The following is a 57,671-nucleotide window of genomic DNA, read 5'->3' on the forward strand; positions in this document are numbered from 1 at the left end:
GTACGCCGAGACTGGACGCCCAAGATCGCCTATGGACGCGTCGACGCCTATGCCGCGGAGCATTCCGGTCGGTAGTCGACCTGTTCCACCGTCAGCCGGGATGGGCTACTGTCTGCGCATGAATTCGCAGCCGGGGGGCTCGAGCCCAGATCGCATCGATGTCACGTTCGATTCTCACGGAGACGCCTGCGCGGCGTGGCTCTATCTCCCGACAGGTTCCGGATCCGCTCCGGTGATCGTCATGGGACATGGCCTCGGCGGAACTCGGGAAATGCGGCTCGACGCCTATGCCGAGCGCTTCCGGGCTGCAGGGTATGCCTGCCTGGTGTTCGACTATCGCTACTTCGGGGCCAGTGGAGGCGAGCCCCGACAGCTGCTCGACATCACGGCACAGCTGCAGGACTGGGCATCGGCCATCGCCCACGCCCGCTCGCGTACGGATGTGGACAACTCCCGAATCGTGTTGTGGGGCTCGTCTTTCGGTGGTGGTCACGTCATCGTCGCTGCCGCCCGAGACCAGCAGGTCGCCGCCGTGATCTCGCAGTGCCCGTTCACCGACGGGATTGCGTCGGGACTCGCGTCGAACACCTGGACGTCGGTGAAGCTGTCCGGCCGGGCACTGGGTGACCTGGCGGGATCGGTGATCGGACGACCGCCGCTGATGGTGAACACGGCCGGGCGACCAGGGACGACCGCGCTGATGACCTCACCCGACAGCTACGACGGCTATCTGGCGCTCGCGCCGGATGCCGACGAGACGTTCCACAACCGAGTCGCCGCCAGAGTCGCGCTGCACATCGTGCGGCACCGGCCCGGGCGTCGGGCGAAAGACGTCCGGTGCCCCATCCTGTTCGTCGTCTGCGAGACCGACTCGGTCGCGCCTGCGAAGGCCACCCTGCGCTACGCACGGACGGCACCGCATGCAGAGATCAAGACCTACGACGCCGGTCATTTCGAGATATACCTGGGCGAGGCATTCGAGCAGGTGGTGGCAGACCAGATCGAATTCCTGAGCCGCACGGTCCCACCGACTCAGTAGACGTCGCGAACGTACCGCTTCTCGGCGGCAAGGGCTTTCACATAGGCCTCGGCACTGCTGGGCGCGAGCTTGCCGTGTTGTGCCACCACACCTTTCAGTGCGGCATCGACGTCCTTGGCCATTCTGGACGCATCGCCGCACACGTAGAAGTGGGCACCGCGGTGAATCCAGTTCCACAGCTCCGCCCCGTGCTCACGCATCCGGTCCTGGACGTAGACCTTGTCCTTCTGATCGCGTGAGAAGGCGACGTCCAGGCGGTTCAGCGAACCGTCGCTCAGCATCGCCGTCAGCTCGTCCCGATAGTAGAAGTCCGTGTCGGCGTGCTGTTCACCGAAGAACAGCCAATTGTGGCCGGTGTGCCCGAGTGCGCGCCGCTCGTGCAGGAAGGCGCGAAACGGGGCTACACCGGTACCCGGGCCCACCATGATCATCGGGGTGTCGGGATCGTCGGGGGGCCTGAAGTGCGAGGTCTTCTGCACGAATATCCCCACCTCCTCATTCGACGCATGGTCGGCCAGGTACGTCGAACACACGCCGCGCCGGGGAACACCGTGCACGTTGTAGCGCACCGCGGAGACAGTCACCTGTACCTCGTTCGGGTTCTCCTTCGGGCTCGACGAAATCGAGTACAGCCGCGGCTGCAACGGCTTGAGAACTCCCAACCAGTCCTCCGCCGATGCTCGAACCGGATGTGCAGCAAGCACATCGGTGGACTGGCGACCCCACATCCAGTCGGCCAGCGCGTGCTTGTTGTCGGGGTGCAGCATCGCCTCCAGGTCGTCGTCCGCGGTGCGTCGGTAGACGAACTTCAGTAGATCCGTTGTTGCACGGGCGATTTCGAGGTGGGAGCTCAGCGCCGTGCGCAACGACATCGAGCCGTATCCGGAGAGGTCGACAGGGGCGTCATGGTCCAGGCCGGTGGCCTCCAGCCACTCGTCGACCAAGGCATCGCTGTTGCGGGGCCACACTCCGAGTGCGTCGCCGACCTCGTACTCGAGGGTGCCGTCGGGGAGATGAAATCCGAATTGGCGGACATCCTTGACGGACCCGCGTGCGGTCAGTACACGATTGCGTACGAGAGTAGTCACCAACGGCGACTTCTTGCTGTATCGCTCCGGCTGGGCTCGGGTCTGCGGAGCCGAGCGTTCGACGGACTCCACCCGTGCTTCGGCGCGGATGGTGCCGTCATCGCGCCCGAGTCGATCGACCACGGCATCGAGCCACGCCGCCGCCTCGTTCTCGTAGTCGGGTTCGCAGTCGACCCGCTCGAGAAGTCGCCGGGCACCCAACTCGGTGAGGCGCTCGTCGATCCTGCGACCGTGGCCACAGAAGTCTGCGTAGCTGGAGTCGCCGAAAGCCAGCACGGCATAACGGATTCCCGGGAGCTTCGCCGTGGTCTCGGCGACGAGACTGTCCCAGAACGTCGCACCGTTGTCGGGTGCTTCGCCGTCACCGGTGGTACTGCTGACGATGAGCACATCGGCCCCGGTGGGCAGTCGATCGACGGTGAACGTATCCATCGAGTGTTCGGCGATCGTCAGGCCGGCTCCGCGCAGGTGGGAGAGGCAGGACTGGGCGTACTCCTCGGCGGTCCCGGTTTGCGAGGCCCAGAGCAGCAGTACCGGGCGTCCCCCCGGAACGGCCTCTGCCGAGATGCCGGCAGTGGTGATGTCGGTGTCGGGCCTACGCGAGTACAGGCCCGCGAGCACGCCGTCGAGCCAAGCGTGGGTCTCGGGCGACAGGGGAGTCTGCGACGGCAGAGTGGGTGTTCCGGCGGCGTTGCGACCCGCCGCACTGCCCAAACCTTCGAGAAGGCCCGCCACGTACCGTTGTTCGATGGTGGTCAGTGGTTGCGAAGGACGCGCAGGGCGGCCGACGATCGTGGCGAGTGCATCGACCGGGTCGTCCGTACTGTCGTCGCTCACGCGGGACGGAGACTGGGCTGCAGCAACTTTCGTGAGCGTCACCGCGCAGGCCTTGAACTCGGGTTGCTGAGAGTACGGATCGATGGCGTCGTTGGTGACGGCATTGATGGCCAGGTACTCGCCGAATTTTTCGCTCCAGTGGAAGGGTGCGAAACAGCTGCCAGGAAGGACTCGATCGGTGACGACGGCGGGAAGGACGGCGCGGCCTCGGCGGGATGCGACTTCGACGCTGTCGCCGTCGAGGACGCCGAGTCGATCGGCGTCGAGTGGGTGCACCTCGACGAACGGGCCGGAATCGAGCTTGTTCAGCTTGGCGACCTTGCCGGTCTTGGTCATGGTGTGCCACTGATGGGGCAGTCGACCGGTGTTGAGCAGGAACGGGTAGTCGTCGTCGGGCATCTCCGCAGGCAGCATGGCGGGCCTGGCGAAGAACTGGGCCCGGCCGCTCGGGGTAGGAAAGGACAGCGCGGGGATCGAACCGTCCGCCGATACCCGTTGCGTCTGGCTGACCCCGTCGTTGAGGTAGCGGATCGGGTGCCGGGTGGTTGTCGCATCGGGTGGGCACGGCCACTGGATCGGACTCTCACGCAACCGGTCGTAGGTGACCCCGCGAATGTCGTAGCCGGTGTTCGGATTCCAGAAAAGCTTGATCTCCTCGAACACCTCCTCGGCGCTCGCATAGGTGAAGGCTTCGGCATACCCCAGCGCGCAGGCCATGTCGGCGATGATCTTCCAGTCCGGTAGCGCGCCGCCCGGTGCCTCCAGCGCCGGTTGGAACAGCGTGAGGTTGCGTTCGGAATTGACCATCACTCCGTGCGATTCCGTCCACAATGCGGCGGGCAGCATCACATCGGCGTAGTCGTTGGTTTCGGTATCGGCGAACGCATCCTGGGTGATGACCAGCTCGGCGCGCTCGAGTCCGTCGATCACCGTCGTTCTGTTGGCCACCGAGGCAACGGGATTGGTGCAGATGATCCAGCAGGCCTTGATCTCGCCTGCAGCGAGCTTGGAGAACATCTCGATGGTTCCGCCGCCCACGTCGGTGCGCAGCGTTCCGCGCGGAACGCCCCACCGATCCTCGACGAATTCGCGGTCGGCGTCGTTGACCACCGCTCGCTGTCCCGGCAGCCCGGGACCCATGTATCCCATTTCCCGTCCACCCATGGCATTCGGTTGCCCGGTCAGGGAGAACGGTCCGCTACCGGTCTTGCAGATGGCACCGGTCGCCAGATGGAGGTTGCACAGCGCGTTGGTGTTCCAGGTTCCGTGCGTCGACTGGTTCAGGCCCATGGTCCAGCAACTCATCCAGTTCTCTGCACGGCCGATCATCGCGGCCGCGGCTCGCAGGTCCTGCTCGTCGAGACCGGTTGCGCTGCACACCTTGTCCGGGGTGTAGTCGCCGAGAAACTCGGGCATCGCGTCCCACCCGTCGGTGAACTCGGCGATGAACTCGGGGTCGATGTCGCCGTTCTCGACGATGAGCGCGAGCAGACCGTTGAGCAACGTTAGATCCGAACCCGGCTCGAGTTGCAGATGCAGGTGGGCTTTGTCCGCCGTGGCAGTGCGACGCGGATCGACGACGATCAGCTTCGCGCCTGCCTTGACGCGGTCCATCATCCGCAGGAACAGAATGGGGTGACAGTCGGCCATGTTGGAACCGATGACGAAGAACACGTCGGCGTGGTCGAAGTCCTGGTACGACCCGGGCGGACCGTCGGCCCCCAGCGATTGCTTGTATCCGGTTCCCGCGCTCGCCATGCACAGTCGGGAATTGGACTCGATCTGGTTGGTGCCGATGAATCCCTTGGCCAGTTTGTTCGACAGGTACTGGGCCTCGATCGACATCTGACCCGAGACATACAGCGCGATCGCATCGGGGCCGTGTTCGTCGATGATGGCGCGCAGCCGCCGGGCGGTGTCGTTGATCGCCACCGAGGTGTCCATACTTTCCGGCTGCCCACCGCGGCGCTGCCGAATCTGGGCCTTCTCGAGCCGTCCGGGACCGGCGAGCATGTCCGCGGTGGTGGTTCCCTTGGTGCACAGCCGGCCGAAGTTGGCCGGGTGAGACTTGTCGCCGACGGATTTGGTGACCACAGGCCTGGTCGCAGTCGTAACGGCGGACGTGGACGGGCCGCCGACCTCGAGCACCATGCCGCATCCCACGCCGCAGTACGCGCAGAGTGTCTTCACCGTGGTGACCATGGATTCCACAGTGCCCGGCCGAGGGTGCGCCGTCATTACACGTCAGTTAGCCGGATATGACGTTGTCCTCACCGTGCCCGGGGAAGAGCGGTGAGTCCCGCCTGGGAGCTGAGGAAAAGCGGACGTGAGGTAACACGAACTTCCTGGTATGCGATTGGTACTCGAACGTTACTCATCGAACGGGCTGTCGAGTGGAGTGTGCAGATTCTCCGCTGGCACAATTGTCCGGGTCGGGTTCGAAGTGGGAAGTGGTGTGTGTCATGAGGGTGTATCGCGGATTCGTACTCGCCGCGGTGGGAGTGGTTGCTTCGGTGGCAGTCCTGTCGGGATGTAGTTCTGCGTCGGACATCTCGGAACCGTCGGTGCCGATCGATTCCAATCCGATGACCGAGCTGATGAAGCCGAAGCTGACCTCGAGCGTCCTCGACGGTGCCGTCGGATTCTCGCCGGCCGACCCGGTGACCGTCTCGGTCGCCGACGGCAAGCTGTCTTCGGTGACGATGCTCAATCCAGAGGGAGAACCCGTCTCGGGCGCGATTTCGCCCGACGGATTGTCGTGGACCAACACCGAACCGCTCGGCTACGACCGCGAGTACCGCGTCCAGGCCGACGCGTACGGACTCGGGGGAGTGTCGAGCACGGTGTCGAGCTTCACCACCAGTCAACCCGGCAACTTCACCAAGCCGTACGTGCTGCCGAACCCCGGTGCCATCGTCGGAATCGGTCAGCCGGTCGCGGTTCAGTTCGACGAACCGATCACCGACAAGGTCGCCGCGCAGAACGCCATCACCGTCACCACGACTCCTGCCGTCGAGGGCGCGTTCTACTGGGTCAACAACTCCGAAGTTCGCTGGCGGCCGCAGAACTACTGGGCGCCGGGCACCACGGTCGACGTTGCGGTGAACGTGTACGGGCGCGATCTCGGTGACGACATCTTCGGTCAGGAGAACGCCACGACGTCGTTCACGATCGGTGACGCCGTCATCGCCACCGCCGACGACAACACCAAGCAGGTGACGTTCAACGTCAACGGCCAGGACGTCATCACCATGCCGACATCGATGGGCAAGGACAGCACACCCACCGACAACGGCGTCTACATCATCGGGGACCGCTTCGAGCACCTGGTGATGGATTCCTCGACCTACGGTGTTCCGGTGAACTCGTCGAGCGGATACCGCACTCCGGTCGACTGGGCGACGCGAATGTCCTACAGCGGCATCTTCTTCCACTCCGCACCGTGGTCGGTGGGGCAGCAGGGCTATTCCAACGCTTCACACGGTTGCCTGAACCTGAGTCCCACCAACGCGAAGTGGGTCTACGACAACACCAAGCGCGGCGACATCGTCGTCGTGAAGAACACCGTCGGCGGAACGCTGTCGGGTACCGACGGCCTCGGCGACTGGAATGTCCCCTGGGACGAGTGGAAGGCGGGGAACGCCACCACGGTCTGATCGGTCTCGATTCTTCCGGTCAGCTTCGGTCGCGAGTCTGGTACAGCGAGGGATCGATACCGAGCGTCTTCAGGTACGCCACCGGTTCGATGCTCGAACCGTTGTTGCGTACCTCGAAGTGCAGGTGCGGTCCGGTCGAATTTCCGGTGTTACCGACTGCGCCCAGGACATCGCCCGGTGCTACTTCGTCGCCGACCGCGACCGCAAGACTGGACTGATGGCCGTAGTAGGTCTCGGTGTTGCCGCTCTTGACTCGGACGAGCTTGCCGTATCCATCGCCTGCATCCCCGGCCTGAACCACAGTTCCGCCGGTCACCGCGTAGATGGGAGTACCGCTGTCTGCCGCGAAGTCGACGCCCTGGTGGTACTGCGATCCGTTGCCGGTGGGGTTGTTGCGTCCGCCGTAGCCCGAGCTGATGCGGTACTTGCCTGCATCGATGGGGAGCACTGCTCCGCCGAGGCCGACGGTCGGCGGGGCGATCGGTAGTTCGATCTCGGGCAGGTCCGCCGTGGACGGTGCGTCGGGTGCCGTGAGCACATCGCTGTCGAGGACTATTGCTGCGACCTGGTTGATGAGGACGCCGGTGGCGTCGAGCACGGCGGCGAGAATCGCAGCCCGTTGCTGCGCGTCGGGCTGCGGTATCGGGATCTGGGGGAGTTCGATCGTGGGTTGAGCGGTGGCCACCGCTGGGCTGAACAAGCCGGTTGTGCCGATGCACAGTGCTGCCGACAAGATCGAACCCGCTATGACTCTGTGCATTCTGCGACCCACGAAAAGCCTCCTCGTCTGCGCCCGACGCGCACCGTCGGATGGGTGCGAGCAGGACGTAAGAACATGTATCGGTGACGCTTCGGGGCACGCTGAACTCACGTAGCAAAAAACACATGAATCACATTGGTACTTTTCTTCCCCAAAAGTGCCATTGGTAACCGTACGTCACATTAACCCCACAGGAAACCTGAAAGTTGAATTACAACAACGTAATTCGAGGTCGGAGGGGGTGTCTGGGGAATCGAGGCACTCTGAGGCCGCGCAACGCGCGCACGAAAAAGGCCGGTCTCGCGAGGAGACCGGCCTTGTTCGTATGGGGTGAGCGACGGGACTCGAACCCGCGACATCCAGGATCACAACCTGGTGCTCTACCAGCTGAACTACGCCCACCATTGCACGCGTCCGCAGAACCTTTTGTGGCTCTCCATCAGCAGCGTCGACAATACTAGCGGGTTGATTCCCGGGTTGCTAATCCACCCCTGCTTGCGTGTCGAGATCTTGAACGACGGCCGCGATCTCGCTGGTCGAGGGCCCCGGCTGCGCTACGAATGCCGTTCGGCGGTAGTACTGCAGCTCCTTGATCGACTCCTTGATGTCCGCGAGAGCCCGGTGGGCGAGGCCCTTGGCCGGCTGTCCGTAGTAGATCCGCGGGTACCACCGGCGGGAGAGTTCCTTGATGGAGCTGACATCGATCATGCGGTAGTGGAGATAGGTATCGAGCGCGGTCATGTCGCGAGAGATGAAACCGCGATCGGTGCCGATCGAGTTTCCCGCGAGAGGAACGGTCCCGGCCACCGGGACGTGCTCCTTGATGTACGCCAGCACCCGCTGCTCGGCTTCCTCCAGCGACACCGTCGACGCCCGCACCTCGTCGGTCAAGCCCGACTTGGCATGCATGTCGGTGACGACGGCAGGCATGTTCGCCAACGCGTCGTCGTCGGCGTGAATGACGATGTCGACACCCTCCCCGAGGATGTTGAGCTCACTGTCGGTCACCAGCGCCGCAATTTCGATCAGCTTGTCCTTGCTCAGATCCAAGCCGGTCATTTCACAATCGATCCACACGAGTTTGTCCTGCACTCGCTCCACCTTAGTGCGAGCTGCGATACCGCTAGGGTTTGCGGTGGCGATCGAGCCAGTTCAGCATCAGCACAGTTCATGGAGGACGCGGACATGACAGTCGACCCGACGCAGCCGGCACCCACGCTCAGTCCGGCAGAGAAGGCGAAGGCTGCCAAGGCCGCGGCCGTCGAAGCGGCACGGGTGGCCGCCGAGGCGCTGGCCGCGGCCGATGCCGCCGAAGCCGAGGCGCTGGCTGCGGAACAGGGGGTGACCCCGACGTCGACCGGCAAGGCTGCCGAGATCGCCGCCGGGTACACCTCGGAGGGCGCCGCGTTGGAATTGGGAACTGTTGTGCTGGACGGCGTCACCGATCCGTCTGCCCGCATTCGAATTCCGTTGGCCACGTTGAACAGACACGGTCTCGTTGCCGGAGCCACCGGAACCGGAAAGACGAAGACACTGCAGGGTATTGCCGAACAGCTCTGCGCTGCAGGGGTTCCCGTAGTCATGGCTGACGTCAAAGGCGATCTTTCGGGCCTGTCGAAGCCAGGTGAAGACAACGAGAAGATCCGCAGCCGAGCCGTCGATACCGGTATTCCGGACTGGGTGCCCGCCGGACATCCTGTGGAGTTCCTCTCCCTCGGCACCGACGGAATCGGAGTACCGGTCCGTGTCACCATCACCGCGTTCGGACCGATTCTGCTCAGTAAGGTGTTGGGGCTGAACAACACTCAAGAATCCACCCTCGGCTTGATCTTTCACTGGGCCGATTCCCAGGGGCTCGCCCTGCTCGACCTGAAGGATCTGCGGTCGGTGATCATGCACCTGACCAGTGACGAGGGGAAGGCCGACCTGAAGGGCATCGGCGGAGTCTCTTCAGCGACAGCAGGCGTCATTCTGCGCGCGCTGGTCAACCTCGAAGCAGACGGCGGCGACACCTTCTTCGGCGAGCCGGAACTCGAGACCGAGGACCTACTGCGCGTCGGGGCGGACGGTAGAGGTGTCATCACACTGTTCGAGCTCGGAGCGCAGGCGTCGCGGCCGGTGATGTTCTCCACCTTCCTGATGTGGGTGCTCGCCGACCTGTTCCAGACGCTTCCCGAGGTCGGTGATATCGACAAGCCCAAACTGGTCTTCATCTTCGATGAGGCACACCTGCTGTTCGCCGATGCGTCCAAGGCGTTTCTGCAGCAGGTGGAACAGACGGTCAAGCTCATCCGCTCGAAGGGCGTCGGCGTCTTCTTCTGCACGCAGCTGCCCACCGACGTTCCCAACGACGTTCTCTCCCAGTTGGGTGCGAGGATTCAGCACGCCCTGCGCGCGTTCACGCCCGACGATCAGAAGGCGTTGAACAAGACGGTGCGCACATACCCCAAGACCGATGCGTACGACCTCGAGAAGGCACTGACGTCGTTGGGCACCGGTGAGGCCATCGTGACGGTGCTCTCGGAGAAGGGTGCCCCGACGCCCGTGGCCTGGACCAAGATTCGCCCGCCCCGTTCCCTGATGGACACCATCGGCAACGACGCCATCGCAGCGGCCGCGTCGTCGAGCGCACTGTCTGCGAAGTACCGCGAGACGATCGATCGCGAGTCGGCCTACGAGCGCATGAACGCGCGCGTGGCGAACGTGCCAGATCCCGCCGAGAAGTTCGACATCCCGCCCCTGCCTGCGGATCTGCCGGATCTACCCCCGAGCGAGCCGGACGGCCCGTCGGCCGCGGAGCGCATCATGGGCAACCCGGCCGTCAAGAGCTTCCTGCGATCGGCCGCCTCGGCTGCCGGGCGAGAAATCTCGCGCAGCATCTTCGGAACCGGTCGCCGTCGCCGGCGCTAGCTGCCGAGCTTCTTGTAGAAGCTGCCGATGATCGGTGCGGAGATGCTGCGTGGGCTGTACTGCCCGGCGATGGACATACCCTTGCTCAGCAGGCCCGGTACGACGCGCATCTTGTTCTTCGCGAGGCCGTCGAGGGACAGCTTCGCGGTGTAGGCGCTGTCGATCCACAGAAAGTCGGGAACCATCTTGTCGACGATCGAGGCCTCGGCCGGGTCCGGTGTCTCGGTGCGGACCGGGCCCGGAGCGAGCAGGGTGACGTTGACGCCGGTGCCCGCGAGCTCACCGCGCAGTGACTCCGAGAACGTGTTGACGAAGGCCTTGGTTGCCGCGTACGTCGCATTGTTGGGGATGGCCATGTTGCCTGCAGCCGAACCGGTGATGAGGATGCCGCCGGCTCCGCGGCCGATCATGCCGGGCATGACGGCCAACGTGAGGTCGTGTACCGCAACGGCATTCAATTCGACCTGATCGCGCTCGTACGCCGGGTCCAGACCGGCCACCGGTCCGAACGTTGCGATGCCTGCGTTGTTGCACAGGATGGAGATCTCGCGCTCTGACAACTCGGTGACCAGTGCCTGTCGCTGCTCGCGATTCGACAGGTCCGACTGACGTACCTCGACGGCAACGCCGTGCTCGGCAGTGAGTTTCGCAGCCAACGCCTCGAGCAGCTCGCCGCGTCGGGCCACGATGATCAGTGCATGACCACGGGCGGCGAGTTCGGTGGCCAGGGCTTCACCGATTCCGGAAGAAGCTCCGGTGACAACGGCGCGGGCATCTGGGCTGGGCTTGGGCAGGCTCACGGTGAGACAGGCTAGCGGACAGATCAGATCGTGGCCGCGAGCCGGGTGCCTTGCTCGATCGCCCGTTTGGCGTCCAACTCGGCCGCGACGTCTGCACCGCCGATGATGTGCGTGGTTGTACCCGCGGCCTTCAGCTCGTCGACCAGGTCGCGGACCGATTCCTGGCCCGCACAGATCACGATGGTGTCGACCTCGAGCAGACGCGGACGTTCGCGCTTCTCCCCGAAGGAGATGTGCAACCCCGCGTCATCGATCTTCTCGTAGTTCACGCCCGAAAGCTGATGCACACCTTTCGCTTTGAGGGCGGCACGATGTACCCACCCGGTTGTCTTCGCCAACCCTGCGCCGATGCGTCCGGCCTTTCGCTGCAGCAGATACACCTCCCGCGGGGACGGTGCCGGCACGGGAGTGGTCAACGCCCCGGGTGCGGCCTCGGGCTCGGTGACGCCCCACTCCTGCTTCCATTCCTTCAGATCCAACGTGGGGGAGGCGTCGGTGGTGAGGAACTCGGAGATATCGATACCGATACCGCCGGCACCGATGACCGCGACTCGATCGCCGACGGGCTTACCGTCGCGCACCAGCTCCGCGTACGACAGCACCGACGGGTGTTCGATGCCGGGAATGCTCGGAATCCGGGGAGTGACGCCGGTGGCCAGCACCACCTCGTCGAACTCGCCCGCAATCAGCTCCGCGGCGGTGACCCTGGTGTCGAGGTGCACCGCGACGTCCGCGCTACGAAGCGCGCTCGAGAAGTACCGGATCGTTTCGGCGAACTCCTCCTTGCCGGGGATCAACCGTGCGATACCGAACTGCCCGCCGATCTCACTTCTCGCCTCGAACAGGCTGACGGCGTGTCCGCGCTGCGCGAGATTGAGTGCGGCGGCCAGGCCTGCGGGCCCGGCTCCGACGACCGCGACCTTCTTGGTCTTCTTCGTCGGCAGCAGCTGTAGATCGATCTCACGTCCGGCACGAGGATTGACCAGGCACGAGACCTTCTTGTGGACGAAGGCGTGGTCGAGGCAGGCCTGATTGCACGCGATGCAAGTATTGATCCGGTCTGCCGAGTCGGTGGCTGCCTTCTCGACCCAAAACGGATCGGCCAGCATCGGCCTGGCCATCGCTATCAATTGCGCATCGCCGCGGGCGAGGATGTTCTCGGCGATCTCGGGCATGTTGATGCGATTGGACGCGGCGACGGGAATGGCCACGTGCTTCTCCAGCTTGCCGGTGATGTCCGCGAATGCTGCTCGCGGAACCGAGGTGACGATGGTCGGAACCCGAGATTCATGCCAGCCGATATCGGTGTTGATGATGTTCGCGCCTGCAGCCTCGACGTCCTCCGCCAGGGCAACGATCTCGTTCCAGCTCTGGCCCTGTTCCACGAGGTCGGCCATCGACAGCCGGAACACGATGAGGAAGTCCTGGCCAACCGCCGCCCGCGTCTGTCGCACGATCTCCACGGCCATCCGACGGCGATTTTCCGCCGAACCGCCCCACTCGTCACGCCGCTTGTTGGTGCGTTCGGAGAGGAACTGGTTGATGAAATAGCCCTCGCCGCCCATGATCTCGACGCCGTCGTACCCGGCGCTCTGGGCAAGACGGGCACAGCGCACGTAGTTTCGGATCTGCCAGCGGACGCCTCTCGATGTGAGTCGCCGAGGCCGAAAGGGGTTGATGGGGGCCTTGATCGAGGATGCCGACACACTGAACGGTTGATACGAGTAGCGGCCGGCGTGCAGGATCTGCAGCGCGATCTTGCCACCTTCCCGGTGCACGGCAGCGGTGACCCGTCGGTGCCGACGGGCTTCGATGCGATTGGTCAGCTTGGCTCCGAACGGCAACAGCCAACCGGTGCGATTGGGGGCATAGCCTCCGGTGATGATGAGGGCGACTCCGCCGCGGGCACGCTCGGCGAAGTAGGCCGCCAAGCGGCCGGTATCGCGGGCGCGGTCTTCGAGGCCGGTATGAATCGAGCCCATGATCACGCGGTTCTTCAGGGTTGTGGTGCCGACGTTCAACGGCGACAACAGAATCGGGTACGGGCCAACGGTCTGCTCGGTCTTCACAGCTTCTCCAATACCTCGGTGCACCACTCGGTGAATCCTTCTTCGACGCGAATTCCGCCACGCAGCACCAGGTATTGGTGCAACGCGGTGCCGGTGAGGGCAGCGGGGGCCGGAAAATCCTGCTTCTCGATCAATCGGTAGACGTCGAGGCGGGTGGCATGGACATCGCGGTGGCGGGCGACCTCGACCTTGAGAGCGTCGATGTCACCGTTGGCGGCACCGCGAATCTTGACGGCGAGTTCCTCGCGTAGCTGCGAGGGATCGGTCGGCGCGGCGATCCAGCGATCGAGCTCGGCGCGGCCCGCAGCGCTTACCGAATAGACCGTCTTGTCCGGCCGACCGTCCTGCGCGACAGCCTCGCCGGTGATCCACCCGGCCCCGTCCATCCGCGTCAGCGTTCGATAGATCTGCTGGTGCGTTGCGCTCCAGAAGAATCCGATGGACTTGTCGAACCTGCGGGCGAGCTCGTATCCCGAGCCGCTGAGCTCGGTGAGGGAAACCAGAATCGCGTGTTCCAAAGCCACAATCGAGAGTATGTATGCAACGCGGTGACTATGCAACTAGGTGCACTGCACACGAGGGCAGCCGCGGTCTACTGTTGGCAACCATGGGAACCCAGCCGGAGGCCGCCGTCGTCGGAGTCGCCACAACGCGTAAGCAGGTCACCGCCTGGGGGTTCTGGGACTGGGGCTCGGCCGCATTCAACGCCGTGATCCTCACGTTCGTGTTCTCGGTGTATCTCACCGACGCCGTCGGCGACGACCTGCCCGGTTCGATCTCGGCCACGACCTGGTTCAGCTGGACGATTGCCGTCTCCAGCGTTGTCATCGCGCTCCTTGCACCGGTCTGCGGGCAGTATTTCGATGCGCGCGGCAAACGCAAGTGGCTGCTCGGGGTGTTGACCGCGCTGACGGTCGTCGCCATGGCCGGCCTGTTCTTCGTCCGAGACGACTACCACTATCTGTGGTTGGGCCTGCTGCTGCTCGGTCTCGGATCCATCATGTTCGAGCTGGCCAGCATCCCGTACAACTCGATGCTGCGGCAGGTCTCCACTCCGGCGAACATCGGACGAGTATCCGGGTTCGGTTGGTCCATGGGCTATTTCGGCGGAATCGTGCTGCTGCTGCTGTGCTACGTCGGATTCATCGTCGGCGACGGTGACACCCGCGGAGTTCTGGGCCTGAGCACCGACGGCGGCCTGAACATCAGGCTCGTGGCGCTGCTCGCGGCCGTGTGGTTCGCCGTCTCGGCCATTCCGGTGCTGAGCGCTGTTCCCGAAGTACCCCGAGCCGTCGCCGATCCCAAGGCTGCCGAGGCAGGCTTCGCGGAGTCCTATCGCGTTCTCTTTCGCGATGTACGCGAGTTGTGGAGTGCGGACCGCCGCGCCGTCCACTACCTGATAGCCAGTGCATTGTTCCGCGATGGCCTGGCGGGTGTGTTCACGTTCGGAGCGGTACTCGCCGTCAGCGTCTACGGCATCGGTGCGGGCGACGTCCTGCTGTTCGGCGTCGCCGCCAACGTCATCGCCGGTCTCGGGGCCATCGTCGCCGGACGGTTCGACGACAGAATCGGGCCGAAGAAGGTCATCGTCTTCTCGCTCACGTCCATGATCGCCGCCGGGACCGTGCTGCTGTTCGTGTCGGGACCGATGATGTTCTGGATCTTCGGGCTGATCCTGTGCCTGTTCGTCGGACCTGCCCAGTCATCCGCGCGTACGTTCCTCGCCCGGCTCGCTCCACCCGGACGAGAAGGTCAGTTCTTCGGACTTTTCGCGACGACGGGTCGGGCGGCATCGTTTCTCGCGCCGTCGCTGTTCGGACTGTTCGTGTGGATGTTCGACGCCGACCGCGCGGGTATCGCCGGGTTGATCATCGTCCTTGCAGCCGGGCTGCTGGCGCTGCTGAAGGTGCGCGCACCACAACAGGTCTAGACGGACTCGATTCGGGCCAGAATCTCGGCGGTCAGTTCCCCCGGTGCTTCTTCCGGGATCCAATGCGAAATGCCGTCGAGTTCGACGAAGCGGTACGGCGCGTCGACGAACTCGCCGCAGCGCTCCGCTCCCGCTCGACCGATAGCGGTGTCGCCGTTGCTCCAGACGTAGGTGGTGGGAACCGTCACCGGCGGCAGGTTCGCGAACTCTTTGGTCATCGCTGCGTACCAACTCGATGCGGCCGTCAGCGCCCCGGGCACAACGAAATGCCGAACGTATTCGTCGTCGAGGCTTTCGGCACCGAACATGGCGCGCAACCGCTGTGCGCCGTTCTCGGTCAGTACTCGCTCGGCCTTCTCGGGTTCGCGAAGCAAGCCGAAGTACTGCGACCGCTGTTGCTGATCCGGGTCTTCGCGAATGGCCCAGTTGAACGCCGCAGAGTGCGGAACCGATGCGGCAGTGAGGCTTCGCACGCGGTCGGGATGCTCGGCGGCGACATGCCAGGCGACCACAGCGCCCCAGTCGTGACCCACCAGGTGCGCCGAGGTCAGGTCGAAGGCGTCGAGCAGACCGAGGACGTCCTCGGTGAGACGCTCGATGCGGTAGTGCTCGACGCCGACCGGGCGGGCACCGGGGGAGTAGCCCCGCTGGTTGGGGGCCAGGACGCGGCAGCCCGCGGCCGTCAATCCGGGGGTCACCCGCGACCACGACGCGTTGGTCTGTGGAAAGCCGTGCAGCGCAACGACGGGAACACCGTCGGACGGTCCCGACATCGCAACGTCGAACACGTACTCGCCGACACTTACCTCGGTCATTAATATCCCTTCGCGGCCGTCTCGTTCTCGAACGGTCAAGCCCGTCGTGGTTCCCAGCGGCTCATCCCGAGCATGATCATGCGGATCTGCTTCTCGGTTCGGTCGATCAGATCCTTCTCGTTCTGACTACCCGGTCTGTCTATTTCCAACAGACCGACCACGGCGGTGAGCATCGTCGAGACGAGCAGATCGGCGGTCATCTCGAGGTCGGCGACGTCCCACTGCTCGAGGCCGGGCATGCGGGACAGATCTATGGTCAGCTCGCTGACGAACAGTCGTAGCTCGGTGGCGAAGGCGCGGCGCACTTCGGTGACGCCGCCGTACCGCTCGCGACTGAGAAATCGGAACTGATCCTCGTGAGTACGAACCTGGCGAACCAGGATGCCGAAGGACTCCGTGGCTGTCCTGGCGCTCGGGGTGCGTCGGGCATCGCGCAGCATCTGTCGCAGCATGCGCATGCTGTCCTCGACGAGAGCGACGCCGAGGTCCTCCATGGACGCGAAGTGGCGGTAGAACGCCGTGGGGACGATGCCGGCGGATCGGGCGACCTCGCGCAGGCTGACGCTGGCGAACGAACGCTCACGCAGCAGATCGAGGGTGCCCTCGATCAAAGCCTGACGCGTGCGCTCCTTGCGCTCGGCGCGGGTCCCCGGTTCTGTCACAACGTCCAGTTTATGGGCGCGCATTCTGTGATCCCCCTTCCGGTTCCTTCCCCGTCACCGGTGAACTGTCGTTCGGGTCTGTAATGGCCGTCACATAAACGTTGACAGGTACCGGTGTCGCTCTGTCACACTCATGTTAGTGCACAATCGTTCACTGAATGGGTCGTTGGTTTCGATCCGGTTAGGGAGGATGGAATGACGCTTCAAGAACGGTCGTCGCGGACCTCGGGTTCGCGCAAGTTCTCGCTTCTTTCCCTGTTCGAGGCCATGGCCACACCCCATGCGCTGGATCGCTACCTCGAACTCGTCGACCCCATGACGACCGTTCGAGACCTGCGCGGCGAAGTGACCGAGATACACCGGTCCACCGAAGAGTCGTTGACGCTCACCATCCGTCCCACGCGTCAGTGGAAGGGATTCGAGGCCGGCCAATTCGTTCAGGTTGGAGTCGTCATCGACGGCGTTCGCCACACCCGCTGCTACTCGCCGGCCTGCTCGCAGTACCGCAAGGACGGCCGGATCGAACTCACGATCAAGGCGCATCCCGAGGGCCTGGTGTCGCAGTACCTGCACAAGAACGCACACGTCGGACTTGTGGTCAGCCTCTCGCAGGCGGACGGCACGTTCGAGCTTCCCCGACCACGCCCGGCAAAGACGTTGCTGATCAGCGGTGGCAGCGGCATCACGCCGGTGCTGTCCATGCTCAGGTCGCTGCTGGACGAGGGGTACAGCAGCGACCTGACCTTCCTGCACTACGCGTTCACCGAGAACGACGTGGCGTACAAGAAGGACCTCGAGAAGATCGCCGCCGAGCACGAGAACGTGAACATCGTCTTCGCCTACACGGAGCAGAAGACCGGTGGCGACCTGTACGGATTCTTCGGTCAGGAACACCTCGATGCGGTTGCCCCATGGTTCGCCGAGGCCGACACCTTCCTGTGCGGACCTCCCGGACTGATGAAGGGTGTGACGTCCTTCTTCGAGGACGCAGACCTGAGCGAGCGGCTGCACCTCGAGGAATTCACTCCCTCGTTCGCCACGGTCAGCGACGACGTCACCGGAACCACCACGTTCTCCGGCAGCGATGTGTCCTCGGAGAACGACGGCGAGACTCTGCTCGAGCAGGCCGAGGCAGCGGGACTCTCCCCGGCCAACGGCTGCCGAATGGGTATCTGCTTCACCTGCACCTCGGTGAAGAAGTCCGGCTGCACCAAGAACATCAAGACCGGTGAGACCGACACCGAATCCGACAAGAAGATCCAGCTCTGCGTGTCCGTCGCGGTCGGCGACGTCGACATCGACATCTAGATCCTTCCGCGAACACCGATAGCCCCAGACCCATCTCGACCCGATCGAATTGGAGATCATCAGATGCTCGGAACGATTCTCTCGATCCTGCCCACCACCGTCCTACCCTTCCGTCGCGACGAGACCGTGCCGGACGAGCCGACCGTGCTGACCTTCGAGCAGGTCGAGGAACTCGGCCGCGAACTCGACGACCTGCGCGCCCGCACCGTCGCCAAGCTCGGCGACGAGGACCGCGAGTACATCTACAAGATCATCAAGGCCCAGCGCGGCCTCGAGATCACCGGACGCGCGTTGATGTACCTGCCGTTCCTCCCGCCGGCGTGGCTGGCCGGTGTCGGTGCTCTCGGCGTGGCGAAGATCCTCGACAACATGGAGATCGGCCACAACGTCATGCACGGCCAGTACGACTGGATGCGTGAGCCAGGCCTCAACTCCGAGGTGTTCGAGTGGGACACCGTCTGCCCGGCAGATCAGTGGAAGCACTCGCACAACTACATGCACCACACCTTCACCAACATCGTCGGCATGGACCGCGACATCGGCTACGGCATTCTGCGCATGGACCAGGACCAGAAGTGGAACCCGTACTACCTGGGTAACCCGGTCTACGCGTTCCTGCTGATGACGTTCTTCGAGTGGGGCGTCATGCTGCACGACCTCGAGACCGAGAACATAGTTCAAGGTAAGCGCAAGTGGCACGACGTCAAGCCGCTGCTGCAGGGTATGTGGCGCAAGGCGGGCAAGCAGGCGCTCAAGGACTACGTGATCTTCCCGGCGCTGACCGGCCCGTTCTTCGTCTCCACCGTGGTCGGCAACGTTGCGGCGAACCTCATCCGCAACGTGTGGACCTACTCGATCATCTTCTGTGGCCACTTCCCGACCGGAGTCCAGACCTTCAGCCAGGAAGAGACCGCCGAGGAGACCCGCGGCGAGTGGTACGTGCGTCAGATGCTGGGATCGGCCAACATCGAGGGCACCCCGCTGTTCCACATCATGTCGGGCAACCTCTCGCACCAGATCGAGCACCACCTGTTCCCCGATCTGCCTGCGCATCGTTACCCGCAGATCGCGCCCGAGGTCAAGGCCCTGTGCGAGAAGTACGACCTGCCCTACAACACGGGCGGCTTCTTCCACCAGATCGGCACTGTGTGGGGCAAGATCTTCAAGCTCGCGCTGCCCAACTCGCTCACGGGATCGGCGGCTCCGGCCGGTGTTATCGTCGAGCGTAAGAAGACCAGCGCAGCGTGACGACTTCGAAGGGGGCGGTCCTGTTGGTAGGAAAGTTCGAGCGCAACAAGGACACGGTGCAGGAATTCACCGAATCGGCCGCGGAGCACGTCGGCCGGATCGTGGTGATCATTGCCGGAGCCGTCCGCGACGTCACTCGTGAGATCGGTGACCTGATCACCGACGGAATCGAGATGCGTGAGGCGTCGAAGAAGGCGGAGCGCGACGCACCGCTGGGAACCGTGATCAACGGCGAGTTCGAGACCCGCGAGCGGTAGAGCAGTACTCGATAGAGGAGAGCGCCGCCCGAGCATCGCTCGGGCGGCACTGTCATGTGTGGGTCCCGCAGTCAGCGTGCGCGTAGCCGCCACAACGACGTGGTTTCGCGTGAGCGTGCCTCGTGCAGCACATCGGTGCTGTCGGTGACGCGCGAATGCGTCGGTGTGGTGTCGGTGCGTCCGACGACGGTCAGGCCCGCAGCGTCGATGGCAGTGAGAAGCTCTGCGCGAGTGACCAATTCGAGCAGCTCGGCGAGGTCGGAAACCACCAGCCATGCCTCACCGTTCGGGGCCAAATGCCCGCGGAGTCGGCTGAGGAAGGACTTGAGCATTCGCGAGCCGGGGTCGTAGACCGCGTGCTCGATGCCCGACGTCGGTTTGGTGGGGATCCACGGCGGATTGCACACGATCAGTCCCGCGCGCCCGGGCGGGAAGATGTCGGTCTGCACCACCTCGACCCGATCGGCATACCCGAGGGCCTCGATGTTGGCACGGGCGCACGCGACCGACCGTGGATCCTTGTCGGTCGCAACCACCGAGGCCACACCGCGGCGGGCGAGTACTGCAGCCAGCACGCCCGAGCCGGTGCCGATGTCGAACGCTCGGTCCGTGACCGGTAGCGGTGCGTCGGTGACGAGTCGAACATATTCGCCGCGGACGGGGGAGAAAACGCCGTAGTGCGGGTGGATCGAGGCGTCGAGTGCCGGCACGAAGACGCCCGTGCGGCGCCACTCGTGCGCGCCGATCATGCCGAGCAGCTCGCGGAGCGACAGCACGCACGGCGCGGCGTCGGGTCCGAGCGCCTCGGTGACGGCCGCCGTGACGTCCGGTGCCCGGCCCAGGCCGAGGCGGACGTCCGAATCGAGTTCCACCAGAAGCATTCCCAGCACTCGCGCCCGACGCGCCTGATACTGGCGGTGCAGATGGAACCGCTCTGCCGGCGACGCGTCCGGCATGTGTTTGGCGGCCGGTACCCGTCTGGTCATCGCCGACAACAGTTGGCGTGCATTGTTGAAATCACCACGCCAGAGCAGGGCCTCACCGATCGTGGCCATCTTGTACGCCACATCCGCGGTCGTCGAATCGTTCACGATCCGCACCACACGGGGCGGGGGAGCGCCGTTCTCCGACTGCCAGCGCGATGTTCGGTCGCTACCGTCCTCGGTCCATGCGATGCTCGATGCTGCGTTCTCGGTCATGCTGCTGTGTGCGGGTACTCCGCACTGCGGTGTTGGAACGCAAGGATATTGGGGTTCACGATGACGCCGTTCCTGATCTCGATCGATCGCTCGATGGTGGCGTCACTGCTCCAGGCCGTCGGTCCGTCGAGGACCGTTCGCAGATACGGCAGCAACGATTCGCTGATCTCCCAGGTGGCCGAGTTCCACAGATAGGACGGGCTGTGATCGACGGCGTAGTACTTGATGTTGTCGCCGACGGTGAACATGGGATCCGTGAACGAGGTGGGGCGCGCCCATTCGAAGCCCATTCCCTCGTCGCAGGAGACGTCGACCACGAGTGTGCCCGGTGCAAGAGTGGGCAGGTCCTGATTCGTCAGGAACGTCAGCGGCGCATTGGTGTCCTGCAGAACACAATTGACGATCACGTCGTGATCAGCGAGGAACTGTGACAGAGGTACCCGTCCCTCGGGCGTCAGAGCTCGGCTCTGCCTGGGATCGGCGTCGTCGAGATCGAAGTTGACGATGTTGGCCGAGTGAATCGGCGAACTCACGGCCGTCACGCCGCGTTGCGTCAAGACATCGACGTCGTGGATGCCGTGCGCGTTCAGTGCCGTGACCGCGCCGCGGGCCGTGGCTCCGAAGCCGATGACCGCCGCACGCAATCTGCGACCGTAGTCGCCGGTGGATCCGATCAATTGCAGGGCGTGCAGCACCGAGCAGTAGCCGGCCAACTCGTTGTTCTTGTGGAACACATGGAGATTGAACCAGCCGTCCGGCGTCCAGTGATTCATGGCCTCGAACGCGATCAATGTCAGCTTGCGTTCGACGGCGATCTGGGTGAGAGCCTGGTCCTGGACGCAGTGCGGCCAACCCCACAGTGTCTGCCCGGGACGCAGTGCGGCGAGATCCTCGGCCTGCGGTTTCGGCAGCAGAATCACATCGCACTGGGCGATGAGTTCGGCACGGGTGCGAATGCCCGCCACCTGTGCGGCCAAGTGCTCGTCGGAGATGCCGAACGGCTCGCCGTAGCCGGATTCGAGAAACATGCGGGCTCGGATATCGGCGTCGATGCGATCGAGATGAAGTGGATGAATCGGAAGTCGCCGCTCATTCGGCTTGCGTGAACGTGAGAGGACTCCGAGAGTGAGCTGATGCACGTGTGACCCTTCGTTACCCGAAGTCAACCACAGTGGGCCGAAGCGTCTTGCGTTTGTGCTGGTCAGAGGGTGCCCCCGGCAGGATTCGAACCTGCGACCAAGGGATTAGAAGGCCCTTGCTCTATCCCCTGAGCTACGGAGGCTGGCGCGTGCGGGCGGACCCGCTCGAGCACGGTTGACGAGTGTACCTTTACGCCGATGCCGTCGATGCAGGCATGGGTTGAGCTGGCATTCTGAGACGAGCCCGCTTTTCTCGGAATCGCTGCGACCTGGGCCGAAGGAGGTTCGATGCACGACATCCTGGACGACGTATTGCACGTCTGGCAGTCCGGCGACGTGGCTGCGGTTGCCACGGTGATCCGCACATTCGACTCCGCGCCGCGTCCCGTCGGCGCGTCGATGGTCGTCGGTTCGGACGGTGCCGTGTCCGGCTCGGTCTCGGGCGGCTGTGTGGAGGGTGCGGTCTACGAACTCGCGCAGGACGTGATGGTGTCCGGTGCCCCGGTACTCACTCGATACGGGATATCCGACGACGACGCCTTTGCCGTCGGGCTCACCTGCGGCGGAACCCTGGACGTATTCGTGCAGGGGATCTCTCGGCGCACGTTTCCCGAATTGGATGCTCTCGTCGCGGACGTTCGCGGCAACGTGCCCGTGGCGGTGGCGACGGTGGTCGCGCACGCCGATCCGGAACGGCTCGGCCGAAGAATTCTTGTCGGAGAAACGGGTGTCCGGGGCTCGCTCGGCAGCGCGCGTGCCGACGATGCCGTGGCCGATGACGCGAAAGGGCTTCTCGCATCAGGTCGTTCGGCCGTCCTGACCTACGGACCGGACGGGCAGCGTCGGGGTGAGGGGATGGACGTGTTCGTCTCGAGCCACGCTCCGCCGCCGCGGATGCTCGTGTTCGGAGCCATCGATTTCGCTGCCGCGGTAGCGCAGCAGGGTGCATTTCTCGGTTATCGCGTCACCGTCTGCGACGCACGGGCGGTGTTCGCGACCCCACAGCGGTTTCCCGCCGCCGAGCAGGTCGTGGTCGCGTGGCCGCACGATTATCTGTCCGAGCAGTTCGCGGCGGGTGAGGTGGACGAACGCACCGTCGTCTGTGTACTGACGCACGACCCGAAATTCGACGTGCCACTGCTCGAGGTGGCGTTGCGCATTCCGAACCTGGCGTTCGTCGGGGCGATGGGATCACGCCGCACCCACGACGACCGCACCGCTCGATTGCTAGCGGCGGGGCTGACGGAGAGCGAACTCACTCGGCTGGCGAGTCCGATCGGGCTCGACCTCGGTGCTCGGACGCCTCAGGAGACAGCGGTATCGATCGCAGCGGAGATCATCGCCCACCGCTGGGGCGGTACCGGCGAACCGCTGCGCGCCCGCCGCGGTCGTATCCACCACGACGCCGCCGAGGCCGAAGGCACGGGCAAGTACGACGCTGTGTAGGACTCGCGTTTCGAGTACCGCCGAGAACCTCTTACTCTGGTGGTATGGCAACACCGGATCTCGAGAAGACCGAACCCTCGACCGCCGAACTCCGGGCGGACGACGTCCGGACGGACGATGGTTCGACAGACGGGGATCCGCGTTCGGCCACGACGACGGTATTCGTCACCGCAGGCGTCATCGCCGGTGTGGTCGCCGCCCTCATCGTGATGCTCTCGGCCTCCGACGCGCTGGTGTTGTTGGGCATTCCGGATCCGGGCCCGGCCACCACCTACGGTCTGCCTGCTCTGCGGGCGATCGGCGAGATCGCTGCCGTCATCGCCATCGGATCGTTTCTGCTCGCCGCGTTCCTCGTGCCGCCGCAGAAGAACGGCGTGCTCGACGTCGACGGCTACCGCGCCGTGCGAACCGGCTCGGTCGCCTCGATCGTCTGGGCCGTCTGCGCGCTGCTCCTCGTACCGCTGACGCTGTCCGACACCTCGGGGCAGCCGTTCGCGGAAGCCATCAAGCCCGCGAATCTCTGGATCGCGCTCGACCAGGTGGAGATCGCCAGCGCATGGCGGTGGACGGCCATCATGGCCGTTGTGCTCGCTATCGCGTCGCGCACGGTGTTGCGGTGGGCGTGGACGCCCGCACTGCTCGGGCTCTCTCTGGCGACGCTGCTGCCGATCGCACTGAGCGGACACTCCTCGGCGGGCGGATCGCACGATGTCGCCACCAACAGCTTGATCCTGCACCTCGGGGCCGCGTCGCTGTGGGCGGGCGGACTGTTCGCACTGCTGGCACACGTTCGTAGGCACGGCGCGCATGCGGATGTCGCGGCTCGCCGATTCTCCACCATCGCCGGCATCTGTTTCGTGGTGATGGGCATCAGCGGCGTCATCAACGCCCTGGTCCGGGTTTCGCTCGCCGACCTGTTCTCCACCACCTACGGCCTGCTCGTAGTCGCGAAGATCGTTGCGTTGATCGTGCTGGGCGGTTTCGGCTGGATGCAGCGTCGCCGCGCACTCCCTGCCCTGATCGCCGATCCTTCGGCCCGCGGGCCGCTGCTCCGGTTCGCCGGTGCCGAAGTACTGGTCCTGGCGGCGACCATCGGCCTGGCCGTCGGGCTCGGCCGCACACCTCCGCCGGCCGAGATCGACCCCAACCTCACGACCACGGAGGCGGCACTCGGGTACGACCTGAGCGGCCCGCCGACGTTTGCACGGATGGCATTGGACTGGCGCTTCGATCTGATCTTCGGTACCGCCGCGATCGTCTTGGCCGTGGTGTATCTGATCGGCGTCCGCCGCCTGCGGCTGCGTGGCGACGCGTGGCCGGTGGGCCGCACCGTCGCCTGGGTCCTCGGCTGCCTCACGCTGCTGATCAGCACATCCTCGGGAATCGGGCGGTACTCCACCGCCGTGTTCAGCGTGCACATGACCGGGCACATGATGCTGTCGATGCTGGCACCCGTCCTTCTCGCTCTCGGTGGGGCACTGACGCTGGCACTGCGGGTACTGCCCGCCGCGGGTAAGGACGGCGTGCCCGGAATGCGCGAATGGCTGTTGATCGGACTGCACAGCCGAATCTCGCAGTTCCTGACACATCCTCTCGTGGCCTCGCTGATCTTCGTCGGCGGCTTCTATGTGCTGTACCTCGGTGGGATCTTCGGAGCGGTTCTGGACAGTCACGGCGCGCACTTGCTGATGAACCTGCACTTCGTGCTCAGCGGTTACCTGTTCTACTGGACCGTCATCGGCGTCGATCCGTCCCCGCGCAAGATCGCTCCCGTCACCAAGCTTGCCGTCGTATTCGGTTCGCTGCCGTTCCATGCCTTCTTCGGCGTGGCCCTGATGAGCATGAACACCGTCATGGGTGCCTGGTTCTACCGGACGCTCGGGCTGGACTGGAACTCCGATCTGCTCGGAGACCAGAAGCTCGGCGGCGGTATCGCCTGGGCCACCGGCGAGATTCCGTTGGTGCTCGTCATGCTGGCGCTGCTGATCCAGTGGTCTCGCAGCGACGATCGGGATGCCAGGCGTGGTGACCGCGCCGCCGAGCGTGATCACGATGCCGACCTGGCCGCGCACAATGCGATGTTCGCCGAGCTGGCTCGACGCGATCGGACCGGCGAGCAGTAATCGGCTTTCGGTTCAGCCGGTCTCGGTGATCTTGCTCAGCAGTCGGTTGAGCTCGACGCGTTCCGCCGGCTCCAGGCCGTCGAACATCTCCGAGGACACCTGACGGCGCGCGTCGTCGATTCTGTCCAGCAGTGCACGGCCGGTGTCGGTCAGCTCCACCAGGACGGCGCGCCGATCGCTCGGGTCCTGCTGCCGCGTCACCAGGTGTGCCGCCTCGAGGGAGTCGACGATGTCGGTGGCAGATCGCGCGACGATGCGCAGATGCTCGGCGAGATCGCGTAGTCGTACGGACTCGGGCTCGCGCGCCAACACGTGCAGGGCTCGGCTCTGCGACGGATTGAGGCCGAACGGTTCCAACGCAGTCATGTGGCTGCGCCGGATCTGCCGGGCGACGGCCATGAACTGCTCGCTCAGGTTCGGCGAGTGTCCGGTTTCCATGCAGGGGATCATAGCCAGGCTTGCTCGTTACCTCATAGTGAGGTAGCCTCTGCATATAACGTCAGCTATCACCGGAGGTCTACTTGGAAAGCCGACCCGAACGTTCTCTCCTCGCGGCCGATCCGGCACCCGTGCCCCGAGTCCTGGCTCTGTTCACGCCGTACCGGCGCAAGATCGCCATCGTCAGCGCGATCATCGTGGCGAGTGCGATCATCGCGCTCGCGTCCCCCTTGCTTCTCCGCGAACTCCTCGATCATGCGATACCCGACCGCGACGTCACACTCGTCAGCCTCATCGCACTCGGCATGATCGCAGTCGCAGTCGCCACCAACACTCTCGGCGTCGTGCAGACCTGGATGTCCAACGGCGTCGGTCAGCGACTCATGCACGATCTACGCGTCCAGGTCTACTCGCACCTGCAACGCCAATCCCTCGGATTCTTCGCACGCACCCGCACCGGTGAGGTTCAATCACGTATCGCCAACGACATCGGCGGCATGCAATCGGTGGTCACCAACACCGCGACGTCCATCGCGCAGAACGCGACGACCGTCGCCGCAACGGTGGTCGCCCTCTTCCTGCTCGACTGGAAGCTCGCCACGTTCTCGCTGATCATCCTGCCGGTCTTCGTACGCGTCGCCCGCCGCATCGGAGACGAGCGCCGCAAGATCTCCATCAAGCGACAGAAGTTGCTCAGCGACCTGTCGGTGCAGATCGAGGAATCGCTCTCGGTCAGTGGCATTCTGCTGGGCAAGACCACCGGTTCCGCCCAGGCACTGACCGGCAAGTTCGCCGACCGATCCCACGAGGTCGCCGGCGTCGAACTCGCGGCGATGATGGCCGGAAAGTGGCGCATGGCCACGATCCAGATCAGCTTCGCCGTCATGCCTGCCCTGGTGTACTGGTTCGCCGGTATCACCATCGGGCAGGGGAGCGCGCTGACGATCGGAACTCTCGTCGCGTTCACCGCTCTGCAGACCCAATTGTTCCGGCCCACGATGCAATTGCTCAACACCGGCGTCGAGGTGCAGGCCTCGCTCGCCCTGTTCGGCCGAGTGTTCGAGTACCTCGATCTGCCGATCGACGTGGCTGAGCCCACCCACCCGGTGGAGCTGCCCCGCGAGTCCGTCCGTGGAGACGTCGCCTTCCGTGCCGTGGATTTCTCCTATACCGCAGCAACGATCCCGACGCTGTGCGGCATCGACCTCGAAGTCCCGGCGGGGAGCACGCTGGCTCTCGTCGGCGCAACCGGCTCAGGTAAGACGACGCTGGGCTATCTCGTTGCGCGGCTGCATGATCCGACGGCCGGATCGGTCACCATCGACGGAATCGACCTGCGAGAGATGGCGTCGGATACCGTCGCCGACCTGGTCGGCGTCGTCTCCCAGGAGACGTACCTGTTCCACGCCACCATTCGAGAGAACCTGCGATTCGCCAAACCCGACGCCACCGACGAGGAGATTGTCGCGGCAGCCCGCACGGCACAGATCCACGACTTCATCGACGGACTCGACGACGGCTACGACACCATGGTCGGCGAACGCGGGTACCGCTTCTCGGGCGGTGAGAAGCAGCGCATCGCCATCGCCCGAACCGTGCTGCGCAACCCGCCGATTCTGGTGCTCGACGAAGCGACCAGCGCCCTCGACAATCGCACCGAACGCGCAGTGCAGACCGCGCTCGACGGACTGATGGCAGGGCGGACGACGATCCTGATCGCGCATCGACTGTCCACGGTGCGCTCCGCGGACCGCATCGCAGTACTCGACCACGGCGTCGTTCGCGAGGTCGGGAGCCACGAGTCTCTGCTGGAGAGCGACGGCATGTACGCCCAATTGGTCCGGGCCGCAGACGATGTCGTGGACAGTGTGGCTGTATGAGAGTGACCGGGTGACCCCACTGCGCACCATCGCCGGTCGCATCGAGTGCGAGACCGAGGTCAAGAAGTCTCGGTTCGTCGCCGTCGTCGATCGCGCGGCCACCGAAGCGGAGGCGCGGGCTGTGATCGCCGCAGCCCGCAAGGCCGATCCTGCTGCCGGACATCACTGTTCGGCGTTCATCGTGGATTCTGCAGCGGCCGACTCGAAAGAGCAGCGCATCGAACGCTCCAACGACGACGGTGAACCGAGTGGCACGGCAGGCACACCGATGCTCGACGTGCTGCGCGGGCATCACCTGACCAACGTCGTTGCGGTCGTCAGCAGGTACTTCGGCGGAACCAAGCTGGGCACCGGAGGACTGGCCCGTGCCTACAGCGGCGCGGTGACCGAGGCAGTGTCCGGAGCGACGTTCCTGACGCGTGAGCGACGCGAGATCATGACGCTCGAACTCGACCACGCGGAGGTCGGTCGGGTGGAATCGGAATTGCGTGGGCACGGAGTTCTCGTGGTGGGCACTTCGTACGGGGCGCGCGCGGTACTGACGGTCGCGGTGACCGACACCGATTCGACTGTGGCACTGGTCGCTTCGCTCACCTCGGGTCGCGTGATACCCGTGCTCGACGGCCACATGTACGCCGAGAATCCCGACTAGCACACCTTCCCGACATTCTCGGGTCGCACGGGCCCATGTTCGGGCCGTTCATCCACAGGCCGGACGCTTGTCCACATTTCGCGAACTCGTTCACCACGGACGTCCTCTCCGTAGCAGTGTCGATCTCGATCGCAATCACGCGACACCGAACGAGGGGAAGTCACCATGTACGAAGCACAGTGCGCAGTTGTCGGAACGGTCATCACCAATCCCGTCAAGCGCTCCACACCCACCGGCGACGAGGTCCTCAGCTTCCGGATGGCCAGCAACGCCCGACGGCAGGATCGCAACACCGGCGAGTGGACCGACGGCGGAACTCTCTACCTGACGGTCACGTGCTGGCGTCGCCTGGTGCGGGGAGTCGGAGCGTCGCTGATGAAGGGCGACCCGATCATCGCCTACGGACAGCTGCGGACCAACGAGTACACCAACCGTGACGGAATCGAACGCGCCGACCTCGAGATGCGGGCCAGCGCCGTCGGACCGGATCTCGCGCGGTGCAACGTCTCGATCCATCGGACCAAAACGGTGGCCGTCGACGCCGCGACGGACGGCGACCCGGGAGCGACCGAACCTGTCGTCGGGGATCAGGATCACGAGCGCATCGACGACGACGTGCGCGAGACCGTCCCGGCCTGACGCACTGCCGGTAGCCGCCGTGCGCGCTGCATCGGAACCTGCGATCGGGTGTGGACGGCGGCTGCGCGCGCGGGCGGTGGTGCCGGAGACCCGCTCGCACCGATAAGCTGGGCATCATGGCTGAATTCATTTACACCATGAAGAAGGTGCGCAAGGCGCACGGCGACAAAGTCATCCTCGACGACGTGACGATGAGCTTCTATCCGGGAGCGAAGATCGGCGTCGTCGGCCCCAACGGCGCCGGTAAGTCCAGCATCCTCAAGATCATGGCGGGAATCGATCAGCCCGGAAACGGTGAGGCGTTCCTCGCTCCCGGTGCCTCGGTCGGCATCCTCATGCAGGAACCGGTCCTCGACGACACCAAGACCGTTCGCGAGAACGTCGAGGACGGTCTCGGCGAGACGATGGTCCAGCTCAAGCGGTACAACGAGATCGCCGAGTTGATGGCCACCGACTACTCCGACGAGCTGATGGAAGAAATGGGCGAGCTGCAGGAAAAGCTCGACCACGCCGATGCCTGGGAGATCGACTCCCAACTCGAACAGGCGATGGACGCATTGCGCTGCCCGCCGCCCGAGTCGCCCGTCACCAACCTCTCCGGTGGTGAGAAGCGTCGTGTGGCGCTGTGCAAGCTGCTGCTGAGCAAGCCGGACCTGCTGCTCCTCGACGAGCCGACCAACCACCTCGACGCCGAGAGTGTGCTCTGGCTCGAGCAGCACCTGGCCGCATACGCGGGCGCGATTCTCGCCGTCACTCACGACCGGTACTTCCTCGACCATGTCGCACAGTGGATCGCCGAGGTCGACCGCGGACACCTGTACCCGTACGAGGGCAACTACTCCACGTACCTGGAGAAGAAGGCCGAGCGTCTCGAGGTCTCGGGCAAGAAGGACCAGAAGCTGCAGAAGCGCCTCAAGGACGAGCTCGCCTGGGTTCGTTCCGGTGCCAAGGCGCGTCAGGCCAAGAGCAAGTCTCGTCTGGCTCGCTACGACGAGATGGTGGCCGAGGCGGAGAAGACCAGGAAGCTCGATTTCGACGAGATCCAGATCCCGAACCCACCGCGGCTCGGCGACGTCGTGGTGGAGGTCAAGAGCCTGGACAAGGGCTTCGACGGCCGCGTGCTGATCAAGGATCTCTCGTTCACGTTGCCCCGCAACGGCATCGTCGGTGTCATCGGTCCCAACGGCGTCGGTAAGACGACGCTGTTCAAGACCATCGTCGGCCTCGAGGAGCCGGACGGCGGCGAGGTCAAGATCGGTCAGACGGTCAAGCTCAGCTACGTCGACCAGAACCGATCGGGTATCGACTCGAAGAAGACGGTGTGGGAAACGGTCTCCGACGGCCTCGACTTCATCACCGTCGGCAGCTCCGAGTTCCCGTCCCGCGCGTACATCAGCTCGTTCGGGTTCAAGGGCCACGATCAGCAGAAGCCTGCCGGAGTCCTCTCCGGTGGTGAGCGGAACCGCCTGAACCTGGCGATGACCCTCAAGCAGGGCGGCAACCTGATTCTGCTCGACGAACCGACCAACGACCTCGACGTCGAAACGCTCGGATCGCTGGAGAACGCGCTGGAGGAATTCCCCGGTTGCGCCGTGGTCATCTCGCACGATCGCTGGTTCCTGGACCGCACCTGCACGCACATCCTCGCGTGGGAAGGTGGCTTCGGCGACAACGAGGCCGCGTGGTACTGGTACGAGGGCAACTTCGAGGGCTACGAGGCCAACAAGGTCGAACGCCTCGGACCCGACGCGGCCCGTCCGCATCGCGTCACGCACCGAAAGCTGACCAGGGACTGACGTGTCGACGAAAACCTTCACCTGCACACTTCAGGTGCGGTGGGGAGATTCCGACCGTCTCGGCCACGTCAACAACACCCGCTTCGTCGAGTACCTCCAGGAAGGCCGCGTTCAGTTCCTGAACGCGGTCCTGGGGGGTTCGGAGCGACGGGGCGCGGCGGTGGTGCGCAAGTTGACCACCGATTTTCTGCATCCGATTCTCGACGACTCGGGTCCACTGACGATCGAGCTGTGGATCACCCGTGTCGGGACCACCTCGTACGGCGTCCGGCACGTGGTGACGGACCGGGACGGGACGGTCTGCGCCGAGGCCGAGGCACTGATGGTCGCGTTCGACCTCGCTACCTCGTCGTCTCGTCCACTGGACGAGCACGAGCGTGGCCTCCTCGGCGAGTACCTCCACGTCGAATGACGCATTCGACCGAATCTGACGCGCTGGGTCCGCGAGGTCACTGCGGTAACAGGGCGTTCGACACTAAGGTCGAGTAGTCATCGACGACCGGCGATCGACGGCCGTCGGGAAAATCCTCACGAGGGAGTACTCGAACACCATGTCACGCTCGCTGGACCTGCCCGACAACGATTGGGCCGACGGGCTCGATGACCGACTCCTGGCCGAGCTGACATCCCTGCAAGCCGAGTACTTCGAGCACGTGGACACCGCCGCCGTCGGGGCGTCCGCACACTCTCCCGGCACCACATCCTTTCGCCGGCACGTGCTGTTGGCCGCGCAGCGCCGGCCGGAGACTGCGAACGTAGCGGTTCACCGACCGAGCGAATCCGATTCGACGGCCGATCGGGCGGGCGGCAGCTACCTGCAGATCGTCACCGACGACATGTCGCTCCTCGTCGAGTCGATCATCTCGCTGCTCTCCCGACTCGGCATCGAATACACCGACGTGGTGCATCCCATCCTGTCGGTTGCTCGCGACGCCGACGGCGAACTGACCGGCCTGATCGCCGGTGGAGCACGCGAGTCCTGGATTCACGTTCAGCTTCATTCCTCCACATCCGAGGACGCCGTCGCACGCCTGCAGACGGAGACGAGCCGGGTACTGGCCGACGTGCGTCAGGTGGTCGGCGACACCGATCGCATGCGCCGAGTTCAGGCAGAAGTGGCCGATCTTCTCGACGGTGCGGCTCAGCGGGCGGGTGATGCGGAATCCGACATCGCCGTCGAGCATCGCGATGCGGCCGCCCTGCTGCGCTGGCTCGGCGATGGTCACTACACGCTGCTGGGGTACCGCCGGTACCGGATCGACGGCGTCGACGCCGCACGGACGGCCACCGGCGAGGAGTCGAGCAGCCTCGGTGTCTTGCGGGACGCGGCGCACGACGTGCACGGCTCGGAACCGATCGGTCGGCGAGACCTGGTCGCCCTGACACAGGGAGCGAGTCCGGCCACGGTGCACCGCGCCGTCTACCCGTACTTCGTGAGTGTGCTCGACGCCGAGAATTTCGCCGAACACCGCTTCGTCGGGGTGTTCACCGTGACGGCGCTGCACGAGAACGTGCTCGACATTCCGGTGATCGAGCGTCGAGTGCGATCGGTGATCGCCCGGGCCGGTCACGATCTCGGATCCTTCTCGGGTCAGGCCATGCTCGAAGTGCTGCAGTCGATGCCGCGCTCGGAACTGTTCGCCACCTCGGCGGCCTGGCTGTTCGAGACCGCGAGTGCTGTTCTGGCACTGGGCCGTCGGCGCAAGGTCAAGCTGTTCGTCCGTCCCGATGCGAGCGGCTCGTTCGTCTCCGCACTGGTGTACCTGCCGCGAGATCGCTACACCACCCGCGTTCGCCTCGCCATTCAGGATCGGCTGCTCCGCGAACTCGGCGGTACCTCACTCGATTACACGGCGCGGGTCACGGAATCGGATCTGGCGTTGCTGCACGTGACCGTCCGACGCACGCCGGGAACAGCCTCGACGGAACTGACGGCAGAGGACATCACTCGGATCGAGGCGGCTCTGACCGAGACCACGCGAACCTGGGAGGACTCCCTCGGCGACGCCGTCTCGCTCGACCGCACCGTCGACCCGCTGCGTATTCAGCGCTACACCGAGGCGTTCCCCGAGGCCTACAAGCAGGACTTCAGTCCGGCTCGGGCCGTCACCGACATCGCTCGCCTCGAAGGGCTCGGCGACGAGTCGATCGACATGCAGCTCTACCGCAACGAGCAGTCCGCCGTGGGCAGCTGGCGGTTCTCGCTGTACATCGGCGGCGCGGGTGTCTCGCTGTCGCAGGTGCTGCCGATCCTGCAGAGCCTCGGCGTCGAGGTCGACGACGAACGGCCGTACCCGGTGGTGCGGCCGGACGGAATGTCTTGCTGGATATACGATTTCGGGCTGTCTGCCTCACGTGAGATGCTGCGCTCGGCAATCGACGGTGACATCGACGCGGAGCTGTCCGAGGCAGGCACCGCCGATCGCGAGAGCCGAGTGCAGCACCGGTTCACCGACGCGTTCGCGGCCGTATGGAGCGGCGAGGCCGAGGCGGACCGGTTCAACGAGCTGGTCATGCGCTCCGGCCTGCACTGGCGGCAGGCAGTGGTGCTGCGCGCGTACGCGAAGTATCTGCGCCAGGCCGGTTTTCCCTACAGTCAGTTCAACATCGAAGGTGTGCTGCTGACGCATCCGCGCACCGCGCGACTGCTCGTCGGCCTCTTCGAGGCGCAGTTCGATCCCGCTGCCAGCTCGGAGGAGAACGCGCAGTCGATCGGCACCCAGTTGGGGGACTTGATCGACGAAGTCGTCAGCCTCGACGCCGACCGAATCCTGCGCAGCATGTTCGAGCTGATCCGTGCAACCCTGCGAACCAACTACTTCGTGGTGGGTGTCGACGGCGAACATCGTGAGTACCTCTCGCTCAAGTTCGATCCGCAGTCGATCGCCGAATTGCCCAAGCCGAAGCCGAAATTCGAGATCTTCGTGTACTCGCCCCGCGTCGAAGGTGTGCACCTTCGGTTCGGGGACGTGGCCCGCGGCGGACTGCGCTGGTCCGATCGTCGTGAGGACTTCCGCACCGAGATTCTCGGACTCGCCAAAGCCCAGATGGTCAAGAACGCCGTCATCGTGCCGGTCGGAGCCAAGGGCGGATTCGTCGTCAAGCGGCCACCTGTCGTGACCGGTGACGCCGACCGAGATCGACAGGCCCATGCCGAGGAAGGCAAGGCCTGCTACCGACTGTTCATCGCCGGGCTGCTCGACATCACCGACAACCTCGACCGTGCCACCGGAACGGTGACGGTTCCCGCCGGCGTCGTCCGCCGCGACGGAGACGACACCTATCTCGTCGTTGCTGCGGACAAGGGCACCGCGACGTTCTCCGACATGGCCAACGACGTGGCCGCGCAGTACGGCTTCTGGCTCGGCGACGCCTTCGCCTCGGGTGGGTCGGCCGGCTACGACCACAAAGCCATGGGCATCACCGCCAAGGGCGCGTGGGAGAGCGTCAAGCGCCACTTCCGTGAGCTCGGAATCGACACGCAGAGCCAGGATTTCACCGTCGTCGGCGTCGGCGACATGAGCGGTGACGTGTTCGGCAACGGCATGTTGCTCAGCCGGCACATTCGCCTGCTCGCCGCATTCGATCACCGGCACATCTTTCTCGATCCCGACCCCGAGCGTGAGTCTTCGTTCGCCGAGCGGGAACGGTTGTTCGCACTGCCGCGGTCGTCGTGGGCGGACTACGACACCTCGCTCATCAGTGCGGGCGGCGGAGTGTGGGAGCGAACCCGCAAGTCGGTCCCGATCAGTGCCAATGCACGTGCCGCGCTCGGTCTCGACGACTCGGTCCAGTCCCTGTCCCCGCCGGAGCTGGTGAACGCGATCCTCAGGGCACCGGCCGATCTGCTGTGGAACGGCGGAATCGGTACCTACATCAAGGCGTCCACCGAGACCAATGCCGAGGTCGGTGACAAGGCGAACGACGCGGTTCGCGTCGACGGGATCGACGTTCGCGCTGCGGTGGTGGGGGAGGGCGGCAACCTCGGTGCCACTGCACTGGGCCGCATCGAATACGCCGCGGCCGGGGGCAAGATCAACACCGACGCCATCGACAACTCCGCGGGTGTCGATTGCTCCGACCACGAAGTCAACATCAAGATCCTGTTGGAAACGGCCATCACCAACGGCAACCTGGCGCGCGAGGATCGAGACGAGCTGCTCGCGTCCATGACCGACGAGGTGGGCCGACTGGTGTTGTGGGACAACATCATGCAGAACGAGCTGCTGGGCACCTCCAGGTTCGACGCTCCGAACCTCGTCACCGTGCACAGTCGGGTGATCGAGGATCTGGAAGTGCGCCGAGGCCTCGACCGCGAGCTCGAAGCACTGCCGACCGAGGCGGATCTACGACGGCGGAAGCAGGACGGTCGAGGACTGACCTCGCCGGAACTCGCCACGATGATGGCGCACGTCAAGCTCGCGTTGGAAGCCGAGTTGCTGGGCAGTGAGCTGCCCGACAGCGACGTCTTCGCCCCGCGTTTGCCCAAGTACTTCCCCGAGCCGCTGCGAGAGCCGTTTGCCGATGCGATCACCGCGCATCCACTACGGCGGCAACTGGTCGCCACCACCCTGGCCAACGAGGCGATCGACTGCGGCGGAATCACGTTCCCGTACCGATTGACCGAGGATTCGGGTGCAGCAGGCACCGATGCCATCCGCGCGTTCGCCGCCGCTACCGAGATCTTCGGACTCGACGAGGTGTGGAACTCGATCAGGGCCGCGGACGTGCCGACTGCGGTCTCGGCCGAACTGTTGCTCGAATCGCGCCGCATGCTCGACCGTGTCTCGCGTTGGCTGCTCGCCAACCGTCCCCAGCCGCTGGCCGTCGGCGCGGAGATCAGTCGGTACGCCGGGCAGGTGCGTGCATTGCAGCCGTCGGTGTCGACGTGGATTTCCGGGCATCAGGCCAGCGACCTGGACTCGCGGTCGGCCGCGGCGATCGAACGCGGCGCGCCGGCCGAGCTGGCTCGTCGGATCTACGGATTGCTCGATGTGTACTGCCTGCTCGACATCATCGATATCGCGGACATCGTCGACCGGGACGGGGCCGAGGTCGCGGAGCTCTACTTCGCCCTGGACGCACACATCGGCATCGACTGGTTGCTCACCGCGGTGTCCAAGCTGGCCCGCGGAGACCGCTGGCATTCGTTGGCGCGCTTGGCTCTTCGTGACGATCTGTATTCGTCGTTGCGGGGAATCACGCAGGCCGTACTGGCCGGCGGTGAGCCGGACGAGTCGGTGGCGGAGAAGATCGCGGAATGGGAGTCGACCAACTCGTCCCGGCTGGCGAGGTCGCGGGCGGCGTTGACCGAGATCGCCGAGTCGGGAACCCTCGACCTGGCGACCCTGTCGGTCGCCGCTCGGCAGGTCCGCAACATGGTGCCCTGACTGCAGGCACCACATCGCAAGAGCCGAAACCGACGACGTTCGATAGAGAAGAGGGAACGACCGCGTGAGTGTGCCCGACGCCCATCTGTCCGACAAACGACCCGAAACCGAGCGAGTGGGCTTCCACGCCACCGTGGATGTGCGGTGGTCGGACATGGACGTGTATCAACACATCAACCATGCCCGGATGGTCACCCTGCTCGAAGAGGCACGCATCCCGTGGCTGCTGGTGGACGGCAGGCCGACGGCGAACCTGCGCCACGGAGCGGTGATCGCGGATCTGCACGTCAAGTATCGAGGCCAACTGCGGCACGAGGACGGCCCCCTCGACGTCTTCATGTGGATCGACTCGGTACGGGCGGTGGACTTCGTCGTCGGCTACGAGGTTCGGGCCCGAGGTGCGTCGCTGGACACGCCTGCGGCAGTGGTGGCGTCGACGCAGATTGCAGCGTTCGATATCGATGCGCAGCGGTTGCGCCGCCTCACCCCTGAGGAGCGCGAATTTCTCGTGAGCTGGCAGCGTGTATGAGCGCGTACTGACCGTCCCCGACGCGGTCGAGCGAGAGAACCTGGCGACGTTCTGTGCCAGAGCGCTGCGTTTGGACGAGGCCGCGGTGATCCGCATGCGAACCCGAGCGGGTGGCGGTGTCTCCTGTTGGGCCATCACCGGTTTCGATGCTCTGGCTGCGCGAGTCATCACCGGCACCGTGGTTCCGGACGACACCAGCGCCGGTGCCGACGTACTGGCTGCGGCTGTGGAGCAGGCAACCGACGGTGTGATCGACCCGGGATTCTCGATGGACTCCGCATGGCGCGGGGCGCTACCGCCCTACGGAGGATTCGGCCACATCGACGATGTGCCCGCCAGGGTGCTCGTGGGTCTCGCGCAACGCGGCGCGGCACTGGCGAAGGAACACGGCAGCAGTCACGGTCCGCCGAGTTCGCTGCTCGAACAGGAAGTTCTGCACGTCACGGGTGAGGCCGACGACGTCTCGATTTCCATGCGGACAGTGTTCGCCCTGACCGCAATGGGTTTCGTGCCACACAGCGGGAACGACCCGTTGACGATCGATGTCGACCCCGATCGGATCGCAGCCGACGAGGTGGTGCGGGTGCGGGCCTCGAAGGTGTGGTTACGCCTCGACGCCCGCTACGGCTCCGTGTTCGCTCGCCGTGCGGGGCAGCAGTTGTCGCTGACAGTGGAGCGTTAGACCAGCCAGGCGGCCGCGTGTGCCGGAAGCCTGCCGTCCACCAGGGGAGCACTGGCCAGCAGTAGCTCGCCGGGAGGTAGCGGGATCGCCTCGTCCGACGCGTTCAACGCGCAGATCAGGCCGCCGCGTCGACGAAACGCCAGGCAGCCGGGAGGCGCTCCGTACCAATCGATCCCGGATCCGGTGAATTCCGGTCGCAGGGCCCGCAACTCGAAGGCGGTGCGGTACAGGCTCAGCATCGAATCGACGTCCTCCAGCTGCGCCTCGGCAGTGCAGCCGTCCCATTCCGGCGGCATCGGCAGCCAGGTTCGATCGGTGGTCGAGAATCCGAACGGCGGGGTGTGGCCCTCCCACGGCATCGGCACGCGGCAGCCGTCGCGGCCTCGCTCGGCGTGCCCGGATCGTTCCCACACCGGATCCTGCAACGCGCTCTCGGGCAGCTGCACGTTGGGCAGCCCGAGTTCGGCACCGTTGTACACGAATATCGTTCCAGGAAGCGCCAATTCGACGAGGATCATCGCGCGGGAGCGCGCCCGCCCGAGGTCCCCACCGCCGTAGCGGGTGACCTCACGTTCGACGTCGTGGTTCGACAGCGTCCACGTCGGCGTCCCGTCGACGAGTTCGACCGCGGCGAGTGAATTGGCGATGGCATCGCGGATGGTCTCGGCATCGAAATCGACACTGGCCAGCCGGAAGTTGAAGCCCAGGTGCAGCTCGTCGGGCCTGATGTACTCGGAGAACCGAACATTGTCCTGCACCCAGATCTCGCCGACGGTCACCGTTCCGGGGAACTCGTCCATCACCGCTCTGATGCGTCGATGGAGGTTGTGCACCCGCGGGTTGTTGAACCGAGGATCGTCGTCGTCGTTCTTCATCAACGCGTTCAGTTCGAGGCTCATGTCGTCCAGCTCTGCCGGCTTGGCCATTCCGTGCGCCACGTCGAGTCGGAAGCCGTCGATACCGCGGGAGAGCCAGAATCTCAGTGTGCGGGCGAAGTCGTCGAACACCTCGGGATTGTTCCAGTTCAGATCCGGCTGCTCGGGCGCGAAGATGTGCAGATACCACTGGCCCGGTGAGCCGTCGGGCTCGGTGACACGGGTCCAGGCCGGACCGCCGAAGATGCTCGGCCAGTTGTTCGGCGGCTGCGAACCGTCGTTCCCACGCCCGTCTCGAAAGATGTAGCGGGCACGCTCGGCACCACCGCGCGGCGCGGTCAGGGCAGACCTGAACCACGGGTGCTCGATGCTGGTGTGATTGGGGACCAGATCCATCGTGACCTTGATGTCGCGCGCATGAGCTTCGTCGACCAGTGCGTCGAAGATCTCCAGGCTCCCGAACAGTGGGTCGATGTCGCGGGGATCGGAGACGTCGTACCCGTGATCGGCCATGGGCGAGCGCGTGATGGGCCCGATCCAGATCGCGTCGATACCCAACAGTTCGAGGTAGCCGAGCTTGTCTCGAATTCCGTCGAGGTCACCGATGCCGTCACCGTTGGAGTCCGCGAACGACCTGGGGTAGATCTGGTAGAAGACGGCGTCCTGCCACCACAGCAGTTCGGAGCGTTCGATCGGATCGGTCACAAGGGGCAATAGTGCCAAACGATCGGCCGCGGAACGATTCAGGGGCGCTGGGGTCTGCCGAAAGCCGGACTTGTCGGTCAAGGGTGAGTAAAGCTTTGTGCTCATTCACATGACCGACACGTGCCGGTTCGTTGGGAAAGTGTTGTATGTTCGGCTTCGGAAGCCAGCAGCGGCGGATGCCGCGCCCGACTGTGAGGACGCGACGGACACCATGACCACATCGGCCATCGAAGCCGTACGGCTCGGCGATATCGCACTCGACGACAGCCCCATCGAGCCGTCCTGGATCCTCGAAGGCACCCCACACGCTCGGATGGCCGAGTGGTCGAAAAGCATCGACGGCACCACCACCACCAACGTGTGGGACTGCACCGCCGGACGTTTCCGCTGGTTCTTCGCCGTCGACGAGATCGTGCACATCATGGACGGTTCGGTGACCGTCTCGAGTGACGACCATGCGCCGCGCACCCTTGTCGCAGGCGATGCCGCGTTGTTCCGTGCGGGCACATGGTCGGAGTGGCACGTGCAGGACTACGTGCGCAAGCACGCCATCCTGCGCCAGCATCTGCCCGGACCCGTCAGTTTTGCGCTGAAGGTCGCCGGCTCCGTGCGAGTTCGCGTGGGCAAGCTCAGAGCCGCCGTCGGTGGACAGAGCCCGCAACGCGTCGGATCTCTGTAGCCACTGCCGTTCGCGGTAGTCAGATCGCCGAATTCACCATCGAATTCGCGGCCATCTCCATGTAGTCGGTCAACTGGGCTCGATGCGCGGAGTCCATGACCTGCGGGTCGATCGATGCGATCGCGATGTGCATGCATCGAAGCCACGCGTCTCGTTCCATCGGACCGATCCGAAACGGGTTGTGGCGCATGCGCAGTCGCGGATGTCCGCGTTCATCGGAGTAGGTCCTCGGACCGCCCCAGTACTGCTCGAGAAACATCCGCATCCGCCGTTCGGCTGGTGCCAGGTCCTCCTCGGGGTACAGCGGCCGCACTATCTCGTCCTTGGCGACTTCCTCGTAGAACTTCGCCGTGAGTGACCGGAACGTCTCGGCACCGCCTACCGCGTCGTAGAACGTCTGCTGCGGTTCGGTCATCACACTCTCTCTTCTGGGGTCGTCGACGGGCTCCGGTCGGCGTCGCTACCGACCATTGTCCCTCAGGAGCCGGGCTCGGCTGCGACCCCACCCGGGCGTCCCAGTGCATAGGGTGCCTTGATGCCGGCGTCGACGAAGGCCTCGAGGATGTCCTTGTGAATGCGGCGCTGGACGGCCCATTGGCGTCCTGGCCGCGTTTTGATCGTGATGCGGATGGTGACGGTGTCGGCGCTGACACCGTTGACTCCGAGCATTTCGGGTGGTTCGAGAATGTCGTTCTCGAAGTCGCCGGACTTCACCGACGCCAGAGTGGTGCGTTCGGCCACCTCGCAGGCTTCTTCGATGTTCGCGGTGTGCGAGACGGGCAGATCCAGAACCGCCACCGCGAAGCCCTGGCTCATGTTCCCCACACGCAGTACTTCGCCGTTACGGCAGTACCAGACCGTGCCGTTGATGTCTCTGATCGTCGTCACACGTAGACCCACACTCTCGACGGTCCCGGTGGCCTCGCCGAGGTCGACGACATCGCCCACTCCGTACTGATCCTCCAGCAGCATGAAGATGCCGGACAGGAAGTCTCGTACCAGGTTCTGGGCACCGAAGCCGAGGGCTACGCCGACGATCCCCGCGGACGCGATGAACGGTGCGACGTTGATGCCGATGACATCGAGAACCGAGAGCAGGAACCAGGTCAGGATCATGACCGACACTGCCGACTTGAGCACCGAGCCGATCGTGTTGGCCCGTTGTTTCCGACGTTCGTTGAGAATCGCGCCTTGGACGGTGCTCGACGATCGGTCGCGGAGCGGTCGTAGCAGCATCGGAGACTTGCCGACCTCGTTGCGGGTGAAGCGGGCGATCATTCTGTGCAGAACGAGGCGTAACACGATGGCGAGGGCCAGATAACCGAGAATCTGCAGCGGCCGATCGACCAGCCAGTCGCGCCCGGTATCCGTGAGCTCGAAGGCTCGGGTGTCGACCTCTCGTAGCAGCGACGGTTGCGGAAGGGACGATGCGGACAGAAAGGTTGAGACAGACACCCGAAGAGTCTACGGAGACGTGAAGATCTCGCCAGTCACGCAGCGCATGGGGCCGCCGTTCCTCTGTCGGTGAGAACGAGGAAGCGAAATGTTCACCGATCGGCAACAGAAAATGCGACGAAAAAGGCTGTGCGCGGGCGGTGCATTCGTGTTCCACTGTGACTCGTGTTCCACGCAAGCCATGCGCGGGCGCCGACTGTCTCTGGAGCAACGCATGAAGAACTCGCAACACCGTCATCGACAACTCCCGCCCACTGTGGGCCGCACCACGCATGACCAGCGTGAGACGGCCTCGGGGGCTTCTCCGCTGCGTGTGGTGCCGACGGCCAACGCTGCCACGGTCGACGACGCCGTACCGGCGTGGGTCAAGCGCCGTGTGCTGCTCCTCAACGCCACATTCGAGCCACTGACCGCGCTTCCGATGCGCCGGGCGGTGGTTCTTCTCGTTTGTGGGAAGGCCGACGTGGTGCACGACGACCCGGTGGGTCCGTTCATCCGGTCCGCGGACTTCTCGGTGCAGGTGCCGTCGGTGATCAGATTGCGGACGTTCGTTCGCGTTCCGTATCGGGCACGAGTGCCGATGACGCGAGCCGCGCTGATGCACCGCGACCGGTTCCGGTGCGCGTACTGCGGAAGCAAGGCCGAGACGGTCGACCACGTGGTGCCGCGTAGCCGGGGCGGTGGCCACTCGTGGGAGAACTGCGTCGCGTGCTGCGCCTCGTGCAATCATCGCAAGGCAGACAAACTGCTCAGCGAGATCGGCTGGACGTTGCGCGCCCAGTTGGTGCCGCCGAAGGGTCCGCACTGGCGTCTGTTGGCGACCACGAAAGAGCTGGACCCGAGTTGGCTGGCGTATCTCGGTGAAGGCGCTGCCTGACCGAATCGTGTTCGCACATTTCGGTCACAACACCGGCCCCGACGTGGTCCGACGCGCAATTGTCGACTAACGTCACACCCTGTGAGCATTTTGGAGACCACGCTGATATTCGGGGTGATTCCGGTTGCGGTGATCGGACTCATCGGCGCGTTGTCCTACTTGACCGACAAGCAGCCCGGTATGGACGTACCTCCCTACCGACTGACGGACGAGTGGACGCGCGAGCCATTGCTGTGGAGCGCTACGGACGAGGTGACTCCATTCGGGGGCCACGGATCGCACGACGCCGACACAGCCGACTCGATCGGAGGTGCTGCAAGTGGCAAGTGGTGAACTCGTCCGCAGTGACATACGGGAAGAAGACCTGCCGTTCGGGGCTGCCCTGACCGGGAGCGGCCGTATTTCAGCCGCTCACGAGTTCGGAACCGTCAATCCCGAGCATCTTCCGTTCGCGACTCAGGATCTGGTTGCTCTCGACGACGCTCTGACCCAGGCGATTCGGCAGACCAAGATCCGGTTCAACATCTACATCGGTGACCTCGGAGCCGATCCGGCGGCGGGAGCGGACTCGGTGTTCCCCGGAACGCCCGATGCCGTGCGCTCGGTCCTGATCGCGGTCGATCCCAATCGGCACGCTCTCGAGATCCGCAGTGGCAAGCGAGTGTCCAACCGGGCCACCGACCGGGTCGCACAGCTGGGTGTCACCGCTGCACTCGGACCGTTCCGAGACGGAAACCTCATCGACGGCCTGGTGGCCGCCGTGCGGGTGATGGCAGCATCCATTCTGAGGCCTTAGCCCCACCGGACCCGGTATCACGACGAGGGCCGGTTGCCCACCTTCTCGGTGAGCAACCGGCCCTTGTCGTAGGGCGGTGCCGATCAGCTCGCGTCGAACTCCCGCGCAGCGAGAGCTCGCACGATGCCGGCCCGTCCCTCGATCACCAGGCGACGGAGTGCAGGCGGCAGTTCGCCGTCCAGGAACCCGTCCGCGGCCGCGAGCGACTCTTCACTGATCGACCAGGACGGGTACAGCCCGATCACGACGGTCTGCGCGACCTCGCTGGAACGACGCGCCCAGACGCCCTCGATGGCTTCGAAGTAGCGGGCGACGTACGGTTCGAGCAGTTCGCCCTGGCCGGGTCCGGCGAATCCACCGATGATCGAGCGCGCCGTGATGTTCGGTACCGAGTCGTCGTCGACCACCGTGGTCCACGCCTGTTCCTTGACCTCCGCGCTCGGACGTGCAGCCCGTGCCGCCGCAGCCGACCGTGCACCGGCTGCGGTGTTGTCCTTGTCCGCTTCGGCGTCGATGACCGGAGATTCGAGCCCGTCCGAGTCGATGGCTCCTGCTGCGGCCAGTGCTGTGACGACGCGCCACCGCAGATCGGTGTCGACACCGAGGCCGGACAGGCCCTGGCCGTCGGCATCACCGTCGAGCAGGGCGCGCAGTACCTCGATGTGGCGATCGCCGATTTCGATGCCGGTGAGAGCATTGACGAACGCCAGCTGGTGATCCGAGCCTGCCTCGGCCCCGCGGGCCAGCTCGAGCAATGCGTCGGCGAACTCGGGGGTACCGTGTTCGGCCGCCCACGCCGGGTCGGCGTAGCTGGTGATGGCGGTCTGGGCTTGGAGCAGAAGTCGTTGCACCACACCCACTTCGGTCTCGCCGCCGATTCCGCGCTGAACGAGCGCCACGAAATCGCGCGCCTTCATCTCGGCGGATCGGGTCATCTCCCAGGCCGCCGACCACGCCAGGGTGCGGGGGAGGGGCTCGGCGATGTCGCCGATACGACTCAGGAGAGTCTCGAGCGAATCGGGGTCGAGTCGCACCGCGCAGTACGTCAGGTCGTCGTCGTTGACCAACACGAGCTTTCCTCGTGAGACACCTACCAGCGCATCGACATTCGTCGATTCGGCTGCGTCGAGATCGAGTTCCACGCGATCGGTGCGGACCAGCTTGCCGTCGACATCGTCGTAGATGCCGACCGCGATGCGGTGGACTCGGTGCTCGCCTGCACCCGGTGCCGCGCCGGTCTGACGGACCGCGAAGCGGGTGAACTTATTGTCGGCATCGACGTCGAAGTCCGGGCTCAGGGTGTTGAGGCCGGTGGTCCGCAGCCACTGTGTGCCCCAGTCGGACAGGTCGCGACCCGACGACTTCTCCAGGGCGGCAAGCAGATCGGAGAAGGTCGCGTTGCCGAAGGCGTGGTCGACGAAGTAGGCCCGCAACCCCGCCAGGAAATCCTCCTTGCCCACGTACGCCACCAGCTGCTTGAGCACACTCGCGCCTTTGGCGTAGGTGATGCCGTCGAAGTTGACCTCCACTGCGGCCAGGTCGGGAATGTCGGCGGCGATGGGGTGCGTCGACGGCAACTGGTCCTGGCGGTAGGCCCAGGCCTTCTCGACGTTGGCGAAGGTGGTCCACGCGTTGGTGTACTCGGTGGCCTCGGACTGGCACAGCACCGACGCGAACGTGGCGAAGGACTCGTTGAGCCACAGGTCGTCCCACCACGTCATGGTCACCAGGTCGCCGAACCACATGTGCGCCATCTCGTGCAGCACGGTCTCGGCGCGACGCTCGTACGAGGCGCGTGTCACCTTGGACCGGAAGACGTAGTCCTCCAGGTACGTGACGGCACCGGCGTTTTCCATCGCACCGGCATTGAACTCGGGCACGAAGAGTTGGTCGTACTTGCCGAAGGCGTACGGAGTGCCGAAGTTCTCGTGGTAGAAACCGAAGCCCTGCTTGGTCTCGGTGAACAGTCGCTCGGCGTCCATGTGATCGGCAAGCGATGCACGGCAATAGAGTCCGAGCGGGATGGTGCCGTGATCATCGGTGTACGAGTCGGTCCACTCCGCGTACGGACCGGCGATCAGCGCCACGAGGTAGGTGCTCATCAACGGTGTCGTGTCGAACACGTGCTCGCCGGCGGCAGGCTCCGCGGCATGCGCGGCATTGGAGATGATTGTCCAGCTCTCGGGAGCGGTGACCTTCAGGTCGAAGGTGGCCTTGAGGTCGGGCTGATCGAAGCAGGAGAACATGCGCTTGGCGTCGGCGGTCTCGAACTGCGAGTACAGGTACACCGAGCCGTCCGACGGGTCGACGAAGCGGTGCAGTCCCTCGCCGGTGTGGGAGTAGATGCAGTCCGCATCGACGACGAGTTCGTTGTGCTCGGTCAGATTCTCGAGCGCGATGCCCGTCGACTCGTCGTAGTTCGCGATATCGAGATCGGTGCCGTTGAGCGTCGCGGAGCGGATCGTGGCCGCGATGATGTCCACGAAACTCGACGCTCCGGCGGTGGCCGTGAACGTGATGGTGGTGAGCGAACGGAACGTCTTCTCGCCCGGATTGCCCTCGCCGTCGGTGAGATCGAGAACGATCGCGTATTTCGTGTCCCCGATGATCGCCGATCGCTCGGAGGCTTGGTCACGCGTCAGGTTGGGAGCAACCACTTCAGTCGACACCTCTTCGTGTAGTTATGGGTAGTGCCTTCCATCCCATCACGTCACGCGTCTCCCGCGCTGGCCGACGTGCCCTGCGGAATGTCTGCGCGGTGGGCGGTTGTTACGCAACGAAGAGACGTTGACCTCGAATTCCAAGGAGTAGAACAGTGGCCGGTTCAGGACAGAAAGACACTGCGGATTTTTGGTTCGACCCACTGTGCCCGTGGTGTTGGATCACCTCGCGGTGGATTCTCGAGGTGCAGCAGGTGCGAGACATCGACGTGAACTTCCACGTCATGAGCCTGGCAGTACTCAACGAGGGCCGAGACCTGCCCGAGGAGTACGCAGCGATGATGAAGAAGGCGTGGGGCCCGGTGCGCGTGGCGATCGCCGCAGCCAAGCTGAAGGGTGACGACATCCTCGCCCCGCTGTACGCGGCCATGGGAACGCGAATTCACAACGAGGGCAACAAGGATTTCGACGTCGTCATCGCGGAGTCGCTGGCGGAACTGGACCTGCCCGGTGACCTCGCGAAGGCCGCCGAGAGCACCGACTACGACGAGGACCTGCGGACCAGCCATCACGCGGGTATGGACAAGGTCGGACCCGACGTCGGCACCCCGACCATTCACGTGAACGGGGTGGCCTTCTTCGGACCTGTGCTCTCCCGGATCCCGCGTGGCGAGGAGGCAGGCAAGCTCTGGGACGCGTCGGTGATCTTCGCGTCGTACCCGCACTTCTTCGAGCTCAAGCGCACCCGCAACGAAGATCCGCAGTTCGACTGATCGCCCCCCCTCGTGCATGGAATCCGTAGCAGGAGTGCGGCTGTCATGCACGGGGGAGTCAGGCCACGATGCGGTCCGACGGGTCGTCGGTGCCGAACACTCGGTGCTCGCCGAGGTGAAGACGTCGCGCCGACCACGCCGCCGCGGCCGCGTCGAGGAAGTCGTCGACGGCCGGCCCGCTCGGCAGGTCTGCCAGCTCGATCTGCCGGCTCCACCGCTGCAGCGCCGCCAACCGCTGTCCGACACCGCGGCCGGTCTTCTTCGACGAGAACTCCGTTGTCGGCGACATCGCCCGGAACGAGCATTCGGGATGTACCTCGACGTATCTGTTTCGATCGAAGTCTGCATCGCGCCACGCTTTCACGGACGGCAGGATGTGCCACGTCTGCTTGCTGATCGCCTTGCCGGTGAGCTGTCGAGACACTGCGCATGCCTCGGGATACGACTCGGCAGCGAGCACGTCGACGACCGGCGTGTGAAAGATGGAGCTGCGCGCGGTACCCAGAAATTGCTTCGCCTCCAGTTCGCTGACGCGGTAGCCGCTCTCGGGTAACGACAGCGGCATGTCGACGCCCACCCGCGCGTGGTCCCTCGTGCGTTCCAACACCTCTGCCACGGAGGAACACCCGGTCCACGTGAGCGTCGTGCCGTCGATGGACGCGACCACCCACGCACCTTTCGCGCCGTCCACACCGGCGAATTTCTCGGCTTCGGAGTTCACCTGTCAGACTCTAGGCATGCGCGTATACCTGGGTGCCGACCACGCCGGCCTCGAGTTCAAGAATCAGATCATCGAACACCTGACGGCGACCGGGCACGAGCCCGTCGACTGCGGTGCCTTCGACTACGACCCCGTCGACGACTACCCCGCGTTCTGCATCGACGCAGCACGCCGCGTCGTCGCCGACCCGGGTAGCCGCGGGCTGGTGCTCGGCGGTTCGGGAAACGGCGAGCAGATCGCGGCCAACAAGGTGCCGGGCGCTCGCTGCGCGCTGGCGTGGAGCGTCGAGACCGCCAAGTTGGCCCGTGAGCACAACGACGCACAGCTCATCGGCATCGGTGGCCGCATGCACACTCTGCCCGAGGCCCTTGCCATCGTCGACGCCTTCCTCGGCACCCCGTTCTCGGGTGAGGAGCGCCACCAGCGCCGCGTCGACATCCTGTCCGAGTACGAGCGCAGCGGCGAGGCGCCCGAGGTGCCCGGAAAGCCCGCGTAGGTGCCCGAAGGCCACACCCTGCACCGACTCGCTCGGTTGCATCAACGTCGGTTCGGTGGGGCACCGGTCGAGGCGAGCAGCCCACAGGGGCGGTTCACCTCCGGTGCCGCGCTGATCGACGGCCTCGTGCTCGAGAAGGCCGAGGCCTGGGGCAAACACCTGCTGCACCGATACGAGTCCGATCTGATCGTGCACATCCATCTCGGTCTCTACGGAAAGTTCACCGAACAGGCTGTACCGCTGGACGATCCGGTGGGTGCCGTGCGGCTGCGCATGGTGGGGGAGAAGTACGGCGTCGACCTGCGCGGCCCGACGGCCTGCGAAATCTACACCGAACAGCAGGTCGATGCCCTGGTGGCGCGCCTGGGTCCGGATCCACTGCGTAAGGACGCCGACCCGGATCGTGCGTGGGCGCGAATCTCCAAGTCGCGCACCGCAATCGGCACCTTGCTGATGGATCAGAAGGTGCTCGCCGGCGTCGGAAACGTCTACCGCGCCGAGATTCTGTTTCGCCACGAGATCAACCCGATGCGGCCGGGCAAGGACCTCGACCGATCCGAGTGGGACGCCATCTGGTTCGACCTCGTCGAACTGATGAAGATCGGTGTCCGACGCGGTCGCATCATCACCATCCGGCCCGAGGACGATCACGGCGACACCTACGGTGCACGCAGGCCTCGCTCCTACGTCTACCGCAGGCAGGGTTATCCCTGCCGCGTGTGCGGTGCCGACATCCTGCACTCGGTGATGCAGGCTCGAAACCTGTTCTGGTGCCCGGTCTGTCAGGCGACCTAGAAACCGCCGAAGTCGCCGCCGCCGAAGTCCATGCCGCCACCGTCGTCCATGGCACCGAAATCCGTGTCGCCGCCCATATCCTCGCCCGAACCCCCGTCTGAACCGTCGGCTCCCATGTCGCCTCCGGCTGCAGTGTCGTCCGGTACCCCGGCCATGCCGGAGAACATCGCCGAGAACAGGAACATCGAACCCATTCCCCAGGCACCGGCCACTAGTGCCGGACGCCACCACGGCTCGGAGTACCAGCCCGCGGGCACCGGACGGCCCGCGACGCGGCCGCCCGGGTAGTAGTTCGGAGTGCGATCGGAGGGATCCGGTGACGCCGCGATCTCGCGGCCCTCGAAGTCGACCTTGCGATTCTCGGTGACGCGACCCGCCTGCTGCTGCCCGTCGATGCCGGCGATCTCCGGCCCTGGATCCATTCCCATGGCCAGTCGGGCAGCGCGAATGTAGTAGAGCCCCTCGAGGGCGGTCTGCTTGGCCAGTCGAGCCTGTTCCGGAGTAGTGGCCTGGTCGATCTGCGAACCGGCAGCGATGTTGCGTTCGGACGCGTCGGCCAAGGCCTGCTTGGACGGTGTGTCGGTGCCGATCAGGTTGTAGACCTGCCCACCGAGGCGTTCGATCGATTGACGGGCATCGGCCTTGGCGTCGGCCAGCGCGGTTTCGGCCGCCGCAGCCGAGTTCTTCTTGCTGCGCAGCACCAGCAGGGCCACTGCGGCGACGACGAGAACGATCAGGATTATTTCCACTGCAGGCCTTCCGCCGACGATGCAGTCCGGTTCGTACGGACAATTCGGACACCGTCCAGGGTACGCGGACACGAAAAAGCCCCGCACCATGAGTGCGGGGCTTTTCGGTGGAGCCGATGACGAGAATCGAACTCGCGTAGCCTGTTTGGAAGACAGGGGCTCTACCATTGAGCTACATCGGCATGCAAACAACAGTCGTGGGATCGCCAGTTCCGTCGCCTGCGTTTCAAGACTGTACCCAAAGCCGTCGCCGGATTCCAAACCGGCCTGTTGCGACCGGTCCGGCCCGACGTCATGGGTGGGGCGCCCATGAGGGGCTACTATCGGTTGCTGTTCAATGGTGTCCGTACGACGGGGTGTGGCGCAGCTTGGTAGCGCATCCGCTTTGGGAGCGGAGGGTCGCAGGTTCAATTCCTGTCACCCCGACAGATGAGGGCCGCGGGCACGGCTCACCGTGCTCGTGGCGAGCGAGGCAAGACCGCACGCCGGAACCACCAGCAATCAAGAATCACCAGAAGGAGCATGTCCCGTGAAGAGCACCGTCGAGCAGCTGAGCCCGACGCGAGTCCGTATCAACGTTGAGGTGCCCTTCGAGGAGCTCAAGCCTGATTTCGACCGCGCGTACAAGGCTTTGGCTCAGCAGATCCGCCTCCCCGGATTCCGTCCCGGCAAGGCTCCGGCCAAGCTGCTCGAGGCACGTGTCGGCCGTGGTGCCGTACTCGAGCAGGTCGTCAACGACGCTCTTCCCTCCCGCTACTCCGAGGCCGTGACCAACGAGAAGGTCAAGGTCATCGGTCAGCCCGAGATCGAGATCACCAAGATCGAGGACGGCACCGAGCTCACGTTCACCGCCGAGGTCGACGTCCGCCCCGAGATCGAGCTGCCCGACTACTCGACCATCAGCGTCGTCGTCGATCCCCTCGAGATCAAAGACGAGGCCGTCGACGAGCAGCTGCAGTCGCTGCGCCAGCGTTTCGGCACCCTGACCGGTGTCGACCGTCCGGTCCAGTCGGGAGACTTCGTCTCGATCGATCTCTCGGCCACTGTCGACGGCGAAAACGTGGACGAGGCGACCGCGAGCGGACTGTCCCACGAGGTCGGCTCCGGCCAGCTCATCGAGGGACTCGACGACGCGATCATCGGCGTCTCGGCAGACGAGTCGAAGGAATTCACCTCGACCCTGGTCGCCGGCGAGTACGCAGGCAAGGAAGCCGTCGTCACGGTCAAGGTCGTCTCCGTCAAGGAGCGCGAGCTGCCCGAGGCCGACGACGAGTTCGCCCAGCTGGCCAGCGAGTTCGACACGTTCGACGAGTTGCTCGCCGATCTGAGGACGCGCGTCGAGCGGGTCGCGAAGGTCGAGCAGGCCGGTCAGATCCGCGACAAGGTGCTCGAGACGCTGCTCGAGACCCTCGAGATTCCGGCTCCCGAGGCCGTCGTCAAGGCCGAGGTCGATTCCCAGGTGCACGAGGCCATCCACGGCCTCGACCACAACGAGGAGGCACTCGCCGAGCTGCTCGAGTCGCAGGGTTCGAGCCGCGAGGAGTTCGACAAGGACGTCAAGGAAGGTGCCGAGAAGTCGGTGCGTACCCAGCTCCTTCTCGATGCCATCGCCGAGGCCGAGAACACGCAGGTCGGGCAGGAAGAGCTCACCGAGCGGATCATCTTCCAGGCGCAGCGCTACGGCATGCCGCCCGAGCAGTTCATTCAGCAGGTCCAGCAGGCCAACCAGCTCGGTGCCGTGTTCGCCGATGTCAAGCGCGGTAAGGCGTTGGCCTCCGTCGTCGAGCGCGTCACCGTGACCGACACCACCGGCGCGAGCGTCGACACCGCCGAGCTGTTCGGCAGCCCGGCAGATGCTCCCGACGAGGTCGAAGCAGCAGATTCTTCCGAGGGCGAACAAGAGAAGTAACGCTCACAGCGAACGACGGCGGTTCCGGGACTCCGGAGCCGCCGTCTTTCGTTAGTGTCTGTGTCAGGAACCAACGATTTGTTATGGAAAAGGCAGGTACCGTGACTGTTCAGAATCCGGCGGCTTCGCACGAGCAGAGTCCCGTCATGACTTCGGCCGCAGCAGGGCTGAATCTCAGCGACTCCGTGTACGAGCGTCTGCTTCAAAACCGCATCATTTTCCTCGGTACCCAGGTCGACGACGACATCGCCAACAAGTTGTGCGCTCAGATCCTGCTGCTCTCGGCCGAGGACCCCACCCGCGACATCGCGCTGTACATCAACTCGCCCGGTGGCTCGGTCACCGCAGGTATGGCCATTTTCGACACCATGGAATTCGCCGAGTGCGACATCGCGACCTACGGCATGGGTCTGGCTGCCTCGATGGGCCAGTTCCTGCTCTCCGCCGGTGCCAAGGGCAAGCGTTACGCCCTGCCGCACGCGCGGATCATGATGCACCAGCCCTCGGCCGGTATCGGTGGCAGCGCCTCCGACATCGCCATCATGGCCGAGCAGTTCGCACACACCAAGCGCGAGATGGCGGAACTCATCGCCCAGCACACGGGTCAGACCGTCGAGCAGATCACCGAGGACTCCGACCGTGACCGGTGGTTCACGGCGCAGGCAGCCAAGGAATACGGGTTCGTGGATCACGTCGTCAGCCGCGCGCGGCAGACCGGCGGCGTCGGCGACTAACTCGCTCGGCACCCCGACCCTCGATCATTCACAACTTGGAGAAACGATGACAAACCTGTTCGATCCCAACCAGTTGCCGTCCTCGCGGTACATCCTTCCTTCCTTCGTCGAGCACTCCAGCTACGGCGTCAAGGAATCCAACCCGTACAACAAGCTGTTCGAGGAGCGCATCATCTTCCTCGGCGTTCAGGTCGACGACGCGTCGGCCAACGACGTCATGGCTCAGCTGCTGGTGCTCGAGGGTCTCGATCCCGACCGGGACATCACGATGTACATCAACTCACCCGGTGGCTCGTTCACCTCGTTGATGGCGATCTACGACACGATGCAGTACGTCCGCGCCGATGTTGCGACCGTCTGCCTCGGCCAGGCCGCGTCGGCCGCGGCCGTGCTGCTCGCCGCCGGTACTCCCGGCAAGCGTGCGGCACTGCCCAACGCGCGTGTGCTGATTCACCAGCCGTCCAGCGGTGGCATCCAGGGCCAGGTCTCGGACCTCGAGATCCAGGCCGCCGAGATCGAGCGTATGCGTCGACTCATGGAGACCACCCTCGGCCGCCACACCGGCAAGGATCCCGACGTCATCCGCAAGGACACCGATCGCGACAAGATCCTCACCGCGGAACAGGCCAAGGACTACGGCATCATCGACACCGTGTTCGAGTACCGCAAGCTCTCTGCCCAGAAGTAGCAGAGCGAGTACCACCGGTCGGACCAAACGGTCCGGCAGAAGATCGAACGCCGGGTGCGAGTGTGAAACTCCGCCCGGCGGTCGTGATCGACGACCCGAATGCTGCATTCGGTGAAATCGGGTGGCGAATCACCGGAAACAACCCGCCCATGTTCGGCGAACACGGGTACCGTCGCATCCAAGAACTCGGTCGACCGAAGTCGGCATGACGACAGACCGAGAAGTAGCCCACGAAGGTTTCGGCCACATCCGGTCGGCGTGGGTCGTACGCGGACAAGGAAGTAGGAACCTCCGAATGGCACGCATCGGTGACGGTGGCGATCTGCTGAAGTGCTCCTTCTGCGGTAAGAGCCAGAAGCAGGTCAAGAAGCTCATCGCGGGACCAGGGGTGTACATCTGCGACGAGTGCATCGACCTGTGCAACGAGATCATCGAAGAGGAATTGGCCGAATCGAGCGAAGTCAAGCTCGACGACCTGCCCAAGCCCTCCGAGATCAAGGACTTTCTCGAGAACTACGTGATCGGTCAGGACGCTGCCAAGCGCACGTTGGCCGTTGCGGTCTACAACCACTACAAGCGCATTCAGGCCGGTGACAAGGCGCGCGACGTGCGAGGCGAATCCGTCGAACTGGCTAAGTCGAACATTCTGATGCTCGGGCCGACGGGATGCGGAAAGACGTATCTCGCGCAGACCCTGGCCAAGATGCTCAACGTGCCCTTCGCTATCGCCGACGCCACCGCCCTCACCGAGGCCGGCTACGTGGGCGAGGACGTCGAGAACATTCTGCTCAAGCTCATCCAGGCCGCGGACTACGACGTCAAGCGTGCCGAGACCGGCATCATCTACATCGACGAGGTCGACAAGATCGCCCGCAAGAGCGAGAACCCGTCGATCACGCGTGACGTGTCGGGCGAGGGCGTGCAGCAGGCGCTGCTCAAGATCCTGGAAGGAACTCAGGCCAGCGTGCCGCCGCAGGGTGGTCGCAAGCATCCGCATCAGGAGTTCATCCAGATCGACACCACCAACGTGCTCTTCATCGTTGCCGGTGCGTTCGCCGGACTCGAGAAGATCGTGTCCGATCGGGTCGGCAAGCGCGGGCTCGGTTTCGGAGCCGAGGTTCGGTCCAAGGCCGAGATCGACACGCAGGATCACTTCGCCGAGGTGATGCCGGAGGATCTGATCAAGTTCGGTCTGATCCCCGAGTTCATCGGCCGACTGCCGATGATCGCGTCGGTGACGAACCTGGACAAGGAATCGCTCGTGACGATTCTGTCCGAGCCGAAGAATGCGCTCGTCAAGCAATACCGTCGCCTGTTCGACATGGACGGCGTCGAGCTCGAATTCACCTCCGAGGCACTCGAAGCGATCGCCGATCAGGCGATTCTGCGTGGCACCGGTGCTCGTGGACTGCGCGCCATCATGGAAGAAGTTCTGCTTCCGGTGATGTACGACATCCCGAGCCGCGACGACGTCGAGAAGGTCGTCGTGACGGCAGAGACCGTCAACGACAACGTGCTGCCGACCATCGTGCCGCGCAAGCCGGAGCGTCCGGAGCGTCGCGACAAGTCCGCCTGATCCACCGGCGATCTCCGCTCTGCACACAGACGAATCCCCGACCTCATCGCGAGGTCGGGGATTCGTCTGTGTGCGCTGTCCTCAGCCGATGATCACGGCGTGCGCGCCGAGGGCATCGGTCACAGCAGGGAACCGCTGACGAACCAACGGGTCGTGACCGGGTACGACAGTTCCGGAGCCGGCGGCGAGTTCTCGGATGCGGTCGAAGGCACCGTACATGTCGGGCAGTGCGTGCAGGATCGCGAACGGGCTGTCGTCCTCGATGTTCTCGTAGAAATGACTGGCGTCGGAGGCCACCACCACCGGGCCGCGGCGGGTGTTCACTCTGACCACCTGCATGCCTGCGGTATGTCCGCCGACAGCGTGGACGGACAGCCCGGGGAACAGTTCCAGATCACCGTCGACGATGTCGAGTCGACCGCCGCGATCTGCAAAGCTGATGTGATCGGTGTCCGCTCGTGAATGCAGCCACTGCTCGCTGGTGATGCGAGCGGCCCACGGCCCGTTCCAGTACTCGAGCTCTCGGCGTTGCACCACGTATCGCGCCGCCGGAAGGTCCGCGACGACCCCGGTGTGGTCGTAGTGCAGGTGGGTCAGGATGCAGGTGTCGATCTCGCCCGGAGTCGGTCCCAGCTCGCCGAGCAGCTGGAGCGGTGACCCGAAGTAGTCGAGTCCGTCCATCGATTCCGCTGTCGCCGGCGAGATTCCCGCGTCGATCAGCACGGTGCGGGTCTGCGAGACTGCGAGCCACACGTAGTAGGCAACCTCCTGGCTCTCTGCACTGCGCTCGTCGCGTTGGTGAAAGAGGTTGCCGCGCACTGCTGTTCGGCGGGCATACTGCAGGGCGAGCACCGTCCAGGTGCCCGCCGCTGCAGGTCGAAGTGTGTCGATCACGATCTCGGTCAGACCGACGCGACGCGCGCGCTGTCGGTGGTGCGCGTCGGAAGACCGAGCTCGTCGGTGGGCGTGCGGAAGGTCTCCTTCGAGGTCGCGACGATGACGACGTTGATGGTGCAGAAGACCGCGGTGACGATCGCGACGGGGAGCCACGCACCGACCTCGGCTCCGGCGATCGCGCCTGCGATGGTGGGGGCGAATCCGGCGATGGCGAAACCGATCTGGGTTCCCAAGGCGGTGCCGGTCAGGCGAACCCTGGCCGGGAACATCTCACCGTAGAACGAGGGCCAGACGCCGCCGGTGGCGCTGTGTACGAACCCGAACATCACGATGCCGAAGACGAAGATGAGGACGTAGTTGCCGCTCGAGATGGACCAGAGGTAGCCGAACATCAGGATTGCGCACCCGATCGAGCCGAACAGGAACACGGGCTTGCGTCCGATGCGATCCGACAATGCACCGAAGAAGGGCAGTGCGAAGAGGGCGACGACGTTGGCGAGAACGCCGACCCACAGCATGGGGGTGCGTTCGAGACCGACGGTGTTCACGGCGTACGACAGCGCGTAGACGGTGAAGATCGTGCTGACCGAGGCGATGACGGCGGCGAGCATGACGCGGAGGACGGCCGAGCGATGGTTGCCGAGCAATTCGGCGACGGGCATGCGCTGGGGTTCGGTGGAGGCCACTTCCTCTTCGAAGACCGGGGTCTCGTCGAGCGAACGGCGGATGACGAAGGCAGCGACGACGACGAAAGCGCTCAGGAAGAACGGGATTCGCCAGCCCCAGCTGAGCAGTGCTTCCTCGGGCAGCATGGCGACCGGCAGGAACACCGCGGTGGCGAGAATCTGTCCGCCCTGGGTGCCGCTGAGGGTGAAACTGGTGAAGAACGCGCGCCTGTCGTCCGGGGCGTGTTCGAGCGTCATCGAGTTCGCGCCTGCCTGCTCGCCGCCCGCGGAGAATCCCTGGCACAACCGAAGCAGCACCAGGATGATGGGCGCGGCGATGCCGATGGATTCGTACGACGGCAGCACGCCGACGCCCAGGGTGGCGATACCCATCAGCAGGACGGTGGCGACCATGACCTTCTTGCGTCCGTGGCGATCGCCGATGTGGCCGAGGACCAGTGCGCCGAGCGGCCGTGCGAGATACCCGACGCCGAAAGTGGCCAGGGCCAACAGAGTTCCGGTCGCGGGGTTGGAGCCCGGGAAGAACACTCGGCCGAACACCAGGGCGGCGGCGGTGCCGTAGATGAAGAAGTCGTAGTACTCGAGGGCGCTTCCGACCCATGCTGCGGTGGCGGCTTTACGCGGGTTCGCCCCGGGGCGAAGTGGCGTGGGGTGGATACCAGGGGTGTGCGAGTCCATCGTTCTCGTGTCTCTCTTCGTGAGGCGGGGGAGCGTAGGCGCTGGTCGACGATGCGTACTCGGCAATCGGACCGCTAATGTACTAAATGGTTAACACCGGGTGCCTCTGAATACTGAACGTGACCCATGCCACGTGTCAACCCCTGAAGTGACGAAACTGGCCGAAGAGGGGCAGATGTCAGCGAGAAGGCGAGGTCAGGTACGCGATGATCATGTCGCCGAGCATCGAGCGCAACCGCTCTCGATGCTCGGGGTCGGTGAGGTCGCGGCCGAAGAGGGCTTCGAAGGTGTAGCGATTCGACAGCCGGAACACGCAGAAGCTGCTGATCGTCATGTGCACGTCGAGGGCGTCGACGTCGGTGCGGAACACCCCGTCGGCCTGGCCGCGCTCGAGGATGTTCGACAGCAGTTCCGCGGCGGGATTGCCGAGGTTGCTCAGTGCCTCGGACGTGGAGATGTGTTCCCCACGCAGGATGTTCTCGGTGGAGACCAGGCGGATGAAGTCGGGATTCTCCTCGTGGTGGTCGAACGTCAGTGATGCGATCGCGCGAATGGCTTCGACAGGGCCGAGGCCCTCGACGTCCACGTCTCGTTCACGTTCGCGAATGCGCAGGTACGACCGTTCGAGTACGGCCTTGTACAGGCCTTCCTTGTCGGTGAAGTAGTAGTACAGCATTCGTTTGGTTGTATGCGTCCGCTCGGCGATCTCGTCGATGCGTGCTCCCGCGAAGCCCTTGTCCGCGAACTCCTCGGTGGCCACCTCGAGGATGTTGTGCCGGGTCAGGTCGCTGTTGCGTCGACGCTTGACGGTGGGTCCGCTGCTGTCGTCGGACGTGTCGGTTGCGCGCGGGGACATGGATCGACTCTATCGGTGCCGATTGCGCCGAAAGGGTTGGGCGCGGGGCGTACGCGTAGTACCGTCGAGCTAATTCACTAATTCGTACATTAAGGCTCGAGGAGATCGACATGCCGGAATCCCTGCTCTGCGGACTGATCGGGACGGGTATCGGCAAGTCGCTCACACCCGCGATGCACGAGGCGGAGGGTGCCGAGCACGGGTTGAACTACCAGTACCGGATCATCGATCTGAACAGTCGTGGACTGACCGCTCTGGACCTGCCCCGTCTGGTCTCGAGCGCAGCGGACCTCGGATTTCGCGGGCTCAACATCACGCACCCGTGCAAGCAACGTGTCATCGCTACGCTCGATGCGCTCTCCGAGGACGCCGCCCGACTGGGGGCCGTCAACACCGTGGTGTTCGCCGACGGCCGAGCTGTCGGGCACAACACCGACTGGTCCGGATTCGATCGCAACTTCGGTCGCGGCCTGCCCGATGCCGACCTCGCCGATGTGGTGCAACTCGGTGCCGGGGGAGCGGGGGCAGCCGTTGCCTACGCCATCGCGCGCCGCGGTGCAGGCAAGCTCACTCTCGTGGACGCCGATCCGCTTCGGGCGCAACAACTCCGTGAATCCCTGTCGGTGATGTTCCCGGACGTCGAGATCCTCTCGGCAGGCCTCGACCGGCTCGCCGCTGTTCTCGAGTCCGCAACCGGCCTGGTACACGCCACTCCGATCGGAATGGTCGAGCACCCGGGATCTGCTGTGCCGGAGTCACTTCTGCATCCGAGGA

General features: G+C 64.7%; 51 protein-coding genes and 4 tRNA genes (2 of these 55 only partly in view). 32 read left to right on the plus strand and 23 right to left on the minus strand.

All coding sequences use genetic code 11. The annotated features are described in order from the left end of the window. Both AABD04_RS09120 and AABD04_RS09125 read left to right on the plus strand, forming a co-directional pair. Positions 1-75, plus strand: partial view of an endo-1,4-beta-xylanase gene (locus AABD04_RS09120; protein WP_341440961.1) — the end only. 1,044 nt of this gene lie to the left of the window's left edge; 75 of the gene's 1,119 nt are visible here — the last part of the coding sequence; its start codon lies off the left edge, out of view; its stop codon occupies positions 73-75. Positions 76-118: 43 nt separating this feature from the next. Further along, positions 119-1,039, plus strand: a complete 921-nt coding sequence (locus AABD04_RS09125; protein ID WP_341440962.1) for an alpha/beta hydrolase — start codon at positions 119-121, stop codon at positions 1,037-1,039. On the opposite strand, the gene AABD04_RS09130 is transcribed toward AABD04_RS09125, so the two are convergent. Then, positions 1,033-5,166 (minus strand): bifunctional nitrate reductase/sulfite reductase flavoprotein subunit alpha, encoded by a 4,134-nt coding sequence (locus tag AABD04_RS09130; protein WP_341440963.1) that lies wholly within the window; start codon positions 5,164-5,166, stop codon positions 1,033-1,035. The two genes, AABD04_RS09125 and AABD04_RS09130, sit on opposite strands and share 7 nt — an antisense overlap. A 260-nt stretch (positions 5,167-5,426) precedes the next feature. Between AABD04_RS09130 and AABD04_RS09135 the strand changes: the two genes are divergently transcribed. Continuing rightward, positions 5,427-6,620 (plus strand): L,D-transpeptidase, encoded by a 1,194-nt coding sequence (locus tag AABD04_RS09135; protein WP_243594111.1) that lies wholly within the window; start codon positions 5,427-5,429, stop codon positions 6,618-6,620. Positions 6,621-6,639: 19 nt separating this feature from the next. On the opposite strand, the gene AABD04_RS09140 is transcribed toward AABD04_RS09135, so the two are convergent. The 3 genes from AABD04_RS09140 to orn all read right to left on the minus strand — a co-directional run bounded on the left by AABD04_RS09140 (position 6,640) and on the right by orn (position 8,472). Beyond that, positions 6,640-7,380, minus strand: a complete 741-nt coding sequence (locus tag AABD04_RS09140) for a M23 family metallopeptidase (RefSeq protein ID WP_341440964.1) — start codon at positions 7,378-7,380, stop codon at positions 6,640-6,642. A gap of 326 nt (positions 7,381-7,706) precedes the next feature. Continuing rightward, a tRNA-His gene (locus AABD04_RS09145) sits at positions 7,707-7,782 on the minus strand. Positions 7,783-7,860: 78 nt separating this feature from the next. Next, positions 7,861-8,472: an oligoribonuclease gene (gene orn, locus AABD04_RS09150; protein ID WP_341440965.1), complete on the minus strand. Its 612-nt coding sequence runs from the start codon at positions 8,470-8,472 to the stop codon at positions 7,861-7,863. Between the two features lie 93 nt (positions 8,473-8,565). Between orn and AABD04_RS09155 the strand changes: the two genes are divergently transcribed. Then, complete coding sequence (locus AABD04_RS09155) at positions 8,566-10,290, plus strand: helicase HerA-like domain-containing protein (RefSeq protein ID WP_341440966.1); 1,725 nt, start codon at positions 8,566-8,568, stop codon at positions 10,288-10,290. On the opposite strand, the gene cmrA is transcribed toward AABD04_RS09155, so the two are convergent. From cmrA to AABD04_RS09170, 3 genes are read right to left on the minus strand one after another with little or no spacing between them, the layout of a single operon-like run. After that, positions 10,287-11,090: a mycolate reductase gene (gene cmrA / locus AABD04_RS09160; protein WP_341440967.1), complete on the minus strand. Its 804-nt coding sequence runs from the start codon at positions 11,088-11,090 to the stop codon at positions 10,287-10,289. The two genes, AABD04_RS09155 and cmrA, sit on opposite strands and share 4 nt — an antisense overlap. Positions 11,091-11,113: 23 nt before the next feature. Next, positions 11,114-13,159 carry a 2,4-dienoyl-CoA reductase FMN-binding domain-containing protein gene (locus tag AABD04_RS09165; RefSeq protein ID WP_341440968.1) on the minus strand — a complete coding sequence of 682 codons (2,046 nt, stop codon included), beginning with the start codon at positions 13,157-13,159 and terminating at the stop codon, positions 11,114-11,116. Next, a complete protein-coding gene (locus AABD04_RS09170; protein ID WP_341440969.1) occupies positions 13,156-13,683 on the minus strand; it encodes a PadR family transcriptional regulator in 528 nt (175 codons plus the stop codon). Before AABD04_RS09170 ends, AABD04_RS09165 begins: the two co-directional genes overlap by 4 nt. Before the next feature lie 83 nt (positions 13,684-13,766). On the opposite strand from AABD04_RS09170, the gene AABD04_RS09175 reads away from it, so the two are divergent. After that, positions 13,767-15,089: an MFS transporter gene (locus AABD04_RS09175; RefSeq protein ID WP_341440971.1), complete on the plus strand. Its 1,323-nt coding sequence runs from the start codon at positions 13,767-13,769 to the stop codon at positions 15,087-15,089. Here the strand turns inward: AABD04_RS09175 and AABD04_RS09180 are convergent. Both AABD04_RS09180 and AABD04_RS09185 read right to left on the minus strand, forming a co-directional pair. After that, positions 15,086-15,904, minus strand: coding sequence for an alpha/beta fold hydrolase (locus tag AABD04_RS09180; RefSeq protein WP_341440972.1), 819 nt, complete (start codon positions 15,902-15,904; stop codon positions 15,086-15,088). The genes AABD04_RS09175 and AABD04_RS09180 overlap by 4 nt on opposite strands. A gap of 35 nt (positions 15,905-15,939) precedes the next feature. Continuing rightward, complete coding sequence (locus AABD04_RS09185; RefSeq protein WP_341440973.1) at positions 15,940-16,590, minus strand: TetR family transcriptional regulator; 651 nt, start codon at positions 16,588-16,590, stop codon at positions 15,940-15,942. Positions 16,591-16,761: 171 nt separating this feature from the next. On the opposite strand from AABD04_RS09185, the gene AABD04_RS09190 reads away from it, so the two are divergent. From AABD04_RS09190 to AABD04_RS09200, 3 genes are all read left to right on the plus strand, one after another. Next, positions 16,762-17,874: a ferredoxin reductase gene (locus AABD04_RS09190; protein ID WP_341440974.1), complete on the plus strand. Its 1,113-nt coding sequence runs from the start codon at positions 16,762-16,764 to the stop codon at positions 17,872-17,874. 63 nt (positions 17,875-17,937) lie between these two features. Further along, entirely contained in the window at positions 17,938-19,122 is a 1,185-nt protein-coding gene (locus tag AABD04_RS09195; RefSeq protein WP_341440975.1) for a fatty acid desaturase family protein, read from the plus strand. Between the two features lie 23 nt (positions 19,123-19,145). Next, positions 19,146-19,379 (plus strand): hypothetical protein, encoded by a 234-nt coding sequence (locus AABD04_RS09200; protein WP_341442991.1) that lies wholly within the window; start codon positions 19,146-19,148, stop codon positions 19,377-19,379. A gap of 71 nt (positions 19,380-19,450) precedes the next feature. Here AABD04_RS09200 and AABD04_RS09205 read toward each other — a convergent pair whose 3' ends face one another. The 3 genes from AABD04_RS09205 to AABD04_RS09215 all read right to left on the minus strand — a co-directional run bounded on the left by AABD04_RS09205 (position 19,451) and on the right by AABD04_RS09215 (position 21,860). After that, positions 19,451-20,578: a class I SAM-dependent methyltransferase gene (locus AABD04_RS09205; protein ID WP_341440976.1), complete on the minus strand. Its 1,128-nt coding sequence runs from the start codon at positions 20,576-20,578 to the stop codon at positions 19,451-19,453. After that, complete coding sequence (locus AABD04_RS09210) at positions 20,575-21,717, minus strand: N(5)-(carboxyethyl)ornithine synthase (RefSeq protein ID WP_341440977.1); 1,143 nt, start codon at positions 21,715-21,717, stop codon at positions 20,575-20,577. The genes AABD04_RS09205 and AABD04_RS09210 overlap by 4 nt, the downstream gene beginning before the upstream one ends. Positions 21,718-21,787: 70 nt before the next feature. Beyond that, positions 21,788-21,860: transfer RNA gene (locus AABD04_RS09215), tRNA-Arg, on the minus strand. Between the two features lie 145 nt (positions 21,861-22,005). On the opposite strand from AABD04_RS09215, the gene AABD04_RS09220 reads away from it, so the two are divergent. Further along, entirely contained in the window at positions 22,006-23,163 is a 1,158-nt protein-coding gene (locus AABD04_RS09220; protein WP_341440978.1) for an XdhC family protein, read from the plus strand. 44 nt (positions 23,164-23,207) lie between these two features. Continuing rightward, positions 23,208-25,286, plus strand: coding sequence for a cytochrome c oxidase assembly protein (locus AABD04_RS09225; RefSeq protein ID WP_341440979.1), 2,079 nt, complete (start codon positions 23,208-23,210; stop codon positions 25,284-25,286). 12 nt (positions 25,287-25,298) lie between these two features. Here AABD04_RS09225 and AABD04_RS09230 read toward each other — a convergent pair whose 3' ends face one another. Beyond that, complete coding sequence (locus tag AABD04_RS09230) at positions 25,299-25,724, minus strand: MarR family winged helix-turn-helix transcriptional regulator (protein WP_341440980.1); 426 nt, start codon at positions 25,722-25,724, stop codon at positions 25,299-25,301. 83 nt (positions 25,725-25,807) lie between these two features. Here AABD04_RS09230 and AABD04_RS09235 point away from each other — a divergent pair, with 83 nt between their 5' ends. The 8 genes from AABD04_RS09235 (at position 25,808) to AABD04_RS09270 (ending at position 37,292) form a co-directional block, all read left to right on the plus strand. Beyond that, positions 25,808-27,604: an ABC transporter ATP-binding protein gene (locus AABD04_RS09235; RefSeq protein ID WP_341440981.1), complete on the plus strand. Its 1,797-nt coding sequence runs from the start codon at positions 25,808-25,810 to the stop codon at positions 27,602-27,604. 10 nt (positions 27,605-27,614) lie between these two features. Beyond that, positions 27,615-28,256, plus strand: coding sequence for an IMPACT family protein (locus tag AABD04_RS09240; protein ID WP_341440982.1), 642 nt, complete (start codon positions 27,615-27,617; stop codon positions 28,254-28,256). 165 nt (positions 28,257-28,421) lie between these two features. After that, positions 28,422-28,895, plus strand: a complete 474-nt coding sequence (locus tag AABD04_RS09245; RefSeq protein WP_335741782.1) for a single-stranded DNA-binding protein — start codon at positions 28,422-28,424, stop codon at positions 28,893-28,895. A gap of 116 nt (positions 28,896-29,011) precedes the next feature. Then, on the plus strand, positions 29,012-30,691 hold the full coding sequence (gene ettA / locus AABD04_RS09250; protein WP_032402531.1) for an energy-dependent translational throttle protein EttA: 1,680 nt from the start codon (positions 29,012-29,014) through the stop codon (positions 30,689-30,691). Between the two features lies 1 nt (position 30,692). Then, positions 30,693-31,103, plus strand: a complete 411-nt coding sequence (locus AABD04_RS09255) for an acyl-CoA thioesterase (protein ID WP_341440983.1) — start codon at positions 30,693-30,695, stop codon at positions 31,101-31,103. A gap of 139 nt (positions 31,104-31,242) precedes the next feature. Further along, the gene (locus AABD04_RS09260; RefSeq protein ID WP_341440984.1) at positions 31,243-36,081 is read left to right on the plus strand and encodes an NAD-glutamate dehydrogenase; all 4,839 of its coding nucleotides are present in this window, start codon (positions 31,243-31,245) and stop codon (positions 36,079-36,081) included. 64 nt (positions 36,082-36,145) lie between these two features. Next, a complete protein-coding gene (locus AABD04_RS09265) occupies positions 36,146-36,610 on the plus strand; it encodes an acyl-CoA thioesterase (RefSeq protein WP_308198106.1) in 465 nt (154 codons plus the stop codon). Beyond that, on the plus strand, positions 36,603-37,292 hold the full coding sequence (locus tag AABD04_RS09270) for a hypothetical protein (RefSeq protein ID WP_341440985.1): 690 nt from the start codon (positions 36,603-36,605) through the stop codon (positions 37,290-37,292). Before AABD04_RS09265 ends, AABD04_RS09270 begins: the two co-directional genes overlap by 8 nt. Here AABD04_RS09270 and AABD04_RS09275 read toward each other — a convergent pair. After that, a complete protein-coding gene (locus tag AABD04_RS09275) occupies positions 37,289-38,977 on the minus strand; it encodes a glycoside hydrolase family 13 protein (protein WP_341440986.1) in 1,689 nt (562 codons plus the stop codon). The genes AABD04_RS09270 and AABD04_RS09275 overlap by 4 nt on opposite strands. A 106-nt stretch (positions 38,978-39,083) precedes the next feature. On the opposite strand from AABD04_RS09275, the gene AABD04_RS09280 reads away from it, so the two are divergent. Continuing rightward, a complete protein-coding gene (locus AABD04_RS09280; RefSeq protein ID WP_341440987.1) occupies positions 39,084-39,551 on the plus strand; it encodes a cupin domain-containing protein in 468 nt (155 codons plus the stop codon). A 19-nt stretch (positions 39,552-39,570) separates the two neighbouring features. Here the strand turns inward: AABD04_RS09280 and AABD04_RS09285 are convergent, their stop codons facing one another. Then, positions 39,571-39,966, minus strand: a complete 396-nt coding sequence (locus AABD04_RS09285) for a globin (protein WP_243594087.1) — start codon at positions 39,964-39,966, stop codon at positions 39,571-39,573. A 62-nt stretch (positions 39,967-40,028) separates the two neighbouring features. Continuing rightward, positions 40,029-40,988, minus strand: a complete 960-nt coding sequence (locus AABD04_RS09290) for a mechanosensitive ion channel family protein (RefSeq protein ID WP_423228220.1) — start codon at positions 40,986-40,988, stop codon at positions 40,029-40,031. Positions 40,989-41,220: 232 nt separating this feature from the next. On the opposite strand from AABD04_RS09290, the gene AABD04_RS09295 reads away from it, so the two are divergent. From AABD04_RS09295 to AABD04_RS09305, 3 genes are all read left to right on the plus strand, one after another. Next, positions 41,221-41,883, plus strand: coding sequence for an HNH endonuclease (locus tag AABD04_RS09295; RefSeq protein ID WP_243594086.1), 663 nt, complete (start codon positions 41,221-41,223; stop codon positions 41,881-41,883). A gap of 81 nt (positions 41,884-41,964) precedes the next feature. After that, positions 41,965-42,216 carry an aa3-type cytochrome oxidase subunit CtaJ gene (ctaJ, locus tag AABD04_RS09300; RefSeq protein WP_243594085.1) on the plus strand — a complete coding sequence of 84 codons (252 nt, stop codon included), beginning with the start codon at positions 41,965-41,967 and terminating at the stop codon, positions 42,214-42,216. Next, positions 42,203-42,679 carry a DUF5130 family protein gene (locus AABD04_RS09305; protein WP_341440988.1) on the plus strand — a complete coding sequence of 159 codons (477 nt, stop codon included), beginning with the start codon at positions 42,203-42,205 and terminating at the stop codon, positions 42,677-42,679. Before ctaJ ends, AABD04_RS09305 begins: the two co-directional genes overlap by 14 nt. An 83-nt stretch (positions 42,680-42,762) precedes the next feature. Here AABD04_RS09305 and pepN read toward each other — a convergent pair whose 3' ends face one another. Then, complete coding sequence (gene pepN, locus AABD04_RS09310) at positions 42,763-45,336, minus strand: aminopeptidase N (RefSeq protein WP_341440989.1); 2,574 nt, start codon at positions 45,334-45,336, stop codon at positions 42,763-42,765. A 158-nt stretch (positions 45,337-45,494) separates the two neighbouring features. Between pepN and AABD04_RS09315 the strand changes: the two genes are divergently transcribed. After that, positions 45,495-46,112 carry a mycothiol-dependent nitroreductase Rv2466c family protein gene (locus AABD04_RS09315; RefSeq protein ID WP_243594082.1) on the plus strand — a complete coding sequence of 206 codons (618 nt, stop codon included), beginning with the start codon at positions 45,495-45,497 and terminating at the stop codon, positions 46,110-46,112. Positions 46,113-46,170: 58 nt separating this feature from the next. Here the strand turns inward: AABD04_RS09315 and AABD04_RS09320 are convergent, their stop codons facing one another. Next, the gene (locus AABD04_RS09320; protein WP_341440990.1) at positions 46,171-46,833 is read right to left on the minus strand and encodes a DUF429 domain-containing protein; all 663 of its coding nucleotides are present in this window, start codon (positions 46,831-46,833) and stop codon (positions 46,171-46,173) included. 16 nt (positions 46,834-46,849) lie between these two features. Between AABD04_RS09320 and AABD04_RS09325 the strand changes: the two genes are divergently transcribed. Both AABD04_RS09325 and AABD04_RS09330 read left to right on the plus strand, forming a co-directional pair. Beyond that, the gene (locus AABD04_RS09325) at positions 46,850-47,329 is read left to right on the plus strand and encodes a ribose-5-phosphate isomerase (RefSeq protein WP_243609729.1); all 480 of its coding nucleotides are present in this window, start codon (positions 46,850-46,852) and stop codon (positions 47,327-47,329) included. After that, positions 47,330-48,124, plus strand: coding sequence for an Fpg/Nei family DNA glycosylase (locus AABD04_RS09330; protein WP_243594079.1), 795 nt, complete (start codon positions 47,330-47,332; stop codon positions 48,122-48,124). Here the strand turns inward: AABD04_RS09330 and AABD04_RS09335 are convergent. Then, the gene (locus AABD04_RS09335) at positions 48,121-48,873 is read right to left on the minus strand and encodes a DUF1542 domain-containing protein (protein ID WP_341440991.1); all 753 of its coding nucleotides are present in this window, start codon (positions 48,871-48,873) and stop codon (positions 48,121-48,123) included. The two genes, AABD04_RS09330 and AABD04_RS09335, sit on opposite strands and share 4 nt — an antisense overlap. Before the next feature lie 108 nt (positions 48,874-48,981). Further along, a tRNA-Gly gene (locus tag AABD04_RS09340) sits at positions 48,982-49,055 on the minus strand. Positions 49,056-49,225: 170 nt separating this feature from the next. On the opposite strand from AABD04_RS09340, the gene AABD04_RS09345 reads away from it, so the two are divergent. The 6 genes from AABD04_RS09345 to clpX all read left to right on the plus strand — a co-directional run bounded on the left by AABD04_RS09345 (position 49,226) and on the right by clpX (position 53,780). Then, positions 49,226-49,299, plus strand: a tRNA-Pro gene (locus AABD04_RS09345). A 103-nt stretch (positions 49,300-49,402) separates the two neighbouring features. Further along, positions 49,403-50,782, plus strand: coding sequence for a trigger factor (gene tig, locus AABD04_RS09350; protein ID WP_341440992.1), 1,380 nt, complete (start codon positions 49,403-49,405; stop codon positions 50,780-50,782). A gap of 83 nt (positions 50,783-50,865) precedes the next feature. Next, positions 50,866-51,516 (plus strand): ATP-dependent Clp protease proteolytic subunit, encoded by a 651-nt coding sequence (locus tag AABD04_RS09355; RefSeq protein WP_341440993.1) that lies wholly within the window; start codon positions 50,866-50,868, stop codon positions 51,514-51,516. Positions 51,517-51,562: 46 nt separating this feature from the next. After that, positions 51,563-52,204 (plus strand): ATP-dependent Clp protease proteolytic subunit, encoded by a 642-nt coding sequence (locus AABD04_RS09360; RefSeq protein ID WP_008715342.1) that lies wholly within the window; start codon positions 51,563-51,565, stop codon positions 52,202-52,204. Positions 52,205-52,266: 62 nt separating this feature from the next. Beyond that, positions 52,267-52,413 carry a hypothetical protein gene (locus AABD04_RS09365; RefSeq protein WP_243594075.1) on the plus strand — a complete coding sequence of 49 codons (147 nt, stop codon included), beginning with the start codon at positions 52,267-52,269 and terminating at the stop codon, positions 52,411-52,413. Positions 52,414-52,499: 86 nt separating this feature from the next. Then, positions 52,500-53,780: an ATP-dependent Clp protease ATP-binding subunit ClpX gene (gene clpX, locus AABD04_RS09370; protein WP_027497577.1), complete on the plus strand. Its 1,281-nt coding sequence runs from the start codon at positions 52,500-52,502 to the stop codon at positions 53,778-53,780. A gap of 81 nt (positions 53,781-53,861) precedes the next feature. Here the strand turns inward: clpX and AABD04_RS09375 are convergent, their stop codons facing one another. The 3 genes from AABD04_RS09375 to AABD04_RS09385 all read right to left on the minus strand — a co-directional run bounded on the left by AABD04_RS09375 (position 53,862) and on the right by AABD04_RS09385 (position 56,897). Beyond that, positions 53,862-54,674, minus strand: coding sequence for an N-acyl homoserine lactonase family protein (locus tag AABD04_RS09375; RefSeq protein WP_341440994.1), 813 nt, complete (start codon positions 54,672-54,674; stop codon positions 53,862-53,864). 8 nt (positions 54,675-54,682) lie between these two features. Continuing rightward, complete coding sequence (locus AABD04_RS09380; protein WP_341440995.1) at positions 54,683-56,041, minus strand: MFS transporter; 1,359 nt, start codon at positions 56,039-56,041, stop codon at positions 54,683-54,685. Between the two features lie 178 nt (positions 56,042-56,219). Then, complete coding sequence (locus AABD04_RS09385; protein ID WP_341440996.1) at positions 56,220-56,897, minus strand: TetR/AcrR family transcriptional regulator; 678 nt, start codon at positions 56,895-56,897, stop codon at positions 56,220-56,222. A 110-nt stretch (positions 56,898-57,007) separates the two neighbouring features. Here AABD04_RS09385 and AABD04_RS09390 point away from each other — a divergent pair, with 110 nt between their 5' ends. Beyond that, a protein-coding gene (locus tag AABD04_RS09390; RefSeq protein WP_341440997.1) for a shikimate dehydrogenase crosses the window boundary here: on the plus strand, positions 57,008-57,671 show its 5' portion. It continues 224 nt past the right edge of the window; only the first 664 of its 888 coding nucleotides appear in the window; it begins with the start codon at positions 57,008-57,010; its stop codon lies off the right edge, out of view.

Source organism: Rhodococcoides navarretei, assembly GCF_038069675.1.
GTDB classification, from domain to species: domain Bacteria; phylum Actinomycetota; class Actinomycetes; order Mycobacteriales; family Mycobacteriaceae; genus Rhodococcoides; species Rhodococcoides navarretei.

Coding starts and splice junctions, on each gene's coding strand:
- AABD04_RS09125 (WP_341440962.1), top strand. CDS start 119: ATGAATTCGCAGCCGGGGGGCTCGAGCCCAGATCGCATCGATGTCACG.
- AABD04_RS09130 (WP_341440963.1), bottom strand. CDS start 5,166: ATGGTCACCACGGTGAAGACACTCTGCGCGTACTGCGGCGTGGGATGC.
- AABD04_RS09135 (WP_243594111.1), top strand. CDS start 5,427: ATGAGGGTGTATCGCGGATTCGTACTCGCCGCGGTGGGAGTGGTTGCT.
- AABD04_RS09140 (WP_341440964.1), bottom strand. CDS start 7,380: ATGCACAGAGTCATAGCGGGTTCGATCTTGTCGGCAGCACTGTGCATC.
- AABD04_RS09155 (WP_341440966.1), top strand. CDS start 8,566: ATGACAGTCGACCCGACGCAGCCGGCACCCACGCTCAGTCCGGCAGAG.
- AABD04_RS09175 (WP_341440971.1), top strand. CDS start 13,767: ATGGGAACCCAGCCGGAGGCCGCCGTCGTCGGAGTCGCCACAACGCGT.
- AABD04_RS09180 (WP_341440972.1), bottom strand. CDS start 15,904: ATGACCGAGGTAAGTGTCGGCGAGTACGTGTTCGACGTTGCGATGTCG.
- AABD04_RS09185 (WP_341440973.1), bottom strand. CDS start 16,590: ATGCGCGCCCATAAACTGGACGTTGTGACAGAACCGGGGACCCGCGCC.
- AABD04_RS09190 (WP_341440974.1), top strand. CDS start 16,762: ATGACGCTTCAAGAACGGTCGTCGCGGACCTCGGGTTCGCGCAAGTTC.
- AABD04_RS09195 (WP_341440975.1), top strand. CDS start 17,938: ATGCTCGGAACGATTCTCTCGATCCTGCCCACCACCGTCCTACCCTTC.
- AABD04_RS09205 (WP_341440976.1), bottom strand. CDS start 20,578: ATGACCGAGAACGCAGCATCGAGCATCGCATGGACCGAGGACGGTAGC.
- AABD04_RS09220 (WP_341440978.1), top strand. CDS start 22,006: ATGCACGACATCCTGGACGACGTATTGCACGTCTGGCAGTCCGGCGAC.
- AABD04_RS09225 (WP_341440979.1), top strand. CDS start 23,208: ATGGCAACACCGGATCTCGAGAAGACCGAACCCTCGACCGCCGAACTC.
- AABD04_RS09230 (WP_341440980.1), bottom strand. CDS start 25,724: ATGGAAACCGGACACTCGCCGAACCTGAGCGAGCAGTTCATGGCCGTC.
- AABD04_RS09245 (WP_335741782.1), top strand. CDS start 28,422: ATGTACGAAGCACAGTGCGCAGTTGTCGGAACGGTCATCACCAATCCC.
- ettA (WP_032402531.1), top strand. CDS start 29,012: ATGGCTGAATTCATTTACACCATGAAGAAGGTGCGCAAGGCGCACGGC.
- AABD04_RS09260 (WP_341440984.1), top strand. CDS start 31,243: ATGTCACGCTCGCTGGACCTGCCCGACAACGATTGGGCCGACGGGCTC.
- AABD04_RS09275 (WP_341440986.1), bottom strand. CDS start 38,977: ATGAGCACAAAGCTTTACTCACCCTTGACCGACAAGTCCGGCTTTCGG.
- AABD04_RS09280 (WP_341440987.1), top strand. CDS start 39,084: ATGACCACATCGGCCATCGAAGCCGTACGGCTCGGCGATATCGCACTC.
- AABD04_RS09285 (WP_243594087.1), bottom strand. CDS start 39,966: ATGACCGAACCGCAGCAGACGTTCTACGACGCGGTAGGCGGTGCCGAG.
- AABD04_RS09295 (WP_243594086.1), top strand. CDS start 41,221: ATGAAGAACTCGCAACACCGTCATCGACAACTCCCGCCCACTGTGGGC.
- AABD04_RS09325 (WP_243609729.1), top strand. CDS start 46,850: ATGCGCGTATACCTGGGTGCCGACCACGCCGGCCTCGAGTTCAAGAAT.
- AABD04_RS09355 (WP_341440993.1), top strand. CDS start 50,866: ATGGAAAAGGCAGGTACCGTGACTGTTCAGAATCCGGCGGCTTCGCAC.
- AABD04_RS09360 (WP_008715342.1), top strand. CDS start 51,563: ATGACAAACCTGTTCGATCCCAACCAGTTGCCGTCCTCGCGGTACATC.
- clpX (WP_027497577.1), top strand. CDS start 52,500: ATGGCACGCATCGGTGACGGTGGCGATCTGCTGAAGTGCTCCTTCTGC.
- AABD04_RS09380 (WP_341440995.1), bottom strand. CDS start 56,041: ATGGACTCGCACACCCCTGGTATCCACCCCACGCCACTTCGCCCCGGG.
- AABD04_RS09385 (WP_341440996.1), bottom strand. CDS start 56,897: ATGTCCCCGCGCGCAACCGACACGTCCGACGACAGCAGCGGACCCACC.